Genomic DNA, 57,671 nt, shown 5'->3' with positions numbered 1-57,671 from the left:
AATTATTTGCTGCACTAGTTACTGCTATTCTACAATCTTCAAAACTGGAAGTAGAATTCATAATATATAAAGAGTTATAAAATAATTTTGCTAACTTATCTTTGTCTTTTATACCATTTTCCCACATTAAATATGCAGCATGATTTAAAATACCACTATTTGTATGTACCCCACCGTAATCATTATTAATATCACTTGGATTTACATAATATCTTCCACCAACTTTACTTGGTTGTCCTAATGCTTCTGGATTAGACATATTTCTTAATGCTGGTAACCCATTTTTCATAATGTCTTCTCCTAATAGCCATTGTAAATCACTTTTTCCTTCAATTATATTACCTAATATATCAGCATAAGCTTCATTTAATGCTCCAGATTGACCTTGATATTGTAAATTAGCAGTTCTTTCTATCACAGCATGTGTGAATTCATGAGCTATAACATCCAATGCTCCTGTTAAAGGTGTAAATACTTTATCACCATCACCAAAAACAAATTGTTCGTATTGAGGTGTCCAGAATGCATTATCATATCCATTGCTCCAATAACTTTCCTTATAGTGAATACTTGCTACGATTTGTGCACCATTTCCATCGTAAGATTTTCTTTTTAATTTATTATTATAATAATCATATACATGACCTAAATTACAAATTGCTGATACAGCCGCAGGATCATTCCATGTCTTACTATTACTTGTCATCATATTGCCTGGTATTCTTCCATAATTTGCATTGTATATTTTTATATTTCTTGTAGTATCAAACAATTGATAATATGTATTGTACCAATAACTTTTCCTATTAATATTAAATGTTCTATTTTGTCCTTTTAAATCTTTGCCACTTCCTTGCTCAGCTTTAGTCAATAATGATACTTCATTGATTACTTCTCCAGTAGTTGCATCAATAAATGAATTTAAAGCGTAAGGTGAGCCGTCCTTTGTACCTTCAACCATAACCTTCCAACATAATATTGGTTCTGAATCATTTAATGAATATATAGTTAACTCTCCATCATTTACTTTTGCATCATCTCCATATACCCCAGCAGCATAATTTTTAACTTCTTCTTTACCTATCTTAGCATTAGTATCTACATTTACATCTTCTAAGTAATTTCCACCCACAGAAGTTGTATTTCCTTCTTTATCTGTAACTACTATAATCTCTCTACCATACAAAGGAATATCATTATATACTTGTTGCAATTTGTATGATACTAAGTCTTCTGTACTATTTACTTTTAACACCTTAAATTCATTTTCTGGGTAATCTATTTTCATCAACTTTTTTACACTATTTATAGATTCAATAGCATCATTTTCATTTTCAACTTTTATATTAGTATAATTTCCATCAATGAATTTGCAACTGTCTTCTTCGTCTAAATAGACCTCTGGAATTTCTCCATCATTGATATTATCTAGATCTTTAACATCTGAATATTCCTTAGCACTATTATAAAAAATTGATTTGCTACTATCTTTCGCTGCATAAGTTACATTACCTTGAAATGTCACCATCACAGATAAACATACAGTAATAAGTGATAATAATCTTTTTGTTCTTTTTCCCATATAATCCCCTCCAATTTAATTATTACAAATTTATTATACCACTTCTTTACTATTTATTCCATTTATTGATATTTATTCTATATATCTTTGCAAAAAGTTTTCTTTTGATCTTATCAGTATTTGATATTGTATTAGACAATAATTGAATATATTCGCCTAATAATAAACATAATAAATATGACAAACTATATGAACTAGGAGATTCTAATGAAAAAGACATTGTATGATTATAAAAATGCAATAATGAAATTACCAATTAAAGATAAGTATACAAAGGAAGAGCTTATCACAAAAGATTTTTTAATTGAAAAGAGTAATAAAATAGAAATTTACTATGCATCACATAATGAATATATAAACTCCAATGCAAAAATATTTATAATAGGCATAACTCCAGGTTTTCAACAAATGAGTACATCAATAGCTACTGCAAGAAAAGAATTATCATTAGGCACTGATATAAAAGATATTCAATATAAATGTAAATACTCTGGCAGATTCAGTGGTATTATTAGAAAAAATATTATATCTATGTTAGATGAAATTAAGTTAAATAAAGCTTTGAATATAGTAAGTTGTAATGAACTATTTTCTTCCAAAGATTATTTACTTCATACTGTATCATTAATACCTTATTCAGTATTTATTAATAAACAAAATTATTCAGGTCATAGCCCAAAACTTATAAAAAATAATTTCTTAATGAAATATGTTTATGAAAACTTCATTGATGAGTTAGAAAGCCTACATAACCACGAGAATGTCTTATTGATTCCACTAGGAAGAGCTGTTGAAGAGGTTCTAATTAAACTAAAAGCTGAAAAAATAATATCTTCAAATCAATTGTTACAAGGATTTCCCCATCCTTCTGGGGCAAATGTAAATAGACTTACTCAATTTAGAGAAAACAAAGCCACAATGACGGATTTTATTTTAAATAAAATAAATCTCACTGTATCACAAAGGAGTTAACTTTCTCTATCCATTAACTTTATACATACAAAGTATCCTATAAATAATACAGCAACTGCAACTAATACCGCACTTATTAAAATACTATTACTTTTATTAATTAAACTTTCAATTTTAATATCATATTTTTTCAACAACGAATCGATTACAAATATCAAAGCAAAAAATATCACAAAACTATTTTGCGCTAAAAAATATCCTTTAAAATAATAGATAGTTAAATATAATATTCCATATATAAGTATCCCTATAAATATAATTAAATTTGCTTTAAGTATAATGCTAATATCTACTGATTTATATACAATAATATTAATTACTACACAATATATTTGACATACTAAAAGTATTAAAATTGTTTCTATGTACTTGGCTATTACTAGTAAGTTAGATTTAATCGGTAATGTTTTTATAAATTTTTTTACCTCTAAACTATCTTCTATATAACACATCTTGCCTATAATAAATGCTTGACTAAAAAAAGGGACAAATAAATTAATTAAATAATATTTATTATCTCCATCAAAATATATAAATATCGGAAAAGCAATTAAATATAAAATAGTAAATAATAAATACTTTTTAATCAACATGAAATCCTTACTAATTAGTGATATCATAATCAAACTCCTCATTTTTTATTATTTTAAAGAAATCCGTTATCGAAATACTCTCATATCTTTTATTCTTAAAATTCTTTATATAATTAGACTTTATTACATAGTATTTATTAAATCTAATTCCATTCTCTCTTACTAATTCATCATCTTCGCTATCTATATCTTTTATACTAATCTTTACATAGTCATTCATTAATGAATTTTTCTTTTCTTTTATAATAATTTTTCCTTTATCTATAAAGATTACATCATCTGCAATAGACTCAATATCCTCTATTATATGTGATGATATAATTATAGTTGTATTATATTTTTTATTAATATCTTTCAATATATCTAAAAGCTCAATACGTGCACTTGGATCTAACCCAGTTGTTGGCTCGTCCAAAATTAATAATTTAGGATTATGCGCCAATGTTAAAGATATAAAATACTTAATTCTCATCCCAGTAGATAATTCTTTAATCTTTCTATTTTCATCAAGTTTAAAAATTTTATTTATAAATAAATCATATCTTTCATTATTCCAATTATCTTTATATGTTCTTTTTACAAATTTACTTAATTCTTTTAATTTTAATTCTGGATATATACCTTGTGTCTCTCCAATATATCCAATGTCAATTTTATCATTATCATTAATAAGTTGATCATAATAATATATTTCACCACTAGTTGGTTTTATTAGATTCATTATAATGTTTAATGTTGTAGATTTTCCTGCTCCATTACAACCTATAAAACCTGTTATACTACCCTCCCTTAGTTCAAAATCTACATTATCAAGAACAAAATTTGCATATTCTTTTCTAATATTTTTTAATTTAAGTATGTACTTCGAAGATGTCTCTCTCATTAACTTAACCACCTTTCTTCATACCTTTACTGTATAACTACTTTATCTTTTAAACCCTTTGGTAACTTTTCATATATCTTAATAGAAACAATATCTAATTCATACTTAGTAATACCGCCAATAAAAAGTAATGCTACAAAATATATTATTCCACCAATGATTATAAGTAAAAACAGAATTATTCCTACATTAACTCTTGTATAGTTATTCACAATAAAATTATTTAAAAATACATATCTTATCAAAATTAATGATATACTCATAATTATTGAGGCTAGTAATGCTTTTCTACCTTGCCTAACAAGTGGAATTTTAACTTCAAAGGCTTTCTCTAGTTTAATATGATTTAAATTAGAAACTACCGCTAAAGCCACTATTGTACTAATAACAGAACCGATAACATTTATATTATCAATTCTAATAAGCATTAAATTTAATGCTGTCTTTATTAAAATTGATAATATACCTACTGATATAATATACTTAAGTTCATTTATCCCTTGAATAATTATATTTTGAATTGTAGAAAGTGACATAAATATTAATGCAATGGCGCCTATCATTAATATTTCACTTCCAAAGTTCCTTCCATATAGAAATTTAAATATATCTTTTGCAAAAATCATAATTCCACATATTGATGGTATAGTAATTGTATAAATTAACTTATAACAATATGATGTTTGCACTGTTAATTCATCTTTATCCTTTTTTACATACCCTTCAATTATTTTGGGATAAATTCCAACACCTAAAGAAGTTATTATTACTAATGGTATATTTACTATCGATAAGTAATATCCCAATGTTGCAATTTTAATATCGCTATCAATACCAACTAAATTTTTTACCGCCACTGTATCTACTATATTTGATAGATTCTGTATCGCTGCTATTAATACAAACGGTATTGAAGTTATAAGTAGTCTCTTCAAAATCCTATTATCATATGATTTTTTATACTCTGGGTATCTTCTGTTTAATGAATATCTAAGAAACATTATCGCTCCAATAGCCCCGATTGTTGTACCGATTGTACCCCCGGCGCTTCCGAAGGAAATAGAAACTTTTATTAATAATGATGCAAAAATCAAACTTATTGCTACATTAAATACTTGTTCAATAATATTAGATATAACAAGATCATCTATATTATTATCTCCTTGAAAAAAACCTCTATAGGAAGTTAATACTGCAGCAAAGAAAATTGCTGGCGCTAAAAAAATAATAACATTTATAACATCTTTGCTATTAGCAATCACAGAAAGTGACTTTGATAATATGATAAATAATATACTTACTATAGCTCCTAAGATCATCAAAAATCTCTTTGACTCATTGAGTACTTCAAAAACTCTACCAGACTTCTTTGTTTTTTCTTCTACAACAAGCTTTGTAATTACAGGTTGAAATCCTAAACTTGTTATTGCAAATAGAAAAACAAAATAGTTGTACCCAATATTATATATTGCCATACCCTCATCTTTTAATATTAATGATAATATCGGCATATATATTGATGATAACAATTTTAATATAATACTTGATATAGAAAGAATTACTATACCTCTTCCCAGAGACTTTTGCTTCATAATATCCTCCACTATTCCTATGATTTTTACAAAATCTCAAATTATTTCCCACGGAATAATTTTATCTAGAAATCGTATATACTTTTGTATATATATTAACATTTTTGTTATATAATCACAACGCAGAGGTATAATTGATTCATATATCAAACTTTAACTGTACATTCGTTTTATCTTCTTCCAAAGTTCTCATATATTTAAAAACCTCATTTATATCACAGATTATATTATTCTTATAGCAAGTTTCTCTTAGAATCTTCATCAAGTGATTATTTTTTTTACTTACTATTTCATATCTATTTCCATATTCTCTTATGTATCTTTCTTTCAAACCTTTAAAATATAAATCTAACATCTTATAAAAATATTGACGATTACCATCCCTTAAAGTAAGCCCCATATTAAAAATAACTATCCCTTTTACTTTAGCTTCTATACAATAATCTAATATTCCCCTTATATTTTCTTCTGTATCATTTATATATGGCAAAATAGGTGTTAGCCAAACCACTGTTGGTATGCCATTATCTCTCATTATTTTTAATACCTCAACTCTCTCCTTTGTAGTTGAAACATTAGGCTCAATAACTTTGCATAATCCTTCATCGTAGGTGGTTAATGTCATTTGTACAACACATTTACTTTTTTTATTAATTTTTTTTAGTAAATCTAAATCCCTTAGTATTCTATTAGACTTAGTATGAATTGCTACTCCAAAACCATACTTCTCAATAACCTCTAAACATTTTCGTGTATTTTTAATTTTTTCCTCTAAATGAATATAAGGATCAGTCATTGCTCCAGTACCAATAATGCATTTATTTCTCTTTCTTTTTAAACTTTCTTCTAATAACTCTGGTGCATTTACCTTAACTTCAATATCTTCAAACTTATGATCCATTCCATAACAATGACTTCTTGAATCACAGTAAATACATCCATGACTACAACCCCTATATACATTCATTCCATTTTTACTCGAAAGAATTCCCTTTGCCATAATCTCATGCATACAATATAATTCCTTTCTAACTTGTTATTTATAAGTAAATTGTAGTAAAGTAAATTTGACATTAGTATGTCATATTAATTTTAATATTCTTTTCAGTATTACCTCCATATATATAAATTCTAATTATTTACAAAATTTTCTATAGTTCATATTATAACATAATTTATTGAAGCTATTAGAACATAAAAATAAGAGGTAATAACCCATAATCCTGGTTTACTACCTCTCACTTTTGTAAAACCTCTAATTCATTTTCCAACTATTAGATTCTAATTGCAAATTAACCATATTCTTATATATCCCTTCTTCATTTATCAACTTATCTGGTGAACCTTGTTGTGCTACAACCCCATCTTTAAGTACCACTATTTTATCTGCAGAGGCCACTGTACGCATACGATGGGCAATAATCATTACCGTCTTATTTCTTATAAGTTTTGAAATGGAGTTTTGAATCAATGTTTCATTATCCACATCAAGAGATGCCGTTGCTTCATCTAGGAGAATAATAGGTGCATCTTTAAGGAATGCTCTTGCTATAGATATTCTTTGACGCTCACCACCTGAAAGCTCTGAACCATTTTCACCTATCATCGTATTATATCCCTTAGGCAATTTATCTACAAATTCATCACAATGTGCGTATCTTGCAGCTTGCAATACTTCTTTATCTGTAGCATCTTTACGACCAATACGAATATTTTCCATAATGGTATTATTAAAAAGTGTAACATCCTGAAAAACAATTGAATAAAGAGACAATAATGTTTCTGGATCAATTTTAGAGATGTCCATACCACCAACAGTAATTTTTCCTTTAGTAATATCCCAAAATCTTGTTGCAAGTCTAGACACTGTAGTTTTTCCACCTCCAGATGGTCCAATTAAAGCAGTTACTTCACCTTGCTTTGCTGTAAATGAAACATTAGAAAGTACTGTTTCCCTATCATCATAAGAAAAGCCAACATTTTTAAATGTAATATCATATCCATTATTACAAAGTTCCATAACTCCTGATTGAAGTGGATGTTCTAAAATCTCATTCATACGATCAACCTGTACCTTTGTTGATGTAATAGCTGCTAAATTTTGAAGTGACATTTGCATTGGGTCATAAATTCTTGACACTACTAATAAATACATAAAAAAAGTCAATATATCAATGCTTCCATCTTGTAGCAAAACTCCACCAATAAGAGCAGTAGTAACAATACCTAATTTTAAAATCATTTGTGCAGATGATACAAAAACAGCATTACCAAGTTCATTTACTAATGCATGTTTTTCCACATCCTTAATCTTCTTATCTAATCCATTAAGATACTCTTTTTCTGCATTATTAGCTTTTAAATCCCTTATTGTCTCAAGGCATTCTTGAATACCATCAGCACAATCCATTTTTAATAACATATGTTTTTTGCCAAGCTTATATTGCACCTTTGCTGACAATAAAACAATGGCAAAAGAAATTGGAAGTACCCAAAGGGTAGCAAGTGCCATTCTCCAATCGAAAAAGAATAATGCTATTGCTACAATCAACGTTGAGATTAATGATCCTACAAGTTCTGGAATCCAATGAGACGATGCAGTTTCCATAGTTGAACAATCAGCCATAATAGTACTAGTTAAATCAGAAAGATCCTTTTTTCCAAAGAAAGCTAAAGGAAGTTTACGTAATTTTTCTGCAAGACTAATTCTCCTTACTCCACTCTCTATATACGTAGCAAAAAACGTAGCCTTATATTGAACTGAAGTTGTAATTGCTATCAAAAGTAAACAAAGAATAGATCCAATAATATAAAAAGTTAATCGCTTTGATAAATCATTTTTATTTATTATGTCTGAAACCAACTCATAAAGTAATCCTACTGGCATCATTAATACAAGGTTTGATGCAATGCAAGAAATAAAAGCTTTCATCATATCCTTTGCACCTTTTGCTGAAAGTGCATATCTATGTTGTAATAATTTAAGCATTTTTTTCACCTACTTTCCACTTTGCAGTGTGGTTATATTCATTCCACATATGAGCATATAAACCTTTGTGTGATACTAACTTATTATGAGTACCGCTTTCAAATACACATCCATCTTTTAATACATAAATACAATCTGCTGATGTAACTGTAGACAATCTATGTGCAATCATAATAACAGTCTTTCCTTTAGAAAGTTCCTCAAATGCAGCTTGTACTTTTACCTCATTATCTGGATCTGCAAAAGCTGTAGCTTCATCAAGAATTAAAATCGGTGCATCTTTTAGTATAGCTCTAGCAATAGAAATTCTTTGACATTCACCACCAGAAAGATATGTTCCATTTGTACCAATTATTGTATCGACGCCATTAGGTAGCTTACTTATAATATCATCACATTGTGCCTTATGAAGTGCTTCCATTACTTCTTCTCGTGAAGCATTCTTTTTTGCCATTCTAACATTTTCTAAAATAGATGCTTTAATTAGCTTACTATCTTGAAAAACAAAAGATACTGTGTTCATAAGGTCATCCTTTTTAATATCTCTTATATCAACACCACCAATAAGAATCTTTCCACTTGTAACATCAAAAAAACGTGCAACAACAGCAGCCAAAGTAGATTTTCCACTTCCTGATGGTCCTACTAATGCAATATGTTCACCGGGGTTAATTTTAAGTGAAATATGACTTAATGCATTTTCCTCTGAATTTGGATAACGGAATATTACATCATCCAAAATTACAGAATTATCAACTGGATACTTATTATTATTAGATTGCGGTAATGGTTTAATTTCCATAACGCTATCAATACGCTTTAAAGCATCAGATACAATCATTGAATTTTCGCTTGAATACATAATTTTATTCAATGTTATAGTAATTATAGGCGTAATAATAATATAGAAAAGTAAATTTAAAAGAAAGTCGGCTGTGATATTTCCTTTTTCTGAAATAATAAGTGTTACAGCAATTAATATTGTAAATACAGCATTTATTATTGTGGTATAAAGCACCATTGGCATCATAAGCTGCTTAGTATAGGCTATTGTCCACTTTTGATACTTATCAATACTATTTTTTAATCTTTTAAATGAGAATACAGATTGTCCAAAAGTTTTTACAACAGGGATACCACGAACATATTCAACAGCTTCACTAGACATTTCAGCTAATGCATTTTGATATTCTGTCATCTTCTGTTGCATCTCTTTGCCTGTCATCATAGACATAATTATAAACGCGATAACTACTGGTAATAAAGATAATAATCCCAAACGCCAATCAAATATTAACAGTAATATAAGTAGCCCTATTGGCGTTGCAATTGCCCCTGCCTTATCTGGTAATTGATGCGCAAGATAGGTTTCTGTATCTGCACTACATTCATTAATAATTTTTCTTAGCTTTCCACTTCCTATATCGTCCATAAATTCCAGTGGCAATGTAACAATATGGTGCATTGCACGTGAACGAATTTGTGCTTGCACATGAAATGCTGCAATATGCGAACACATTAGGGCACCTATATAAATTAACATAGATATAACTGCAAATAATACCGCCATCCAACCATTATAAGATAAGGTTTCGGCTTTACTAAAATCTGGTGCAACTTTTAATACTTCCTTAATAATTTTCCAGATATATATAAATGGAACAAGTGCAAAAAAAGCACTAACTCCAGATAAAATCCAGGAAGCAATAGATAAGTACTTATATTTACCTGCATACTGGAATAGCTTTGACATATCTGATTTCTTTTTCAAGATTAATTCCTCCTCTTTAAAACATTTATAATGAAGTTAGGAATCTCTAACCAGTCTGTAAAAAAATAATACAATTTTGTAGATTCATTGCACTTCATCTATTAATATTATATGAAAAGGAATATTACTGCCTCTACTCCATATAGAATATTACCTGCTCCAAAAAGACATTTTTATCCCTCTTTACGATATTGATTAGGCAATATTCCCATGACATCTTTAAATGCTTTAGCAAATTTGCTGGCATTATTATAACCATATTGTGATGCAATATCTAAAATTGTTCTTTCTGTATTTTTAATCAATAGAGCTGCTGTCTGCATTTTTTGTACCCGTATATATGCATATATAGATACTCCATAAACTCCCTTAAAACAATTTTTGAGCTGTGTAGTAGAAACATGAAACTTTTCAGATAAATATTCAATTGTGATACGCTTTTCCATATTGTCAGACAAAAATTCACATACCTTCTTTGCTAACAATACTTGAGATTTAGTATATCTTTCTCCCTTTGAATATAGTTGATCTACTGAAATCCCTCCAAGAAATAAAAGAATCTCTAATACCTTTACTTTAAAATATCCCTTTCTAATTGTATGTGGGATACAATATAACTCATGAAAAATATGATCTAAATGTGAATTATTTCTTATGATAAAAGTATCTGATTCCTCACAAAACTTTCTCATAATTGATGTTGGCTCTACATTTACATCATCAAGAATACAGGAAAGACAACGTGGTGCTAAATTAGCATCTACAACTATTGATACTCCATAATAATGACTAGTAGGAAAATAAGTCTCATTATTAACATTTTTCTTTACGTTAATAGACATATCCCCTGGTGTAAGATAAAAAAATTCTCCACCAACCTCACATTCAATTCTTCCTTCAAGACAATGATTTATTTCAAATACATTTCCTTCCAAATTGTTCTTATCTAAAATAACAGAACACTTTCTCATATCAACATTATTATATACAATCTCAATTCCTGGAAACACCTTATAACTTGTCATCAACGTTTCTCCTGTTTTATTTAAAATCTTATATATAATACAATCATCATCCTGTGGTAAAACTTCGATAATATCCTTATTTTGAGATTCTTCTAACTTTTCTATATCCATCTTATATCACCATCCTTAAGCCTAAAAATAATGCTACTATATTAGTTAGTATAAACTAACTAATATAGTAGCATATTTCTTCATTTTTTCAAATATGTGTTCCAAATTCCTTACTATAACTTCTACCACCACTTAACTATAACAGCTATTAATATGTTCAAAAATATAAAAAAAGAGACTGTGAAAACAAATTCTCATTTGTTTAATACACAGTCTCTTTGTATGTTTAAAAAGGAAAATGATTTAAAAAAACTAACTATTTCATTAACTACAATTATAATATATCAATTAATTGTGTCAGTATTATGGCAAAATTAGAAAATATTTATGAATAGCTGCAAAACAACTTGTAAATACTTATTCTGTAACAGCTTATTTTACATACTAATTATTTTAATTTTGCTAAAAGTTCATTTACATCTAGTCCATGAACCATACAAGCTTCTTCTAATGTTTCAGCTTGTGAAGATGGACATCCAAGGCAGTGCATTCCTGCAGCCATTAATATATCAGCATTTTCAGGATTCTTCTTTACGATATCACCAATTATCATATCTTTAGATATTTCTCCATCTTGTGCCTTTACTTCTTCTCCAAAGAACATTTCCATATCTTCTTCAACAGTAGTGATTCCACCGATACCAAAGTTTTCTACTAATACATTAGCTACATTTGGAGAAAGGAATGCTGGAAGTGTTGGTCCTAAGTGAATTTCTTTTACTCCAAGGTATAATAAGCTTAATAATACGATAACAGCTTTTTGTTCATACCAAGCAATGTTATAAATGATTGGTAATTCGTTGATTTCTTCAAGACCGAATATTTCTTTTAACTTAAGAGCTATTAAAGCTAATGAGTAAGAATCATTACATTGTCCTGCATCTAATACTCTTGGAATACCACCGATATCTCCTAGATCTAATTTGTTATATTTATATTTTGCACATCCTGCAGTTAAAATTACTGTATCTTTTGGAAGAGCTTTTGCAAATTCAGTATAGTAATTACGTTTTGTTGCTCTACCATCGCAACCAGCCATAACTACGAATTTTTTAATTGCACCAGATTTTACAGCTTCAACAACTGTATCTGCTAAAGCAAATACTTGCTCATGAGCAAATCCACCAACGATTTCTCCACTTTCGATTTCTGTTGGAGCTTCACATCTTTTAGCTAATGCGATGATTTCAGAGAAATCTTTTTTGCTTCCTGCTTCACCTTCAATGTGTTTGCATCCAGCATAACCTGCTGCCCCTGTAGTAAACATTCTATTTTTGTAAGAATCTTTTGGTGGAACGATACAGTTTGTAGTCATTAAGATTGGTCCATTGAAACTTTCAAACTCTTCTTTTTGCTTCCACCAAGCATTACCGTAGTTACCTACTAAGTGCTTGTATTTCTTTAATTTTGGATAGTAGTGAGCTGGTAACATTTCAGAATGAGTATACACATCTACACCAGTTCCTTCTGTTTGAATTAATAATTGTTCAATATCTGCAAGGTCATGACCAGATACTAAGATACCAGGGTTTTTACCTACACCGATATTAACTTTAGTGATTTCTGGGTTACCGTATGTTGTAGTGTTTGCAGTATCTAAAAGTGCCATACCGTCAACACCAACTTTACCAGTTTCTAAAGTTAATGCTACTAATTGATCTACAGTCATTGAATCATCCATTAATTTCATTAATGTTTCTTGCATGAATGCATCGATTTCTTCATTATCATATCCTAATGCATTAGCATGTTTAGAATATGCAGATAAACCTTTTAATCCATAAGTGATTAATTCTCTTAATGAACGTACATCTTCATCTTCAGTAGCTAATACACCAACTTCATTTGATTCTGCTTTTTCTTTTAACATAGCATTTATTTCAGATCCTGAGTTATTTCCTGATACAATATTTTTAAGTGTTGCTAAGAACCCAGACTTCTTATCTTCTTCTACATCCCATGTTGCAGCTGCTGATAAACCTTCTTTATCAGATAATTGCTTCATTAAGTCATTCTTTATTGATAATGTTTCTTTTACTCTAGCATAAAATACATCATCATCAAAGTTTGCATTTGTGATTGTTGTAAATAAGTTTAATGTTATATAGTGGTTAACATCTTTAGAAATTTCTTTTCCTTCTTTACGTAATCTTGTAGTTACTTCTGATAAACCTTTAGTTACATAAATTAATAAATCTTGCATGTTTGCAAGGTCTGCGCTTTTACCACAAACACCAACTTTAGTACAACCTTTGTTGCCAGCAGTTTCTTGGCATTGCATACAAAACATCATGTTGCTCATAGTTATTATCTCCTTTATTTCAATGGTATATTACCATATAAATGTTTATTTATATTTCGTCATAGCAAATCATAAATAATTCTTTAAATTGCTTTATGTCTTCGCCACAACTTACGTGTTTATCTTACATCATTAGTGCATTTCATTCTGTAACATACGTTACTTTAATTAAAATTTATATATTTCTCTAATATATTCTTATTCATTAAAATTTAATACTATGATAAACTATAACAAAACCATCAATTAATAATTAAAAGGAGCACTGTAACAATGATTGATTCAAATAACTTTTTTATACTAAGTCTTCCACTATTTATCTTTATATTCCTACTTAATCTAGTTATACATAAAAAGAAAGGTAAGCAATATACTTTTATTACCATTAGGTTTACTTTTACCTATATTGTGGACAAACTTAAGAAATTTGAAGAAAATTTTTCTCATTGGATTAATTACTTCTTTATCAATAGAGATATTGCAACTTATAGAAAATATCTTATATTTAGGATTTCGATCAGTAGATATAGACGATGTGATTTTCAATGTTATAGGAATTATATTAGGATATTCTTTGTTTAAAGTACTATCTACTTCTAAAAATAAATTCCAATTTTGTAAATAAAAAAATAGACTCTTGTCCACATATTTCAACTTTTGAACAAGAGTCTATTTTAACCCTAGTTATAATCTTATATTAAGTTTTTCTTTTACTCTTTTAATACCCCTTTCCTATATACGTCACGTATATTTCAAAATATCAATTGCACTTTCTAACACTATAACTTTCTTTTTATATGGCTCCAAAAAATCAATTATCTTAGGTATTGTTTCCTTATTATAATTATCCGTCCATTTTATTAATTTAATTAAGGATTCTATTGTTTCCTTTTTCCCTTTAGTAATACCTACTTTCCTTTTTAGAAAACGTAAAATAATTCTATACTTATATACCCATGTCGAAACATTTAAAATAAATATATAATCGGCTTTCTTAAAGCTATCTTCTAACCACTTGTAATATACGCCTTCAATAATCCAATTTTCCTCCTGAAGGATTTTTTCAAGTGATTTTGTCCTTCTGTTAATAGGCATCTTAATACCATAATACTGCGAATTATTATCCCAAAAGATATCATCTAAATCAAAATGCGGTACTTTAAACTGCTTTGATAATATGTCAGCAATATATGATTTTCCTGTACCACTTCCTCCGATAATATGTATCTTCATATATCCGTTCCTCCAGCTGATATAACTTATTTTATAACGCTAAAAATTAATTTTTTTTCGTCTCATACCAACATTTAATACAATAGCCAAACTCATAAAATATACAACCATAGAACTTCCACCATAACTCATAAAAGGCAATGTTATCCCTGTTATTGGCATAAGTCCAATAGTCATGCCTATATTTTGTAAAATTGAAAATAGCATTGATGCTGTAACACCAGCAACAAGAATTGAACCAAAAATGTCCTTTGAATCCCTAGCTATATTAATCATTCTTGAAATCATGATACCGTATAACGCCAGAAGACCAAATGCCCCGATAAATCCCCATTCTTCTCCTACTACTGAATATATAAAATCAGTCCATGCTTCTGGTATAAAGCCACCTTTTGTTTGACTTCCATTCTTATATCCACTTCCAGTAAGTCCACCTGCTCCAATTGCAATTTTTGATTGTGTCACATGATATCCCTTTCCAAGGGGATCTCTTGAAGGATCTATAAAAATCATAATACGTTCTTTTTGGTATGGTTGAATAAAACCGCTATTCCATACTGCAGCAATAACTATAAACAAAGCTAAAAATCCGCCAACAATAACTTTCCAATCAAGTTTACCTACTACTACCATGCCTAGTACTGTAAAGAAAATTACCATACTCATACCCATATCCGGTTGTATTAAAACTAAAGCTGTAGGAATAATGGCATAAATGAAAATAGTAACTAATTTTCTAAATGAATCTATCTTTCCATCCATATCTTCTATCTTTTTTGCTACAATAATTATTATTGCCAATTTTGCAAACTCAGAAGGCTGTATTGTCAGTTTACCTATTGTAAGCCAGGATTGTGCACCTTTACTTTCTGTCCCAATAAACTTATTTATAAGCAACAATATAATAGCTGCTCCATAAATTACATATGCATAGTTTTTAAAAAACGCATAATCTATGGTTAAAATGAAATACACTGCTAGAAGCCCAATAATAAACCACATAAGTTGCAATTTTGCGTATCTAAAGCCAATAGCAACACCATCTAAAGTTTTATTGTATGTAGCTGAATAAATATTTAATACTCCAAAAATAACAATTACTATTACAATCATGATGGTAGTAAAATCTAGTTCCCCTAGAAGCTTCTTATCTAATTTTAAGCTTTTTAACATCCTTTCAACTTTAAAGTTACTTTTCATTCTTTCACCTCATATTATTCCAATAACTTATTTATATATTTTATCTTTGGTGAAATGTATATTTTGTGCTAATAAACGTAAAGGTATATTCCAAACCAATGCAAAATAGCTCCTGCCAAAACGAAAAAGTGCCATATAAAGTGACAATACTTTTTATCCTTTACAAATGGAATCATTCCAATGGTATATAGAATTCCCCCTATTAATATCATAAAAAGTAATGGTCTATTATTTTTTATCCAATCTGGAAAAAATATTATACCGCTCCACCCAATGGTGAAATATAACGTAAAATGTATCCAACTAAATCTACCAGGGCCAAATACAGCAATTATAGTAATACCGAGAACTATTAACGCCCATTGAATACAGAAAAGTACAATTCCTAAAGTGTTTCCCCAATACACTAGATATAGTGGTGCAAAAGTTCCTCCAATTAAGAGATAAATAGAAGAATAATCAAACCTTCTCCATAATCGTTTTACCGTAGAACCACTTTTAAATGAATGATATAAAGAACTCATAATCATTAAGAAAAATAGACTTATACCATAAAAACAAGATGCCATAATTTTCAGTCCCGTATCTGATTTAATTAGAAGTAATACCATTCCAGCTATAGCTAGCATTGCACCTATTCCATGAGTAACAGCATTTCCCACCTCTTCAAGAACCGTTAACTTCGGTGGCTCATTTAATTGTCTAATTTGATTTTTTCTCTTCTCTTTTTCCTCTGTTTTATCTAACTTTCTTGTCATATTCTCATTCCCCTTTACTCTTTCCCCTCATGAAATTCATTACTTTAATTCAATAATTTTCTATATATTTAAAAATTATATCACAAATAATATATATGATGAATATGGATATCCCATTAGCAAATAAAAGTTTGTTAGGGCAATACATTGTTTTATTGGCGATTAAAAACTAACATTTACATACTTACAAAGTCTCCATAACATAATAAAAAGAACTGCTACACTTTTGTGCATCAGTTCTTTTTAATTTAAAATACTATTCTTCCTTATGAAAATAATTCTATTAGTTGTTCCTTTGTAAGTTCTCCAAGGAATGAACCATTGGATAAATTACCATCTATAACATCATTGATAAGCTTCTTTTTCTCATCTTGCATCTTTATTATTTTTTCTTCTACAGTTCCTTTTGCAATAAGTTTTATAACTTCCACTACATTTTTTTGTCCCATTCTATGAGCTCTATCAGTAGCTTGTTCTTCCGCTGCTGGATTCCACCAAGGATCAAAATGAATAACTACATCTGCACTAGTAAGATTTAATCCTGTTCCACCAGCTTTTAATGATATCAAAAATACCTTAATCTTTTCACTACTATTAAATTTCTCTACCAAATCTATTCTATCTTTTGCCTTTGTAGATCCATCAAGATATGAGTACTCTATATTGTTGTTTTCTAACTCTTTACTTAAAATATTAAGTACTGATGTAAATTGAGAAAATAATAAAATTTTATGGTCGTTTTCAATATTATCTTTAATCATTTCTAATGCAACATTAATTTTTCCACTACCACCATCATAATTTTCCACTACCAAAGTAGGATCTAAACAAAGTTGTCTAAGTGTTGTCAGATAAGAAAATATAGTTATCTTATCTCTTGTAAAATCTTTATCATCTAATTTCTCCGTAATATCTTTAACATAAGTGCTATAGATTTTCTTTTGGCTATTGGTCATTTCAATAAAATGCTTCTTCTCTATTTTATCTGGCAACTCCATCATTACATCTCTTTTTAGCCTTCTTAAAATAAATGGTCTTATAAGATGTTTTAATTCCACATTGCCTTCAACATCATTAACAAATTTACTTTTGAAACTCTTTTGTGAGAAAAGATATCCTGGCATAACAAAATCAAAAATAGACCATAACTCCATTAAATTATTTTCTATCGGTGTTCCCGTTAATGCTACTCTCATATTAGCATTAATTTCTTTTACACTTTTTGTTGTTTGTGCTAGGGGATTTTTTATGTTTTGTGCTTCATCAATTATACAATAATCAAACTTTATTTTTGAAAACTCTTCTATTTCATTTCTTAGTATTCCATATGTAGTTAATATAACATCATAATCTTCACAATTTTTAATTAACTCTTCTCTAGCATCCTTTTCTCCATGAACTACTGCTATTTTTAACGTTGGTGCAAAATTAATAATTTCACTTTCCCAATTATAAATAAGTGATGTAGGAGTTACAATTATAGATCTTTTTCCTTTCTCACTTAATAAAAATGCTATAGTTTGAATAGTTTTTCCAAGTCCCATTTCATCAGCCAATATACCACCAAACTTATATTTTTTTAAACTTTGAAGCCACTTAAATCCTTGTATTTGATATTCTCTTAAAGTAGCATTTAAGTCTTTTGGAATTTCATACTGTACATTAATTTCATTATTAAAACCATTAGAAATATCTTTTATTATTTCTTTACCCTGAATTTTAGGCATATTTTCATTTTGTAAAATACTATCCAAGTATATGGACTTACTATTATGTATTTTTATAGATCCATTGCTAACTTTATCACTAGCCTTATCTATAAATTTAAAAAACTCATTAATTTCCTTGTCATACAAATCAATAAAACTATTATCTTTTAATTTATAAAACTTTCTTTTCTCTTTAAATGCTTTTAATATATTATTGTATTCCTTTGGTGAAATATCTCCTACTGAAAAGTCAAATTTTAAAAAGCTTCCCTTTTCTTCTTTTATAGAAGCTACTATTGATGATGATCTATAAATCTTAGGCTCCTTAAATTTATTGGAATAAAATACTTCTCCTAAAGCCTTAAGATTTTCTATTTTACTATCTATAAATTGAAATAATTCTTCGTCACTACCACTAAAGATATACTTATCATTATCCTTATAAAATTTTAAGCTATTAAGAACTTCATTAACTTCTTTTTCCTTTTTAACATCCCTAACAACTAATAAGTCACTTTCACTATTTTTGTTATATAACTTTCCGTCATAATAATACTTTGTCTCACAAAATATATCATCGCCTTTTTTATCTAAATAAAATTCTACAGTACAAGTTCTCTTTATCCTTTTAGATATTTCTTCATCTAATTTAGTGTTTTTTGATACTCTCTCAACTACAGGTAAAACAATATTTATAACATCATTTAATTTATTTTTATCAAAATTTATAACAGTATCTTCTTTTAGTATTCTTTGAAAATACTTTAAAGCTTCATATTGTTTTCTTGAAGGCAAATATATATTTCCTTCATAAAGCATAACATCTCCCTTTGATGTTAATAATTGTGGCAATTCATTATTAGCAAATAATTTAATAAAATCATCCTCTTCTTTTATTTCAAAATTTAGCGGCACATCACAGTTATATATCTTTGGAGTAAATGTTTCATTTTCTAAAGTTAAAGTAACTTCTTTATTTCCCAAAGTTAATAGAAATCTCTTTAATGCATTATTTACAAAAACTATACTTTTTGCATTTAATATTCTATACATATCTGAATATTTTTCCATATCAACATATTCTTCAAAGTAATCTAAAATTTTATTATCTTTCTCTGTAAAATAATGAATACTACCATCAAAAGTAAACTTTCTTCCATATGTAATTATCTCTTCTTTTTCAATAGCTTCTATCAGCTTTTTTATGCTTTTAACAACGTACATTTGTGATGTACCTATTTTTAATTCTCCTTCAAGTCTATTATTTCTTTCGAAAATATTAACTTCAAGATTAACTAACTGTTTTGCGTCTTCTTGTAACTTTAACGTTTTTATAATGTCATTACTATATCTTACTTTCCTTTCATAATCTAGTTTATTTATTTCTTTTCCTTTATAACATTCTTCAAAATAGAGTCCTAGCGCTACTATATGCTTACATATTCTATGCCTATTACTAAATCTACTATTAAAAAAATCAATACAATTACAAGCCATAGTAGTTATTCTTCTGCTTCTAACATTAAATCCAAGCTTTACTTCATAAGAATCATATCTATTTTTACTAACAACAGTTCCATTAATATTAACAATTTCATTATTTACATCAAAATTTAAGTCTTTTACTTTATTTTGTCTTACTAATTCTTTTCCCCGTCTATATCTATTATCATCCGTTTCACTTTTTATTATTTTGTCTAAATTCTCTATTTTCATTCATTACCAACCTTTGTTTTAAAATATATTTTCATTCTACCATATTTGAATTTTTTTAGACAATATCACTTATCATTTTTTAATCAAATTGCAATTATATGATTTTCTTTTATTTATAGCTTAATAAAAATACAACTTTACCAAAATACAGCATATACTAAAATTAAAGATTTTTTAGCGGAGGACATATCTTGTATGATACTAGCGATTATATAGATGATTTTATAAAAAATATAGGGCTAAATTTAGCGGATTTAGAAAAGCTAGGTGCTGCACTATTATCTTTAGGATATCTTTTTTATGTTAACTCTTCCCAAATCGACAGATTAGGAATTTTAAATCTTTATAACGGAAATGAAACACCTGAACAAATTATAGTTAATGGTCAGACACTAGTATTATCTGGCTATATAGTGCTTTATATCGTTTCATTAAAAAGACTTGATGAAAAAGATTTCTTAAATTCAGTAAGAGACTCTAATATTAATATATCGCCTTATGAAGCTATCTCCATTTCATATTTAATAAGTGTTTTCGCAAATCTTCTTCGTTTTGAAGCTTTTATTCAAATTCTCAATACTGAAGACACTAATGATACTGATGAACAATAGCAATTAGGTGCTGTCATATAAGAAATGAAGGTTACTTAGAGCAATCTATAATATACTTTTATTCTTTATAGCACCTTTTTTTCGTTATAAAGAAATCACTCTTTCTTATTATCTTTTCCAAAATAAAATTTCCATCTTAATAATACCTATGTAACCTTAGTGTGTATGTAATATAATGGTAATATCCAAAACTACTTTCATACCTTATACAATTAATTTTTTTATATAAAATCCACTAATATAATAAATTTCTTGTAACATTTTTTCTATTTACAAGGTCTAATAATCGAAAATAAAATTCAGTAAGGAGGTTAACGATGGAATTAACAGATGTACATGCTATTTCTAATAACTTTTCACTTATTACTTCTGCTAAAAAAGGAGATAAAGAAGCTTTCATTTCATTGATGGAAGACAATAAAATTGATATGTATCGCATATCCAAAGGTATACTTAACAATGAAAGTGATATTGAAGATGCAATGCAGAATACCATTATGATTGTCTATGAAAAGCTTCATACACTTAAGAATAATGATTTTTTTTAACCTGGCTCATAAGAATTCTTTATGCATAATTTAGATACTGAAATTAAATATGATGATGCCATTGAATTAAATTTAAATTCTAAATAGATATAAAAACAAAAAGTATCCCCTGGGGACACATTGATAAAAAAAAGATAGCAAATATGGGGTTTTGCTATCCTTTATACTATTTTAAAAAGGGTTTATGAAAAAAACATTGAAAGTATTAACTACTTTGTACTTATAATATAACTTCTTACCGTGACATAATTGTGACATCTATAAGAACTTTATGTGAATAGATATTTTTTGTTACTATTCCATTTTAACTCCTAAATACTGTTGAACTTCAAAAGCTAAATCCCATATATCACAAGCATCTGTATTAGATAATATTATAAAGGTTGTATCAATTTCCGGATAATATTTAACAATATCTGCCACCCCTGCATTACATCCATCTTTTTGTATACAAAATAATTCCTTAATCTTATCAATTAAAGATTCTCTTCAACATCATAGTAAAACAATATAATATCTTCATATTTATTATCTTTATTTAAGAAACCTTTCTTTACAACTCCAACTTTTTCAAATCCTATTTTTTCGTACAAATGTATTGCACCTTTATTTGAACTTACTACAGCATTAAATTGCATTATACGGAATCCTAGCTCCTTTGCTTTTTCTAAAGAATGTCTGACAAGTTTCTCTCCAATGTTATTACCTCTTTTAGATGATTTTACTGCATAACTAGAATTAGCTATATGTCCACATCTTCCTATATTATTAGGATGAAGAATATATAACACTACCACTTCACTATCGATTTCAGCTACTGCACAAAAGCTTTGATCAGCAAAAAACTTATTAGCTTCTTCTACCGATAATTCTTCTACTTGAGGAAAGGCTTTTCCATCATTAACCACTTCATTCCATATCTTTATCATTTCAAAAATATCTTCTTTTTTATAAGATTATATTACTTAAACCTTATTTCTAAAAATACATTTATCTACAACTCCTTGAAAACTATTCAAAAAGAAAAAGCACCTATATACCTAAGATTAGTGTGCTTTCCCTTTAACTATATAATAATTTTTTACCATTATTCTAAAACTTCTACAGTTTCTTTTATTATCTCAAATGCCTTATCACATTCTTCCTTTGAAACAATAAGTGGTGGTATCATACGAATAATATGGTCACCAATTGCTGTAATTAAAAGCTTTCTATCAAAACATCCATGTTTTACGTCGATACCACTAATGCTATCATCAAATTCAACACCAACTAAAAGCCCTTGATGTCTTACTTCTTTTACATGAGGAAGTGCCTCCAGTTTAGATGCAAAGTAATCTCCTACTTTTTTTGCATTTCCTGCAAGATCTCTATCAATAAGCTCTGTTACTTCTGCAAGCGCTGCAGCACAACTTACGGGATGTCCTCCAAATGTTGTTCCATGAGAACCCATTGTAAAAGCCTTTGAAACTTCTTCTGTTGCGCATATAGCACCAATTGGCATTCCTCCTCCAAGCCCTTTCGCCATGGATACAATATCTGGTTTGATTCCATAATTCATATAAGACATAATAGCACCAGTTCTACACCATCCTGTTTGTACCTCATCTATTAAAAGTAGCAATCCCTTTTCATCACATAGCTTTCTAAGTCCCAACATAAATTCTTTAGTTGCCGGATTTACCCCACCTTCACCTTGCACTGGCTCTATCATAACAGCAATTGTATTATCATTTACAGCTGCCTTAAAATCATCTAAATCATTATATTTAGCATATGAAAATCCTGGTGTCATATCACCAAATCCAACTTGACAAGCATTATCAGGTTGTCCAGTTGCACTCATAGCACCAAAGGTTCTTCCATGGAACGACATCTTTGCTGTTACAATATTATATTTATCAGGACCATATTTTTCAACGCCATACTTTCTTGCCATTTTAATCATTGCTTCATTTGCTTCTGTTCCGGAATTTTGATAGAAAATTTTATCCATTCCGATTGTTTCACAAACCTTCTTTGCAAGGAGTGCTTGTGGAATTGTGTATGGATAATTAAAAGTATGGATAATATCTTGAACTTGATCTATTACTGCTGAAACTACCTTCTCATTACAATTTCCTGCATTATTAACAGCAATACCTGCATAAAAATCAAGATATGGTGTTCCATTTTCATCATATATATACATATCCTTTGCTTTTTCAGCCACCATGTCAAATCTTTCATAAGTTTCAATCATATATTTATTTACAAGACCTTTCAACTCTTCCTTAGTAAGTCCTGTTTCTTTCAACTTCATAGCTTTTTACCTCCAAATGAATAATTTTAATAAGGGAATCTATACAAAAAGGGCAAGTGTATCTTATTTTATTAAGCACCGTTGCCCATATATTTTTTAATGAATTCATATAAGTATTCCCTTATTATTTAAAAGTCTATTTCTTAATATATTTTTCTTTTTCAATACAATAGTTATTAAACTTGGTAATCTCTGCACGATAGCCAGGAAGAATAACAACAGTAGTAGTTGGTTCTTCAATAATAGCAGGTCCATGAACTATATCTCCATATACTAAGCTATCACCTTTAAATACAGGAGTTGCTTTTATATCATTGTATTCCTTAAAGTATACTTTCCTTGTGTCATAATTTTTTACCTTTTCATAAGCAAGATCACCTTTATTTAGCTTTTGCTCTGGAATTACAGCTTCACGCTCATGCTTACCAATTGCTTTTACTCTCCAATAAACACATTCTATGTAAGTATCATCTTTAACAGAGAAAGTTCTCTCATGCTCTGCATGGAATGCATCTTCCATCTTCTTTATGCTTTCTTCAGTAACATTATAATTTTCATCAAGGAAATCAGTTATATCAACTGACAATTCGTATACTTGGAAAGGATAATGTGCTTCCATGTAAACTTCAATTTTTTGATATTCCTCTGTTATATTATTTCTTTCAAAGAACTCTTTAGCTTTATGAACTAAATCATGTATAAGTTTATTAGTTCCTTCAAAATTGAAGTTATTTGTTAATGTATAAAGACTTCCATTATACTCTGAAATAATATCAGAAAATATTCCTCCTACTGCACTTAAACCTCCTGCTGTTCTTGGAATAAGAAGTCTATCCATTTCAAGTCCTTCTGCAAGTGCAATAGCATGAAGTCCACAAGCACCGCCACCTGAAATCATAGCATAACTTCTTGGGTCAATTCCTTGCCAAATAGTTATATCTTTAATTGCAGCAATCATATTTACATTTACTGTTGCCCATATAGAGTATGCTGCTTCCATTACAGTAATTCCAAGTGGATCAGCTACATGCTCTTTTATAGCAGCCTTAGCAAGCTCTGGATACAACTTCATACGACCATCATTAAAGAATTCTGGATTAAGATATCCTAAAACACAATTGGCATCTGTTACAGTTGGCAATGTACCTCCACGATTATAGCAAGCAGGTCCCGGAACAGATCCAGCACTTCTAGGTCCAACACGAATCATACCTCCATTATCTACCCATGCAATACTTCCACCACCAGCACCAATGCTATGTACATTTACTCTAGAAATACCAGGAATTTCTTCACCAATAATAGCTTCTTTTGATACAGAAATATTACCATTAATTACACAACTAACATCAAAAGTTGTTCCTCCCATATCTAAAACTACTGCATTTTTTTCATTCAAATCACTTATTGCATATTTTCTACCGGAAACTGGAGCCATAGACGGACCTGAATCCACTGAATATAATGGTCTTTCCACAATTTCCGCTGTACTCATAACACCACCAGCAGAATTAAGCATTCCAACTTTTCCAATAAAACCTTCCTCATTTAATCTTTTATTAAGGTTATTTGCATAAGTAGAAATAAGTTTTCTTAATGAAGCATCCATTGCTGCTGATACCCATCTTCTATACTCACGGCTACTTGGATTAACTTCACAACTAGTTACAACAGTAACTTCTGGCCATATTTCTTTTACAATCTCTGCAGCACGCTTTTCATGAGCCGCATTAGCAGTAGACCATAAGAAACAAATACAAATTGCTTCAACTCCATATTCTTTTAGTTTCAAAGTTTGTTTTACAACATCTTCTTCAACCAACGGAGTATCTATTCCCCCTTCAGAATTTATACGTTCCTTTACAGGAAGGGTTAAATAACGAGGTACAAATGGTTCTGGATAGTCTAGAAACATATTAAATGGATTTTTATTTGGTCCTTCTCTAAATAGAAATACATCTCTAAATCCTTCTGTACAAAGAACTCCAATTTTACCACATCTTTTTTCAACAATTGCATTAGTTGAAATAGTTGAACCATGAGTGAACAATCCACCATTTTCAACACTAATATCCTTCAAGAAGTCTTCAAAATCTTGATTATAGTGCTCGGATGCTACTTTTAAAGCACCAAGAATTCCTTCTGTCCAATCATGTGGTGTAGTTGGTGATTTAAATACATTAACTTCTCCATTTTCATCTAATACTGCAGCATCTGTAAAAGTGCCGCCAACATCTACGCAAACATACTTTGACATATTCTTTACCTCCTTATTTTTAAGTTTATATTGCTTCCTTCATCTTTTCTCTCAAAGCCTTAGTAGCTTCTACATCAGAACAATATTTTTCCTTAGAATCATCAACTATAACTCCATAAACTTCTTTTGCAAACTCCTTACTAATCCATCCTTCACGTACCCTATGACATACTAACTCTGGATCTCTCTCTAAAGGATTTCCGTAGCCACCACCACTGGAGCTTTCTGATACTATTGCTTCTCCTACTGAAATTGCTGGTTCTGCAAAAGCTGGTAACTCTACTCTTGACTCTTCTCCCTTATCGATATCATACTTCCATGCAGCTGCTTTATGACCGTCTAAACCACCTTCTGCTCCTCTTGGTGGATTATCAATACCATCGCAAGAATATGCACATACAATGGGATCTTTTCTTGCTGTCATAACAAATTTACAAGATGGAGCTGAATCATATTTTCCTGCCCCTACAGAATCCTCTAAAATTTCTTCTGATATAACTTTAAATGGATATTGTTGTTCTAAAACTTCTGTTGAATTCCAGTTCATAGCACCTCCTGTAACAGGATATTGATAAGTAACCCATCCATCATATCCGTTAACTGCAGGTCCTCCAGTCATTCCACAGAATATTTGATTAACATAAGTTTCATTATTTTTTCTCCAATCTATACCAGATACTACTGCAACAGCTGGACATTGTGTAGCACCACCTTCTGCCATACCCTTATCACTAGTAATTTGATTCATAAGTGCTTGTACCCCTGAAATTACTCTATCAGCTAGATTAGTTGTAGCCATAGATGATGAATATGGTCTTTTGGCTTTTCCAACTATACAACCTTCTCTCATCTTAACTTTAATACGGCTCATTGCACCATCATTGCAAGGTATATCACAAGGCATTCTATTTAATACACCTGTTACCACACTAGCAAGAGTTGTAGCTTCACACATATTTAATCCACAAGGAAGTGAATCAACATTCTTAGTTAAATCAAACTCTATAATCCCTTCTAGAGGTTTTGTATCACATATAATGTGAATATTAACCTCTGGAATAACACCTTCAATAGCATCAGCTTTAATATCATATTCATAGTGTCCCTTTGGCAAAGTTTTCAATTCTTCTTTCATTCTTTTTGCACCATACTCTTGATATGCTTCACAAAAATCTTTAATAATATCATTACCATATTCATTACATAACTCTTCTAAACGCTTCTCACCTACTCTAGAGGACCCAACACATGCTAGATAATCACCATACCACATATCTGGAACACGATTTCTCATCATCGCTATCTTTATAATATCTGCAACATCTTTATAATCCTTTTGAATCTTAATACATGGCCAATCAATTGCACCTTCATCAAACATATCTTTTGCCGCTGGCACATAAGTACTTGGAATTGTATTACCAATATCAGCTTGATGCCCTTTAGTTACCGCAAAGAACATTAACTCTCCATCATGAAATACTGGAGCAATATATGTGTAATCTGCATGATGGGTATTTCCATTGTATGGAGAATTATTTAAAAATAAATCTCCTTTATTAATTCCTTCTGGATGATCAAAACATGGACTAACAGTCAGTCCCATATTGGCACAATGTACAGGAATGCTTTCAGCTAATGCAATTACTTTACCATTCCTATCACATATCGCAGTTGATAAATCGTGACATACGCTCATCAATTGTGATCTTGCTGTTCTCATCAAAGTATTAGTCATTTCAAGTCCTATACTATAAAGACGACTTGAAAGAACTGACATTAAATAAGGTTCAACTTTTTTACTCATATTATTATCTCCTTTCATCTTCCTAGTTTTCTTTTTTGCAAAACGTCCAACTTTTTTAACATGTTACATAGAATAGATTTCAAAAGAATTTCTTAATTTCTCTTTAAATAACAAAAGGGCAAAGGTACCTTTTCAGTAGCACCTTTGCCCTTCTGTTCATCTATGTTGAATATATAATAGCACTATAAATTGTAAAAATCAATAGTTTTTGCAAAAATAAAAGATTATTGTTCAATAAAAATGAACAATAATCTTTTACTGTAATTTCATATGTTATAATATTATCCTACTAAAATGCCAGCTATCTTCTTTCCTACATCTCTCAAAGATCTAAGATACTCTTTTAACATATAGTCTGATATTGGTTCTAAACATGACATTCCAATAGAATACCTAACAACATCTTCCCCTGTAACAATAGGAATAGCAACACAAAATCTTCCATTCCGATATTCCTCAAATCCAGTTGCATATCCTCTGTAGATAATATATTCCATTTCCTTCTTTAATTCCTCTACATCTGTAATTGTATTCTCTGTATAACGTATTATGTCTTTTTTATAAAATTCCTCTTTTTCCTTAACAGTTGAATATCCTAATAATACCTTACCAACGCTAGTACAATGCAAAGGTACACGTGCTCCCGCCTTTGACAAATAATCCTTTTGAAAATAAAAGGCCTGCTCAGAACAAATATATACAGCCTCATCCCCTTCTTTTTCTGCAAGATATACATTATTTTTATAAATATCTCTTAACTGTTGAAGATATTCTGTAATTCTATAATCAAAATTCCTAGATTCCTTGTATCTAGAAAAAAGAGAAACAGCAGCTCCTCCCAACATATACTTCTGAGTCTCACAATTTTGTGTAACATACCCACATTGCTCAAAAGTCTGCAAAATATTATGTACAGAACTTTTTAACATGCCACTATACTCAGCCAGTTCTGTGACTCCTACCTCTTTATGTTCTGAATCAAAATATTCCAAAAGCTTTAAGGCTTTATATAATGACTTTACTTTTGGTTTAATAGTATTACTTATTTCATTGTCCCCTTGCAACAAAATTTTTCAACCCTCTCTGCTATTTTTTTCATGAAGATAGAATATCATAATACTTTCTTTCATTCAATTTAATTCATCTATTTTCCTGTAAATAATGAGATGTAAGTATTTTATTTCTTAAAGATCCAAGTAATTTTGTAATACACTTCAATTCTGTTCCTACTAACACAGCTGCAATAATTGTTCCTATTCCAACACTTCCAAAACTATGTATTATAAATAGGCATGTAAGTAATGAAATTACAACCATTGAAACATCAAATATAAGCTTAATATTTGCAAATGGTTTCTTAGTAACTTCTGCAATTGCAAGCATAGCTCCTTCACCTGCTAAGGGCATAATATCAGCTGGCACATACATAAAAATTCCAAATGCAATAAAAAATGTACTAATAAGCATCATTAAAATTCTTATAACTATACTTTCAGGAGTTGCTATAAAATTCATTAAATAATTGCAGAAAGTTGTGAAGTATCCAAAAACAACGCCAACTGGTATCTGTAATAAATTTTTTATTTTAAAATTCTTTCTCAAAAGCAAAATCTGCATAACTACCAATGCTGTATGAAATATAATTGTAGCCTTTCCCATCTCAACTCCCCAAACACAAGTCATAGTATATGGAATAGAACTAACTGGTGAGACCCCAAGATTTGATTTAACAGAGATTGCAATCCCTAAAGTCATAATTAAAAAACCGCCAAAATAACTAATAAGCCTCACCACTAACTTATTATCTTTTCTCATTATTAACATCCCCCGTCAACAAAATTTCATTTTAATCTGTTAATTAACCTAAAAATTCACGTCCAATTAATTAGAACTAATATAAAGTAACTTTGTCATGATTTGCAGTTTTATATTTTCCAAAAATTAAAGAATGCGTATACTTAAAAGTTCACGCATTTATAAAAAACATTTTTTCTTATATTATTATATCGCTAGTAGCAAATATTGTAAAACACATTGTGGATATTTGTCATTATAATGTATTCTTTATAACTTTAAAGCTATACTATTTTAGTAAATACTCTACATCATTTAACATGTATAAAAGCTGATATTAAAAATTTCATACTAAAAAACAAATAGCACAAGATTTATTATCAAATAATTCTTGTACTATTTTTGTATTTATATTAGTTTTTCTGTATAACTTTTAATGCCCTCTTTCAAACCTTTAGGAAGCATAAATATACCTTTTTCCCAAATAAGGATTCATATCAAATATTCTTACTTCACCATTTTCAAAGGTTACGTCACGTACATTTCAAAAATAATTTTAATTATTTATTAAGATTATTTTTATAATTCACTTTATACCGTTAAAAAGTTTATCTCAACTTTTTTATTACATCTATACTTAATCCTGTTTTTCTTGCAATAGTTTCATCGTCTAGTATATCTAAAAGATTCTTTGCTATTTCTATGCTTTTTTGTTCAATTCCTTGCTGAATTCCTTTTTCTATCCCTTTTCTTTCAGCTTCATTTAGTGCGCTTACCTTATCTTTTAGTATCTTAGCTCTCATTTCATATATTTCTCGCTGTTTTTCATCATTGCTCATGCGAATAAGCTCATCCTTTGCTTCTCTTATTTCTTCTATACTCATCTCAAGACTTCTAACTTTTTTACTTTCAGGATTTCTTAAGAATTCTGTCCATGCCATAAGCATATCTTTTTCATCAGATTCATTTGAAAGTTTTGGAATCTCAATAAAGTGCATTTCTATTATATCGGTAAGTTCTTCATTAGTTTCTATTTCTTTAAGTCTATATCCTGTATGAAATTTTTCAGTCTTTAAATATTTTTTCTATAATAAAAAGCTAGTACAAGTGTACTAACTTCATTATTATAGAAATTTAATCATCTAAATTAATTTTTGGAATTCTATCTCATGCATTATAGGTATACCATAATTATCAATCAATGGAATTGTAGGCTTCAACTTTCGTGATTCTCCAATAGCATTATGGTATATTTTAATCATATCAAAACCACGTTTTTGATAAAATTTTATTGCATCTATGTTGTCATTTGTAGTAATTACTTTTATCTTATTAATATTATTAATATTTTCATAGTAATACATACTTTATAAATACTCCCATATTTCATATGCATTATAAGTATGACTGTAATGATATCCTAGTTTTTCTGCTAACGCTAATGACCATTTATTTTGAGCATCCCAACTAGGGTATAAATTTCTCTTTAAACATTCCAATATCAATTTTGCTCCACAAATATAAGCAAGTCCTTTTCTTCTATATTTCTCATTTGTATCAATTTCTATTTCAATTCCACCTTCATATCTTGAGTATGACGATGCTCCTGAAACTAATTCTCCATCCTTTAGTATAGCAACACCTAATCCATAATTATAATAAGAATTATAATCTTCATATTGAGATACTAAATCTTTGCACCAGTTTTGCTCTCTACATTTATAATAGATATCTTCATCTATTAATTTCATTTCATAATCCTGCGGTAATGTATCTACTATTTGCTCTAACTTCTTTTTATCAAATATATTGGGTTCTTTTTTAGTAGCATAGCGACATACTTTTTTAGCTTTATCTTTATAACATTGCTCAATGCATTCTCCCCAACTATCATTTGTAGGAACCATGATTATAAAATCCTGTTTACAGCTCTCAGGTTTATATAAAACTATTTCTTCTTTTGGTTCTCCAGCAAAGAAAATAAAATCTCCAAGTATAGCCATTGATGAAGTTGGATTTTTCTCATTGTCCACATAGACTTCTCCCATAACTCCCTGTAAGCATGACCAAACAATAGTATCTTCACAATCATCAAAAATATGTTCAACCTGCTTTGTATTCTCAACTTTTTTTACCACTACTTATCACCCCTTTATATCTCATGTACTTACATTCTCATTTCAACCTAACATAATACTTAACATTTCAATACTATAATGATAGTTACGTCTAAATTTTAAATCATTTTACTATTACATAAAATATAATAACAAATTTTGTTTATTAATTCATCTGATGTTTGTAAGTAAACTTTATCTATAAAATTTAATAAAAATAAAAAGCTAGTAAAAGTGTACTAACTTTCTCATTATGTAAGCAATTTACCTTCAAGATAACTATATTTTAAATACTCAGGACTACTATAATATACAGATGAATTAAAATCTGAAATTTCATCACTTATAAATGATGTAAACACATTATAAAGTACATCAACAATATCCTCTTTTTCTTTTCTTACATCTATAATAAGCCTTTGATACTCTTTACCAATACTCAAAAAACTTGGAACTGTATATTTACATAATTTAACTGAATCAAAATCCCCATCTTTTATATTAAAATACTCTATTAATTCATCTGATACCTGGTCAAATGAAAGACAATGATTAACTTCTGCTAAAGACATTTGCCTGTTAAGTTCTTTAATGCCTAATATCTTAACAATATCACTTCTATGATTTTTTGTCTTTCTCCCTAAAAATTCTATTAATGAACATACATAAAACAAATCATTTTTCTCCTCTTCATTCATCTAATACTTCACTCCTTTCAAACTTTAAGCAATCTAACGCTTTTAATGTATGAAAACTGATTTGATGTGTTGGATGCTTAAATTTTGCGAGTTCCCAAAATACATTTCTTGATATATCACCTGCTAGAAAATCATTAACATAATTCCAAACAGTATCATCAGCCATAGGGCCTTCTACAATATCATAATCATGCACTAATCCATTACGACATTCTGCTATGAAATCAAGCCATTCATCTGTCATTTCATTAAATTTTAATATTTTTAAATTTTCTTTTTCTTCAAACTTATAATAATTAATTGTTGGAAAATCTCTATTTCTTTTAGCCCATTTTTTTGCTTGTTCGGAATTATTAGTACAATAAAATCCCCATGAAAAATCTTTTGTATATCTACATTTCCTTATTTCAGGAAATTCAACAACTTCTCCACTCGCATGATATAATATCATATATAGTCTCCTTAATTGAAATCCATCTCTGTTTTAATAATTTTTATTACTATACTAAAATTATATCCTATTACGCAATTTCTATAAATACTTAGTTACAGGAAAGTAACTAGCTATTTTTACTGTAGCTACCCTTTTTCTACATAACAAAAAAGAATGATCCTCAAAGACCATTCTTTTTATAAAAAGGAAAATGATTTGAAAAAAATTAACTATTATCATTAACTACAATTATAATATAACAATATATTGTGACAGTTACATGTCCAATATAAGAATTTAATATGAATTTCAAAAGTTACGTCACGTATATTTTAAAACTTACCTTTTAAGTACCTTACAAATTAGATTTTATTTGTATACAGAATAAAGATAATGTAACATATCTCCATTATAAAATTGAGTAATAAACTCATCTTCTTTTTTCATACCGATACTCTCAGCAACTTTCATAGAAGCCTTTAATAATAGAATGGACCTTTTCTTTATTGAGCTGTTCAAAAGCATATTTTTTACAACCTCTTGCGTATACACAATGCCAATAGTCTTGTTTTAGCAAATAACCTATCTCAAGCACTTCGCTACCTCTATATTTTTGAATTGTCAAGCCTGCTTGTCCTATCATACACCCTGTTGATTTTAATATCATAGCCCACAGTCCAAATCCATATTTTTTATATCGATTTCTTTGACGGTCAAGCCATACCTGTACATCTTCATCTGAAAAATCATGCTCATAAGCATACATAATTTTTGGATTTTGCAACATTTCTTCTAAATACTTAAAATCAGTTTATTCCATTTCTCTTAAAAATAAACGTTCTGTTTCTAAAATCAATTATATCTCCTCACTTTTAAATTTCTACTTATAAAATAAATGTTTTCATAAGATAATCCGCTATTCCGTCATTATCATTAGTTCCAATTACTATGTCTGCAATCTGTTTTACATCTTGTATAGAATTTCCCATAGCAATTCCAATACCACATAATTTCAGCATCCCTATATCAACAAAGTCATCACCAAATGCAATGATGTTATCCGGTGTGAATTTACATACATGACATATTTCTGTGATTGCCTTTTCCTTTGTGACCCCTTTTTTAGTGAATTTATACCAATAGCCATCAGAAAATCTGACACAATCACAATCTGTTAAAATATTTTTCAATTTTTCAGCTTTGTCATAATCAAATATTTCTACACAGATTTTTAATGATTCTTGATTAAAATCCTTAAAATCAGTATAAATACTATCCCCCCAGCTCTGGTCTTGCTTTTTAGGGTCAATCTTATAATTCCAATAATGACTTTCCATTGTATCCACTGTTATTTCACAATCTGCTCCACATATTTCTCTAACTGTCCTAATCATATTATTTGTTTCTTCTATTGAAAATTCTGCTTTATAGATGTAGTTACCATTCTGTTGTACTAACGCACCTCCACTAGAAATAAGTATATCTGGGAGAAGTTCTGAAAGAAATGTCATAGAATTTTGTTCACTTCTAGAAGTTGAAACACCTATCATCAATCCTTTACTTCTACAAGCATTCAAAGCAGAAAGTGTATGTTCTGATATGGTCTTATCACTTTTTAGTAATGTCCCATCTAAATCAAACAGTAACAATTTACATTCCATAGCTATCATCCTCTCAAATTTCTATTTATCTATTTACTCTTGTTTAGCACATACTATTACTGTACCATCACCTACACCTGATGTATAATCAACAAATACTCATTCCTAACTTATAAGCTTCCTCTAAAGCTTTATTTCTCTTTATATCTCCTTTATCCTTTACCCCTCGTACAAGAACCCTACCAGCATCTTCTAGCTTAAAAAAATCTAACACTAACTTATACTGTATTTCAATAGCATCAAAAACAGTAGGTAAAGTTGCTGCTGCCACTAATAGTAAGCCTAGCTTTTTTACCCTAAAGTTATTTCTAAGTGGAGTATGTAATCTGTCAACAATTGCCTTCAATTTTGAACTTATCCCATAAAAATATACCGGTGATGCTATGACAATCATATCAGCCTTAGCTAACTTTCTGTAGATAATCTCCATATCATCCTTTTGAAAACATGAATTATCCTTTCTTTCAAAACAAGAATTACACCCTATGCATGGATTCACCTTATACTCTGCAACTGATATAATTTCTACATCATTCTTCTTAGATGCTCCATCTACAAAGGCTTTTGCCAATAAATCTGTATTTCCTTCCTTTCTCATACTTCCCACTAAAACCACTATCTTCCCCATATTACACCCCTTATAATTATTTCTGTAACTCAAGTCGTTTACTTTAATATTAATAGATTATACCACATATTTTCTATGATTATGCATAATTTTCCACCCATATACCGAACTGATAAAACCAATCATATCTGTATCTAATGCTAGTACTTCATAAGGATTACATCACACTGAAATAATTTCTGCTTCTCCAATATTCTCTAGTATTTTAGCTGCTGCTCTCATAACTAGATATCCCTAAAATGTATTTATGTTTATTCAAAAATATTTTTATAAAAAAGCTAGCATTGATAATACTAACTTTTCTTTATTTCTATATTACTTTTAATATCCAATCCTCACAGTTCCAAATCTTCGTTACAACATTTATATAAAACTATGGTTTATAAGTTCATCTAAGACTACTACTTTTCTCTTCCTTTAGACGTTTTCACCATATATCTACTCTTACCTTTTTCTACATAACAAAAAAGAATGATCATTAAAGACCATTCTTTGAATAAAAAGGAAAATGATTTAAAAAAATTAACTATTATCATTAACTACAATTATAATATAACAATATATTGTGACAGTTATATGTCCACTATAAGAATTTAATATGAATTTCAAAAGTTACGTCACGTATATTTCAAACCATATCTAAAATGACTTTATAAAATGGTAATTTATATACTTTGCCTGTAAATACAGACTTCACTTCCGGTATACTCATATCCTTTGTCAAATGGTATCCAACCACTTTTTTCATAATATCCATTTAACTCTGTATATAAAAATATTTCTTTATATCCACTCATCTTACAATATTCCAACACATGCTTTTGCAAACTTTGTCCAATACCTTTATTTCGATAATTTGGATTGACAACCAACGCAGAAAGCCATGGATATAATTCCTGACGTGAAAGTAAATCTCCTCGCCAAATTCCAACAGTTCCCAATAATATACCATTCTCTACTGCTATAAATGTAATTGGTAATTGATTTTCTACCAAACTATGCTCGATAATTCCCTGGTAAAATTTAAAACTATTTCCATTTCCGAATTCATTATTCAGCCACTCTATTACTTCTTCAACAAACTCTGGATAATCTTTTAACATTTCTATCTTCATATTAGCACCTTTAAATTCCTATTTATCACTATTTCTTAAATTCTAACTTGTAATAATATACCTTTATTATACCATACTTAACATAATAACTCCTATATACCTTTCTTTACCTCCACAACACCATTCTCTACTTTAATGTTACGTCACGTACATTTCAAAAATAAAAAAGAATGATCATTAAAGACCATTCTTTAAATAAAAAGGAAAATGATTTTAAAAAAACAACTATTATCATTAACTACAATTATAATATAACAATATATTGTGACAGTTGTATGTCCACTATAAGAATTTAATATGAATTTCAATTCATGATACTATTCATGAAATTTGTAAAGATAAAGCTAGACATAGTAAGATATTTGAGGGACTTCTCAAAAGATATTTCGGATAATCAGACCAACAAACTGAGATTTATAAAATTTCAAATTTTATAACACAAGGATTTTTTCCATTACTATCTAAAGGAGAAGATACTATTTCAAGAGTCTTCAATTTTACTCCTAACATTATTTCATAATGATGTTTAAAATGTCCTGCACAACAAAAACAGTAATTTTTTGATACACTATAATCATATTTAAGCCCATTAAAATTTGAGCATGCACATAAATACTTTTTTCCATTTGAATAACTTACAGCTTTTACCGTTATGGTTCCGTCTTCATTCCTTAAAGGTTGTCCCATATTGGAAATAACCTTTATTTTCTCAAGTTTTTCATCAATGGAAAGCTGAAAATTTTCCTTTGCAAAAGCTTTTGATGTCTTTTCTCTTTTTCCACCCTTACAACAAGCATTCCATTCAAAAACATCTTGGAGTTTATGTGCCTCCACTTGCTCAGTCATAATATCTACTGCTCGTTTAAAGTAGTCCGCCTTTGTTTTCTTAGGTGTTTTATCAACAATATCTTCATATCCTTCATTGATTTGTAAAATGACATCCCCACCTATATCAAACTTTTCTAAAGAAATCTTAAACTTTTCTGGACTTGGCATATCATTTACCTCCATAAATTCTAATTTGCATCATATTGATGTCTCTATTTCAAATCCAAATTCATGCAATACAAAGTCATCGTCAATTATTTCATCATAAATTCCATCAACCTTCTTAAACCCATTTTTTATATAAAGATTTATCGCAGGTTTATTTATATCAACAACAAAAAGTCTTAAATATTTAGCACCTTTATCTCTTGCAAGATCAATTGCCTTATTAAGCATTACACTGCCAATACCTTTTCTTGAATAATTTACATTAACTCCAAGTCTATCAATATATAATGCTTTATCATGTTTGTTTGCCCATTTCACATACTTAGCTCCTGCATTTGAATCGCATAAAGCAAAAGCAGAAACTATCTCATTGTTTTCCTCTAAAACATAAAGACGCTTATTTTCAATATCATCATAAAAAAACTCACATGGATAAATTTCATCCCAAATCTGAATATTGTCTTTATTCATATTATCGATTATTTTTTCATATACCGCTTTAAGCTGTGGCAAGTCATCAATATTAGCCATTCTTAAATTCATATTACCACCTCTACAAGTTCTAATTTTTCTATCACATACCATTATATAACAACTCTATTAACAACACACTTATTTCCATATAAAAAAAAGAATGATCATTAAAGACCATTCTTTAAATAAAAAGGGAAATTACTTGAAAAAAATTAACTATTATCATTAACTACAATTATAATATAACAATATATTGTGACAGTTGTATGTCCAATATAAGAATTTAATATGAATTTCAAAAGTTACGTCACGTATATATCAAAACATACTTTATAAATTGGAAGTTACCACTCACAATAGTTCACTAATTGTGAAATCTTTTATTATTCATAGCACATATCTCCTTAAACTATCTCTCTATTGAGACACTGTATCATTATACATCGGAAACTCATCTGCCACATAATTTTTAAACATACGCTCCCTATCTGATAATGTATATGAAAAATCCATAACATCAGCTCCTAAACTATCCATGGAATGAATTTAATTATGAGATGTTACTCTAAACTTAGATTAAAAATAAGCTTTATACACAAAAAGTGTCCCCTGAGGACACTTTTTGTAGTTATTATAATTAAAAATATAAAAGCACAATTATTATATCTGTATCATCATCTATACCTGATGTATGAGTCAATAAATGCTCATTCCTAACTTATAAGCTTCCTCTAAAGCTTTATTTCCCTTTATATCTCCTTTATCCTTTACCCCTCGTACAAGAACCCTACCAGCATCTTCTAGTTTAAAAAAATCTAACACTAACTTATACTGTATTTCAATAGCATCAAAAACAGCAGATAAACCTTGTTTTTTATTATAATACTTATAAAAATAATAATATCTCATATAAGAAAAGAGTTAGCTATTTAAACTAACTCCACCACATATTAAACAGATTTTTATTTAGCACCATTAATATTTTCCCATTTTAATATTATTCTTTTCTATAAATATTTTCTATAAAAAAAGCTAGTACTGATAATACTAACTTTTCTCATATATAACTTTTAATGTTCATTTAACTTATCTTTATCTTTTGATACTGTGAACAAACTCACATGGGTATCCTTTTTCTTTTTTTAATCCATATTCAAGCATTAATTCATCTGTCAGATACACTTCTCCTTTACAATGCATATCTCCAATTCCATGGCTTATAAGTTCATAAGTTTCTGATTTATAAAAGTAATCCATACTTTCCTCTAAATCTTTCCCTGTAATCTTTGAAAATCTTAAAATTATCTTTTTATATAAAGATTGTAATAGTACTCTATGCGCTTCCATATTACACCTCTTCCGCTTTTATAAACTTTAAATGTAAATCTATAACCTCTTGATTTACAATACAAATCTGATTATTAGGTTTATAATACTTTAACCTTTTTAATGTTTCTTCTTTAGAAATTAAATTATCAATATATAATTCCATAGTATTATATACCCTATCATCTGCTATACCACCAATCAAAATATCATGATCCTTATAAATAAAACTTCCATTTCTACATTCAAGTATAAAATCTAACCATTCTTCATCATAATTACTAAATATTTTAATCTTATAAGCTTTTTTTATTTTTTCTAATTCTAATTCATAAATATTTAGATAAGCTTTCTTCCCTCTTATCTTAAACTTTTTTGACCAATTTATAGCTTGTTCTTTGATATTAGTTAAATAAAATCCTTTTCCAAAATCTAAAGCCTCTCTTGAATATCTTATATCTGGCTTATTTACAATACAATATGACCCATGATAAACTATCATTATAAAACACCTTTCATTTTCATAACCTCGATTAAATCATTCACAATATAATCCTTACTTTGAGAATGTAATGCTTCATAACAACCTATTATATAATTATCCAATATATCACTATCAAATCTTAAGCTATTATATATTTTTTCTGCATCTATATTCAATTTTTCTGATAAACTCTCTACACAAAATATAGCAAACTCTAAAGTTTTTTCATTCATTCATTTCACCTGCTATTTATCTTTTTTATAATTATATCCTATTATTTTGTTTATATAAATATTTTTTATAATAAAAAGCCAGCATCTAAGTACTAACTTTCCATAATTCCTATATAACTTTTAATGTCCAATTCTCACAACTCCAAATTAAAATTATTCATATTGCTCCTACCCCTTATGTTCAATTCATAACATAGCTGAAATTGCATAAATATCCATACAATTATTAATCATCTAATAGATAGTCTTTACAAAAATAAATAGGAATTTCCTATTTACTCTTCAACTTCTCAATCCTATATCCTATTTCTTTATTTGCAAGTTTATACCCTTCTTCTATCATTTCTCTCTCATCAATACCATTTCCTATTAGTGAATCCATAGTTATTTGTGCCCTATCACTAAAATATTTATCTAGTAGCTCTGACTCTAGATTTTCCTGGGATGCAATAGAATAGTCATCTAAAATATGCCTAACATTAAATCCACTTTTTATTAAATAACGTCCTAATAAAATTCCTCTCTGACAACGAATTGGATCTTGAACTGCTCCTAATAATACTATTCTATAACCCTTATTACATCCTATCTTCAATCTCTCAACACCTTTTATAAAAGATTCTTCATGAACTGCTTTTTCAAAATCGCAATATCCCTCATTATTATAAGAAACTCTACTTTCTCTTTTTGCTGCTAACTCTCTTCCCATATAAATATATACATAGCCTTTTTTATTTAATGTTTCCTTTAAAGATTCCTTATCATATTGAACATTATATTTTGAATAAGGTATAGCTCTAGTATCAACAACGCAATTTATATTATATTTTTCTAGCATACTTAAAAATCGATCCATAGAATAATTTGAATGTCCTATTGTGTAAATATCCATAGTTTCACCTTTACCTTTATATTAATATTAGTATCTTATCAATTTAAATATTTATTCAATGCTGATGCCTTATTAGGAAATAATTTTTTACATATCAACACGATTATTTTTTAGCAAAGATTTAATGTCTAAACTTGAATGTTTGATGTTAAGTATTCGAAGAGATTCTTCATTTGATGAATTTGTTATATTGAAAAGATTATCTAATGAATTAAAATCAAAACTGGCTTCAGCTAATTTGAATTTAAATCTTTCTGATGATTTTGAAGTTTTAGAACCAGAATTATATGATTAATTTATTACAAAGTGTCCCCGGCGGACACTTTTTGTAGTCATCAAATTAAAAAATATAATAAAAAGGATAGCAAATATTGTTCTGCCATCCTCAATATTAACTTTAAAAATATTTATGAAAATAAATCCATTAATTGCTCTTTTGTAAGATCTCCAAGTAATGAACCATTTGATAAATTACCGTCAATTACATCATTTATCAATTTCTTTTTCTCATCTTGCATTGTTATAATTTTTTCTTCAACAGTTCCTTTTGCAATTAATTTTATTACTTCAACTACATTTTTTTGTCCCATTCTATGAGCTCTATCTGTAGCCTGTTCCTCTGCTGCTGGATTCCACCAAGGGTCAAAATGAATAACAACATCAGCACTAGTTAAATTTAAACCAGTTCCTCCTGCTTTTAATGAAATTAAAAACACCTTACTTTTTTCACTATTATTAAATTCTTCTACTAATGCTAATCTATCCTTTGCTTTTGTAGAACCATCTAAATATAAATATTCTATCTTATTCTTTTGTAGTTCCTTACCTAGTATATCTAATACTGATGTAAATTGAGAAAATAATAAAATCTTATGATTATTTTCAATATCATCTTTTATAATTTCCAACGCTACATCAATCTTTCCACTGCCACCACTATAATTTTCTACTACCAAACTTGGATCTAAACAAAGTTGTCTAAGGGTAGTTAAATAAGAAAAAATAGTTATTTTATCCTTTGTAACATCTTTATCTTCTAATTTTTCTGATATATCTTTAACATAAGTGCTATAAATCTTCTTTTGAGTATCTGTCATCTCAACAAAATGTTTTTTCTCTATCTTTTCAGGAAGTTCTATCATAACATCCTTTTTTAATCTTCTTAAAACAAACGGTCTTATAAGATGTTTTAGCTCTTCATTTCCATCATTATCATTTATAAATTTATTCCTAAAACTACTTTCTGTAAAAAGATATCCTGGCATTATAAAATCAAAAATTGACCATAATTCAATTAAATTATTTTCAATAGGTGTTCCTGTTAATGCTACTCTCATAGTAGAGTTAATCTCCTTAACTGCTTTTGATGTTTGTGCTAATGGATTTTTTATATTTTGTGCTTCGTCAATTATACAATAGTGGAATTTTATTTTTTTAAATTCATCTATTTCATTTCTAAGAACTCCATATGTAGTTAATATAACATCAAAATCCTTATAATTTTCTATAACTTTTTCTCTACTTTCTTTATCACCGTGAACTATTCCTATTTTAAGATTTGGTGCAAAATTATTAAACTCATTTTCCCAATTGTAAATCAGTGACGTTGGAGTTACGATTATTGCCTTTTTACCTTTTTCACTTAATAAAAATGCTATAGTTTGTATAGTCTTACCAAGTCCCATTTCATCAGCTAATATACCACCAAAGTTATACCTATTTAAACTTTTTAGCCACTTAAAACCTTCAACTTGATATTCTCTTAATGTAGCATTTAACTCCTCTGGAACCTTATAATCAATATTTTTCTTATTATTAAATCCATCTGAAATATCTTCTACCAATTCTTTTCCTTCAACTTTAGGCATCTTTTTGTCTTCTAAAATATTATTAAGATATAATGCCTTACTATTATGAATTTTTATAGATCCATTATTTGATTTATCTGCAACCTTATCTATAAAATTTAAAAATTCATTTGTCTCATCATCACGTAAATCAATAAAGCTATTATCTTTTAACTTATAATACTTTCTTTTTGATTTAAAAGCTTTCAATATATTGTTATATTCTTTTGGTGAAATATATCCTATAGCAAAATCAAACTTTAAAAAGCTACCTTTATCCTCTTTAATTGATGCCGATATAGATGGTGATCTGTATATTTTAGGCTCCTTAAATTTGTTAGAGTAAAATACCTCTCCAATTTCTTTTAATTTATTTATCTTTTTATCTATAAACTCAAATAAATCTTCCTCTGTACCCTGAAAAATAAATTTATTTCTATTTTCATAGAATTTCGCATCAGCAAGTGCTCTTTTAACTTTTGTTTCTGTCTTAATATCTCTAATAATTAATTCATCACTTTTATTATCCTTTTTATATAATTTCCCATCATAAAAATATCTTACATCACAAGATATCTCATCACCTTTTCTATCTAAATAAAATTCTACAGTACAATTACGCCTAATATTTTTACTAATTTTATCATCTAGATTTACATTCTCCGATATTTCCTCAACTATAGGTAAAACAGTTTCTATAATGTTACTAAGGTTTTTCTTATCAAATTTTATACAATTGTCCTTTACTAATTTACCATGAAAATACTTAAGATTTTCATATTGATTTCTAGAAGGTAAATATACATTCCCTTTACAAAACATAACATCTCCCTTTGATGTTAATGGTATTGGTAACTCTTTATTACTTAATAATTGAATACAATCATCATCTTCTTTTATTTCAAAATCTAGTGGAACATCACACTTATATACCTTAGGCTTATATGAGTTATTATTAATATTTAAAGTAAATGATTTGTCTCCTAAAGTTAAAATAAGTCTCTTTAATGCATTATTCACAAAAACTATACTTTTTCCACTTAAAGTATCAAACATATCTGATCGCTTTTGTAATTCTACATACTCTTCAAAATAATCTAAAATTTCATTATCTCTTTCAGAAAAATAATGCCTGCTACCGTCAAAGGTGAAATTTTTTCCATACTCAATTATATCCTCTTCTTCAATAGCCTCAATGAGCTTTTTTATACTCTTTACTACATACATTTGTGATGTACCTATTTTCATTTCTCCTTCAAATCTACCATTTCTCTCACAAATATAAACTTCTAAATCCACAAGTTCTTCTCTCGTTTTATGTAATTCCAGCACATCTATAAGATTATTTCCATACTCTTTTTCTCTTTCATCCTGAATATTCTCTGTATCTTTCCCTTTGTTACACGCTTCAAAAAAAAGACCTAACGCCACTATATGTTTACATATTAAATATTCACTACTAAATCTGCTATTATAAAAATCCATACAATCACAAGACATAGTAGTCAATCTTTCGCTTCTACTATTAAACCCAAGTTTTGCATTATATTTGTAATACTCATCTTTTGAACTTACTGTACCATGAATATCGATTATTCCATCCTCCATAGTAAAATATGCATCAGATATTTTATTTTTTATTAATAACTCCTCACCTCTTCTATACCTATTATTATCAGTTGCCTCTCTAATAAGTTCATGTAAATTATCAACCTTCATTTTTTTCTCCGCTCTTTAACTATATATTTTTTGATACACACATTTTATCATAAATAATTTTCAGACTACAATTTTTATTTAAAATAATACTATTGAAATTTTTTCTATATAAAAAAATTTTTGTAACATTTTAATTGATTGAAATATCTAATTAGTGTAAATTTAATCTAGTAAAGGAGGTTAATTATGGAAGCTACTACTATACCTACTACATCTTCTAATTTAGATACTGTTACTCTTGCCAAAAAAGGTGATAGACAAGCCTTTATATCATTAATGGAAAGTAACAAGATTTCTATGTATCGCGTAGCTAAAAGTATATTACATAATGAATGTGATATAGAAGATGCAATGCAAAATACTATAATACTGGCATATGAAAAAATTTATAAACTCAAGAAAAATGATTATTTTAAAACATGGCTTATACGTATTCTCATTAATGAATGTAATAAGGTGCATAAAAAGAATAAAAAGACTATATCCCTTGAAAAAGTTAAAGAGGAAAGTACTCCCTCGCCACAATGTATAAATATCGATTTGTATAACGCATTAAATAGCTTAGATGAAAAGTTACGATTAGTAATAACATTATTTTATTTCGAAGATATGACTACAAAAGAAATATCAAAAGCAATAGGTATTTCTGATAACGCTGTGAGAACTAGACTTTTTAGAGGACGTGAAAAATTATATAAATTATTAGGAGGTAATAGTTAACATGGATAATAAATTAAAAAATGAACTTTCTAAAATAAAAGATAATATTGAACTACCAGATAGCTATAAATTTAAATTTAAGAAGACTTTGGATACTTTGCCTAGTAACGTAAAAAGGAATAGCTTTAAATTTTGCTCATTAAAAGTTTCAGTAGCAGTTGCACTTATATCAACTCTTACTATTGGATCTGTAGTATTTGGTGAAGATGTAAAGGTTATTAAAGATAATGTTATATCTTTTTTTAATGGAAAACCAACTACTACTGTAGGATTAAAAGATAAAATTGAATCAATTAGCACACCTGTAAATATCAGTGATGAGCATGATGGAGTAAAATTTACTTTAGAAAATATGTCAATAGATGATAACTTCTTAATTTGTTCTTTTACTATTGATTTAGCCTCAAAAGATTTACTATTCGATCCAACATCTGGATACCTTAACTATATGCCCGATATCTCATATATCATCAACGGTAAGAGGAGTTATTCTACCCCTAATACTGGTGCTGAAACAGATTCATATAAAGAATCCGAAACAAAAATTAAACTTATTCAAAGGGTCAGCCTTGCAAATTACTCTATAGAAGATAAAGGGGATATAGAAATAAACTTTTATAACAATTGTTATAAAAATGATGAAGAAATATACTGGTCTATAAAAACTTCTTACGATAAAACAAAATCAAAAGCATATACAAGAAATGTCCCTATAGATAAAGATATACGATTTAACACTTCTTACTCTGATGAAGTACCACCTACTAATATGAAAATTAAAAATGTTTGTTTTTCACCTCTAGGAAATCAAATTGTTATCGAAAGTTGTAATAGTAATTTTATCTTAATGGATGATAAAAATAATTATCTAGAGACAATAGCACAATATCACGATTATGATGGTGACAAATCAATTATGTCTATAGAATTTTTAACACCTAGTACTGACATTTCATCATTAAAACTTATTCCTGTATGCCAAACTGATACAGATGTTCCTCATATAACACCTTTATATGACTTAGATAACATGCCTTCTTCCATAGATCTAGGTGATAAAAAAATAATAATTGAAGATGTTTCCACTAAAGATGGTAAGATTAATTTAAAATATCATTATGATGGATACCATGTTTTTGATTACGTAGAAACTAGTATATATGATGAAAATGGTACCCAATTAGGTGATAGAAACGACCATGGTTATGGATATAGAATTTTTGATAGAAATTCAAACTCCTATATTACAACTCATGGATTTTACACAGATGCTAATTTCCAAAAAGCTAAAAAAATTAGTTTTTATATGGATTCTCCTATAGAAATTAAATATGATGAAGCTTACACAATAGACTTAAATAAATAAGACTTATAATATAAAAAGGATAGCAAATAAACTACTTTGCTATCCTTAATACTGATTTTAAAAAAGGGTTTATGAAAAAAATAAAAATGTACGTCACGTACATTTTTATTTTTTAACTAAGAATAATTTCCTTATTGCATATCGTTTCAATTTCATTATTATGAGAAACCGCAATTAAAGTAATACCATTTTCTTTTAAATATCTATCAAGATTTCTTATCAAACTTTTCTCTGTTGTCTTATCTAGTGCACTTGTCGCTTCATCTAACACTAATACACTTGGTTTTCTAATTAAAATTCTCGCTAGGGCGATTCTTTGCTTTTGTCCACCAGACAAATTAGAGCCTCCTTCTAATATTTCATAATCTATACCTTTTTCCTCAATAAGATTATCAATACAAGCTACCTTTGCAATTTTTGCAATTTCATCATCAGTAAAATTATCTCCTAAAAGCAAATTTTCTTTTAATGTTCCCTCAAAAATAAATGGCTCTTGAGTCATCATTAACATATTATCATATAAACTACTTTCCTTCACCTTCGATATATCCTTATCATTAATAGTAATTTTTCCATTATTAACATCATAAAAATTCATAATCAATTTTAATAATGTACTTTTACCTTTTCCACTCTCACCTTTAATAAAGATTCTATCTTCCTTTTCTATTTTATACTTAAAATTCTCTAAAATAGTTTTATCACTCCAAGAAAACTTCTCAATATTAATATCAATTTTTTCTACATCGCAATTAAATTCTTCTTTTTTATCATTATCTTCAACATCAAATATAAAGTCATAAACTCTATCTGCTGCACCAAGAGCTTGCTTAGATCCTTGATAATAATCAGTAAGATTTGCTATAGGTTCTACTAAACTTGCTAAATAGGTGTAAAAAGCTATTAATGTTCCTATTGTAATTTCCTTATTGTAAGCAAAATATGCTCCTAAAATTAAAATCATTACTGGCAAAAAAATAGTCATAATTTCATTTATCGCTGCTACAGTTACTTGAAGATTTATTACTGTTTTTATCTTAGAATAATATTTTTTATTCACAGCATCATCAAATTTTTTAGAAAAATACTCTTCTTTTTGTAAAGTTTTTATATTCACGATACCATTGACATTTTCTATCAATAATTGTTGCATATCTGCAAATGCTTTTCTTTCATCTCTATATGCATCTCTCATATTCTTATTTACTTTAACAAGTAATAAATAATATATTGGCAATATAATAAGAACTATCAATGCTAATTTAATATTAAATGAAAATAATACAATCATAACAATAGCAATTTTAAATAAGTTAAGTATAAACATTAGTACCTCAATCCCTGCACTTTCTGCTATAGAACTTCCATCATTTAATACTCTTGATGCAATGTCCCCTGTTGTATTACTATCAAAAAACTTTATCGGTTTTCTTATCATACTTTTATACATCTTATATCTCATATTATTAATTAATTTACTACCAAAATAATGCCATCTTTTTACTTGATATAATTCAGATATAAAGGTGAAAATACCCCAAAATAGTATCTTATAAAATACTTTAACTAAATCTTTAAAAGGGATACTATTATTAATTCCATCTACTAATCCTTGCACTTAATAAACTAGAAATGTATTTGCTATTACTGATATTGAGCATATAAAAAATAAAAATATCTGCTCTTTTCTAAGATCTTTAAATATCTTTAGAAGCTCACTATATTTTACATTATTTTTCTTCATTAAATCTTTTCCTCCAAATAACTAATCTATTCTATAAATTATACTATTTTTAATATTATTTTACAAAATATTTATATGTGTATTTTTATTGCAAAACTTCATATATGCCTCACTTTTACTATATTTCATATCCTTATCAACTTAATCGATTATAAAGATATTAATGTGAATATTATTAACATTTTAAAATTGTTAGCACTCTCATCAAGTGAGTGCTAAAAAACGAAGATATTCAAAGTATTTTTAAGATTTATTGCATTATTTTTTTAACCCATTCTCTCATGAATCAATTTTATTTTTAATAAATCATAATGGATTTTGATTATATTTTCCCATAATTCTATAATATAGACATAAAGAAAAAAGAAAACAATAAATAATAAAACAAATAAAATCCAACAAAGATTTTAAAGGAGGTCTTTTATATGTTCGGATTAATACCTTTTAATACTAATTCAATTGATAACAAAGGAGATGGATTCGGAAACTTATTATCAGACTTCTTTAATGACGACTTCTTTACACCATTTTATAAAGAAGCTAATGCTTTTAAAGCTGATATTAAAGAAACCGAAAATGAATATTTAGTAGAAGCTGAATTACCTGGTGTCAAGAAAGAAGATATCTCTCTTGAATATAAGGATAACAACTTAACTATCTCTGCTAAAAGAGATGAAACTATCGATGAAGAAAAAGATAACTACGTAAGAAAGGAACGTCATCATGGTACCTTCTCAAGAACTTTCTACGTAGAAGACATAAAAGAAGATTCTATTTCAGCCAAGTTTGATAATGGTGAGCTTATCGTAACCTTACCAAAACTTCCAAAGACTGAAGAAAAAGTTAATAAGATTGATATTCAATAATCAACTTATTAAAAACAACAAAAGTGTCCCCTGAGGACACTTTTTGTTGTTTTCATGATATTTATGACAAGTTTACTCCTTTGAAGATACATTCCTCAAAACACTTAATTGTAAATCAGATATTTTTTTTGATATGTAGGCATCTTAAGATTAATCCCATACTTTACACAATTATCCCTCAATATATAGTCTAAACTATTTATATTTTTAACAAAACATTTATATCTACTTCCATATATCTTTTCGTATCTTTCTCTAATTCCCGGAAACTTATCATCAAGATTTTTATAATAATAATCTTTCTGCCTATCTCTTAAGTCATACCGAACCAAAGAACAATTTATTTTACACCATAATAATCTGCCTTTTTCACGATATCTACTATATTTTCCTCAGTATCTTCAATAAATGGCAATATCGGCATCATTGTAATACTCGTGCATATTACTATAGTAGACAGAATACCTAAAGCTTTAAACCGATCTGTAGAAGAAGGTGCAAAAGTTTCCACTTTTCTAGCAATAATATCGTCTGTTGTAGTAACTGTCATAGCTACAAAAGTTTTCTATCTTATAACATAAACTTCTCGAATCACAATATATACAACGATGTTCACATCCCCTATAAATATTAAAAAGATAACTTGTTCCAAACCATTTTGTCTATATTATATAGTAACAATGCTTTAGTATTCTATAAAAAGTACATCCAAAGATATTTTGTTAGCACTCTCATCAAGTGAGTGCTAAAACGCAAGATTTTTAAAGATATTTTAAGATTCATCATAATATTTTCAAACTGCACTATGCTATAATCCATTTTAATTTTTAACTAAACTAAACGGATTTTGCTTATATATGCTGTAAATTCTATAATATAGGCATAAAGAAAAAAGAAAACAATAAATCAATAAAACAAATTAAATCCAACAAAGATTTTAAAGGAGGTCTTTTATATGTTCGGATTAATACCTTTTAATACTAATTCAATTGATAACAAAAGAGATGGATTCGGAAACTTATTATCAGACTTCTTTAATGACGACTTCTTTACACCATTTTATAAAGAAGCTAATGCTTTTAAAGCTGATATTAAAGAAACCGAAAATGAATATTTAGTAGAAGCTGAATTACCTGGCGTCAAGAAAGAAGATATCTCTCTTGAATATAAGGATAACAACTTAACTATCTCTGCTAAAAGAGATGAATTTATAAATGAAGAGAAAGATAATTATATAAGAAGAGAACGTCATTACGGCAACTTCTCAAGATCTTTCTATGTAGATAATATAAATAAAGACGATATCCTAGCTAAATTTGAAAATGGAGAATTAAAAATTGTATTACCTAAAATAGAAAAAACTTCTCCATCTTCAAATAGGATAGAAATACAATAATCACTATGAATATATATAACTCATTTTATTTCCCAAATCTATTATAAACAACAAAAAAGTGTCCCCAGGGAACACTTTTTGTTGTTTTAATAATCTTTATATATTTATAATTTACAGCCACATCTTTCTTTTTATTAAAATTATGCACTAATCTTCTTCTTCTCTACTTTCAGAATGATGCGTAATTATAATTTTGTTTAATAATTCTTTTTAAGTTTTTTATACTTTCTGCCTCTAATAACCTATAATTTATATTATATATTTCCTTTATTAACGAATCACTTGCTCTTATAATACTATTAATAAATTCATCTTTACTTATTTTTATATTATCCCACTCACATTGCTCAACGTCATCAATTTCATCATTTGAGAAATTCGATCTTCCCTTTACTTTTCTCACATTAATTAAATCTTCTTCAACTTCTAACCATATATAGATTCCATCAGTTTCAGGTATATCCATTTTAGAACTATTCAATTTATTCAATTCATATATCATCTCATTTAATAATGTAAACCACCAAATTAGCCACTCTACTGCAACATTAACTTCTTTATTTACAAAGCCTATAATTTTCCCATTAAAATTAAGTTCTATTTGCCCCTCTATATCTCCATCAAAAATTCGTATGAACTCATCTAAACTTATATATTTTAATTCCTGTACTGTACCATCTATAATTCTATATTTTATAGTAAACATTTTACCCTCCTATAATCCAAAACCTGATAATGCTGCTCCAAACGTCATACCTATAGATAAAAATCAGCATTATGCATGTATACACATAATACTGATTTTATAGTTTCTATCTAACTATATTAATTCTGAAAATAATATAATAAATATGTAAATATTATTTACTCTTTTCAGAATCCCAAAGTTCAATAAAATCAAAACCTTCTAACTCAGAATTAAGTACCTTATTTCTAAATTCATCAGATACAAGTACTATGCTTCTAGGATATTGTTTAATTTTAAAAATATGCTGATTTTTTACCACATCTTCCTTAAATGAATATTTTACAAATCTCATAATCCTACCAGAATGCGGAAACCTCTTAATCTCAGAATTTTCAAAATCAATACAATCTTGAACATTAGTCACATTTATTAAAAAATATTTTTCTCCATCATGTTGAAGAGGCAAAATTTCAGCATTGTCCTCTAAATACTCCCTTAATACTTTAACAGCCCTTTCACTAAATACAGGAATTGAACCAAATAAACTTGGAATATCTCCTTTTTTTACGTTATCCATATTTTCAATACGAAAAGGTCTCCATCTATCTTTTATACTTTTCCCATCAAATCCATACTCCATAAATTCCTCAAATTCGTCGTCAGCTATATCAAAGTTATCATAATTATTAGCATCTGCATCTAGCTCCCATATTTTCATATTTTTATCCTCCTTATATCAAAATGGAAATGTACCATTAAGTAATTGTTCTCTAATTTCATGTAAAATATATATAATAATTCCACACCTGCATATACTACTAGTGAAATTGATATAACTACATCAATTGCATCTTTCATAGTAGCTGCCCCCACAACAGGTATTGAAAAGAAACCTGTACCTGTAACTACTGCTACTTTAGTTGATGCTTTTTTTCAATTTAACTATTACTTATTCTATACTTACTTTTAAATTATTTCAAAAAAGAAACTTTAACTATAAATAAAATTTATAATTAAAGTTTCTTTAGGATAGAGATTAAACTACAAGAAATAATTTATGGTTTCCCTTTGAATATAGTAATATATTCAATAGGAAGTAATTTTTCAATAGAATCATAATCATACTCAATGTAGTCATCTGTTAAAGCATCTATATCTAATAATTCAAAACATATTCCATCACAATCTTTAATAGCATATGTAGGGCATATTTCATATGCTTCATAATAATCTCCTATATATTTTTCAACATCTGATAATGTAGATCCAATTCCTATAATGTTTCTAAATTTCCCTTTGAAATCTCCAAAAACCGTAATTTCATCTAACTTTTTTTCATCATTTGAAAACAGTACCATAAAATTTTCAAATAAAATTCTAAAACTACAACTATATCTAACTTCTTCTGATTTATCATCATCTCCATAGAGAGTGCTAAATTCTTCATATGTCATTCCTAAATAAATATTCCCAATTCTATCTCCTGCAATAATTTCTGAATCTGCTAATTTCATTATTTCACCTTCTTTATATACTTAATAAAATTCTTTTATATTCTCATCAAACTTAATATTATACATCTTTTCACTATCTATAATTACAAATTCAACTTTAATCAACTATAAGTTGTGCAATTGAAACATATCAATTTTAGAATAATTCACATCTGATTGACTACTACTCAATGTAACAAGAAAAATATTATTGGCTTTTTTTAAGAATCTCGCTTTTAAAAATATAAATTCCTTATTTCTATCTATTATTTCTTTATAATATCTTTTAAGTATCTCTATTGTATTTTCATTTACTATAGCAAATGTTTCATCTATAAATTCTATATCGAGAAAATCGTCTGAAACATTATTAAGAACTTGTTTAGTTTTGTACCTAAAGTTAATCATATTAATATTACAATTCTCATCATATATAATTGCTATGTATTCATCAGAAAACACTTTAATAACCTTATACTTCATTAACTCTTGATAAAAGTTATATAAATTAGGATATAATCTTTCGATTTCTTTATAATCAATTTTTTGTATTGTTTTTTCATGTACACAAATGTTATAAAACTCATCCTTATATGTTGTTAAAATTAAACTATTCTCATTCCATTCATATAAAGTTGAAAAAATTAAATCCTCTAATCCATTTTTAAGACTAATCACCTTGTACTGATAGTCTTCAATATTAATATATACCATACACTCATTATCTGGACAAAATAATAAAATCTCTCCATTTTTATTTACGAAAGATGAATATATTGCTATACCTTTAAAAATCTTCAGTCTTTTTATTACATTAAGATTGCTATCAAGTATTAATATACCTTCATAATTATCATTGATGATTATTTTATCTGATAAAACTTCCATAAAATATATATCATTATCAGTTTGCTTAAGTTCTCTTATTTTTTTTAACATCTAAATCCTCTTCCTAAAATAAATATTTACCATAAAGAAACTCTATAGCTTTATGTTAAATATCTTATTTTATGTTAATTTTTTTGGTTGCATCTGCAGTTCCTGGTATTAATTCTCCAGTTTGCGGATTAGCTTCACCAATATGATTTCCCTTCTTATCAAATACCTCTAAATGTGCCGCCTCACCTGTATGAAAAGTATCGCGATAATAATACTTATCTCCATTTTTATAAACTTGAGCACCTTTAACTTTAATATTAGTCTTCTGATATTCTTTTTTTCTTAATATAGTTTCCTTATCTATTGGTACACGATTATCTTTTATATAATCAGGTACTTCAGTAGTTTTCTTACTAGCTTCCTCAAGCTTATAAAGGTCATCGTCCATCTTACTCTTTATATATTGTAATTCACATCCTGCATATGCTGCAACATATACTGATACTGCACCTTCTATAGTTGCGCCAAGTGCAACAGATTCTGATGCTGGTACAGTTATTAATCCAAAACCTGATAAAGCTGCTCCAAACGTCATACCAATAGATAAAAATCAGCATTATGCATGTATACACATAATACTGATTTTATAGTTTCTATCTAACTACATTAATTCTGAAAATAACATAATAAATATGTAAATATTATTTACTCTTTTCAGGATCCCAAAGTTCAATAAAATCAAAACCTTCTAACTCAGAATTAAGTACCTTATTTCTAAATTCATCAGATACAAGTACTATCCCTTTAGTCTTTTGTTTAATTTTAAAAATATGCTGATTTTTTACCACATCTTCCTTAAATGAATATTTTACAAATCTCATAATCCTACCAGAATGCGGAAACCTCTTAATCTCAGAATTTTCAAAGTCAATACAATCTTGAACATTAGTCACATTTATTAAAAAATATTTTTCTCCATCATGTTGAAGAGGCAAAATTTCAGCATTGTCCTCTAAATACTCCCTTAATACTTTAACAGCCCTTTCACTAAATACAGGAATTGAACCAAATAAACTTGGAATATCTCCTTTTTTTACGTTATCCATATTTTCAATACGAAAATGTCTCCATCTATCTTTTATACTTTTCCCATCAAATCTATACTCCATAAATTCCTTAAATTTGTCATCAGCTATACAAAAGTTATCATAATTATTAGCATCTGCATCTAACTCCCATATTTTCATATTTTTATCCTCCTTATATCAAAATAGAAATAAAACCCACGTAATTTTTTTAAATCTTCTACAGAAATTAATAAGGATATGGATTAAACAATTTAGATATTATGATATACTAAATAATAATCTAATTAGTCGTGTAACATTTGTATAAATTCTGCAAAATTATTACATACAAATTTTTTATCATTAATCTTCTCATGATTCCAAAATACAATTTTACTTCTTCCATCATTAAAATCATAACAAAATAAATTACCGAACGGGTCTTCTGCTATTGGTATTAGTTTTGTGTTTTTTAGATATTCAGTTTCCTCAAAAATATCAAGTATAAAACTTACATCATATTCCAAAAAGCTAACCAAATTATTTACAATTTCATCATTTTCATTAATAGTAATTTTATTTGGACTAGGATAACCTCCATCATATTTTTTTATGATAGATAGAAAATCTTCAGGGAAATTCACTTTTAAAACATCCTTTACATTTTTTATCATCTCATCTGTTATTATATGATTCTCATAATTCCAATTCATCTAAAATCTCCTTTCTAATTTCCAGGTCCCCAGATACTGAATCCACCCGTATGACCTGTTTGTCTATGTATCTTTCTATTAACAAGTTGCATCTTTCCTGCATCTTGATGATGATGCCATGTGTATGCCTTTGGCACCCCTCCTTCTTTGAATATTGCAATTTCAGCATCTGTAAATTGACTTCTTAAATTACTGTCTTTCATAATGTCATTGTAAAGTGCTTTACTTGCTCTATCAAAATGTGTACCTCTTGACTTTAGATAATCTTCTGGGTTAAGTTGCATACTATATTTTGATTCAAATATTGGAAAACCATTTGAATCAAATTCCACTCCAGAAACGGGATGCTTTTTACCTGCTAAATCCATTCTTCCTACTGATGTACTACCACCATTACTAGCTTCATCAAGCTTATGTAAATCATCATTTGTTTTATAAGCTATATATATTACTTCCGCACCTGCATATACTACTAGTGAAATTGATATAACTACAGCAATTGCATCTTTTATAGTAGCTGCCCTCACAACAGGTATTGAAAAGAAACCTGTAGCTAATGCTACTCTAGTTGATGCTTTTTCTAATTTAACTATTACTTATTCTATACTTAATTTTAAACTATTTTAAAAGGAACTTTAACTATAAATAAAATTTATAATTAAAGTTCCTTTAGTATAGAAATTGAACTATTCTCTTTCTAATATAGCTAGAATAGAACTTACTTAGCTTTAGACTCTATTAACTTTATACATTCATATATATATTCATTTAATAAATCTAAATCTTTACACTTTTTATGTAAAATCGGATTATCCCATCGGTTATCTTTTATAATATAAATTTCAAAATTTCCTTCCCTATCAAATTCAGGATACCATCCCATATCTATAATATAATTATTATCATAACTAACTTGTAACAAATCTTCCTTTAATAAATCAATCTGATCTTTTAATGGAATATCTTTATTTACATTAAAGTCAATATACTTTTTATTTATGCCTTTTCCAAAATTAATATTTTCAAACAAATGTACTCACTCTCCTATTTTATTAACTTCTTATATTCAGATTCTATTATTGGATGTCCATGTATTGTTCCACCACTCATTTCAACTCTCATATATTTAGTTTCAGCTCCAGCGCTAGCACCAATGATGTCACCAAACTCCATAACTCCCCATGTTTTCCCATTGGTTGCAAGGGTGCCTTTTTCCCATACCATTCTCTCTAATGCTTCAATATCTATTCCTGGTTTATATTTTGCCGGACCATTTTCAGTCGATTTAATTATATCTTTCCAACTCATATTCTTTTGAAGAAAATGTATCCATGCTTTGTCCATTTAATAGCTTCATTTGACTCCTTACTAGCTTCCTCAAGCTTATAAAGGTCATCGTCCATCTTACTCTTTATATATTGTAATTCACATCCTGCACGCACTGCAACACATACTGATGCTACACCTTCTATAGCTGCTCCAAGTGCGACAGATTCTGATGCTGGTACAGTTATTAATCCAAAACCTGATAAAGCTGCTCCAAACGTCATACCTATAGATAAAAATCAGCATTATGCATGTATACACATAATACTGATTTTATAGTTTCTATCTAATTTCAAATTTTACTTATATTAAATTTTAAAAATATATTATTGTATTCTATATATCATTAATCATCTTTACTATCCCAAACTAATCTAAATTTAAATCCAGTCAAGTTATTAAAATCTACTATATTTTTAAATTCATCAGATACAAAAGGTGCTGCTAATAATTCATCTTTAATTTTAAATATATTTTCACCAATTAATTTTTTTTCAATAAAACTATACTTTTTAAATCGTAATATTCTTTTTCCATCTGGAAACATCTTGTAAATAGATTTTCCATAGTCTACACAATCTAATACATTTGTAATATTAATTGCCCAAAAATCTCTCTCATCATTAATCAATGGTAAAATTTCTACAAAATCAGAAATATAATTTTCCAATATATCTTTGGCTCTTTTATCTATAACCGGTATATGAGAAAAAAATCCTGGGGCATTACTAAGTGGTAATTTTTTTTCTGGCTCTAATCTAACTACTTTTACTTTTTCCCAATCCTTGTCATGTTCTCTTCCATCAAACTCCCGTATCTTTTCGATGCTCCATTCCTTATCTGTTTTTAAATCATCATATTCATCTAAGCCAAATTCTAATCTCCATATCCTCATATATTAACCTCTTTCTTATTTTAGATAGTGTAAAGTTTATTTACACTTCTTTCTTTAAAAATCTTTATATATCAAGGTTTTAGAAGTTTTTTTGTATAAAAAAACAACGACCCCCTGATTTCTATGTTAAAATTGAATCT

61 protein-coding genes and 2 pseudogenes (1 of these 63 running past the window's edge) are annotated in these 57,671 nt (G+C 28.2%); 10 read left to right on the top strand and 53 right to left on the bottom strand.

The features are described from left to right. On the bottom strand, positions 1–1,582 hold the 5' portion of the coding sequence (locus KQI30_RS03970; protein WP_216461915.1) for a M4 family metallopeptidase. Its footprint begins 80 nt before the window's first position; 1,582 of the gene's 1,662 nt are visible here — the first part of the coding sequence; its start codon is at positions 1,580–1,582; its stop codon lies off the left edge, out of view. A gap of 207 nt (positions 1,583–1,789) precedes the next feature. On the opposite strand from KQI30_RS03970, the gene KQI30_RS03965 reads away from it, so the two are divergent. After that, positions 1,790–2,554, top strand: coding sequence for a hypothetical protein (locus tag KQI30_RS03965; RefSeq protein WP_216461914.1), 765 nt, complete (start codon positions 1,790–1,792; stop codon positions 2,552–2,554). On the opposite strand, the gene KQI30_RS03960 is transcribed toward KQI30_RS03965, so the two are convergent. From KQI30_RS03960 to hcp, 8 genes are all read right to left on the bottom strand, one after another. Continuing rightward, complete coding sequence (locus KQI30_RS03960) at positions 2,551–3,174, bottom strand: ABC-2 transporter permease (RefSeq protein WP_216461912.1); 624 nt, start codon at positions 3,172–3,174, stop codon at positions 2,551–2,553. The genes KQI30_RS03965 and KQI30_RS03960 overlap by 4 nt on opposite strands. After that, positions 3,158–4,030: an ATP-binding cassette domain-containing protein gene (locus KQI30_RS03955; protein ID WP_216461910.1), complete on the bottom strand. Its 873-nt coding sequence runs from the start codon at positions 4,028–4,030 to the stop codon at positions 3,158–3,160. Before KQI30_RS03955 ends, KQI30_RS03960 begins: the two co-directional genes overlap by 17 nt. Positions 4,031–4,056: 26 nt before the next feature. Continuing rightward, positions 4,057–5,622: an oligosaccharide flippase family protein gene (locus tag KQI30_RS03950; protein ID WP_216461908.1), complete on the bottom strand. Its 1,566-nt coding sequence runs from the start codon at positions 5,620–5,622 to the stop codon at positions 4,057–4,059. A gap of 139 nt (positions 5,623–5,761) precedes the next feature. Next, positions 5,762–6,634 carry an SPL family radical SAM protein gene (locus KQI30_RS03945; RefSeq protein WP_216461907.1) on the bottom strand — a complete coding sequence of 291 codons (873 nt, stop codon included), beginning with the start codon at positions 6,632–6,634 and terminating at the stop codon, positions 5,762–5,764. Positions 6,635–6,877: 243 nt separating this feature from the next. After that, on the bottom strand, positions 6,878–8,611 hold the full coding sequence (locus KQI30_RS03940) for an ABC transporter ATP-binding protein (protein ID WP_216461906.1): 1,734 nt from the start codon (positions 8,609–8,611) through the stop codon (positions 6,878–6,880). Continuing rightward, positions 8,604–10,382, bottom strand: a complete 1,779-nt coding sequence (locus KQI30_RS03935) for an ABC transporter ATP-binding protein (RefSeq protein ID WP_216461905.1) — start codon at positions 10,380–10,382, stop codon at positions 8,604–8,606. Before KQI30_RS03935 ends, KQI30_RS03940 begins: the two co-directional genes overlap by 8 nt. A gap of 173 nt (positions 10,383–10,555) precedes the next feature. Further along, on the bottom strand, positions 10,556–11,518 hold the full coding sequence (locus KQI30_RS03930) for a helix-turn-helix domain-containing protein (protein ID WP_216461904.1): 963 nt from the start codon (positions 11,516–11,518) through the stop codon (positions 10,556–10,558). Between the two features lie 388 nt (positions 11,519–11,906). Then, positions 11,907–13,820 carry a hydroxylamine reductase gene (gene hcp, locus KQI30_RS03925; RefSeq protein WP_216461903.1) on the bottom strand — a complete coding sequence of 638 codons (1,914 nt, stop codon included), beginning with the start codon at positions 13,818–13,820 and terminating at the stop codon, positions 11,907–11,909. Positions 13,821–14,169: 349 nt separating this feature from the next. On the opposite strand from hcp, the gene KQI30_RS17495 reads away from it, so the two are divergent. Next, a complete protein-coding gene (locus tag KQI30_RS17495) occupies positions 14,170–14,445 on the top strand; it encodes a VanZ family protein (protein ID WP_367397830.1) in 276 nt (91 codons plus the stop codon). 116 nt (positions 14,446–14,561) lie between these two features. Here KQI30_RS17495 and KQI30_RS03915 read toward each other — a convergent pair whose 3' ends face one another. The 4 genes from KQI30_RS03915 to KQI30_RS03900 all read right to left on the bottom strand — a co-directional run bounded on the left by KQI30_RS03915 (position 14,562) and on the right by KQI30_RS03900 (position 20,436). Next, positions 14,562–15,053, bottom strand: coding sequence for a DNA topology modulation protein FlaR (locus KQI30_RS03915; protein ID WP_216461901.1), 492 nt, complete (start codon positions 15,051–15,053; stop codon positions 14,562–14,564). Between the two features lie 39 nt (positions 15,054–15,092). Beyond that, positions 15,093–16,226 carry a rod shape-determining protein RodA gene (gene rodA / locus KQI30_RS03910; protein WP_216461961.1) on the bottom strand — a complete coding sequence of 378 codons (1,134 nt, stop codon included), beginning with the start codon at positions 16,224–16,226 and terminating at the stop codon, positions 15,093–15,095. A gap of 95 nt (positions 16,227–16,321) precedes the next feature. Further along, positions 16,322–17,011: a PAQR family membrane homeostasis protein TrhA gene (gene trhA / locus KQI30_RS03905; protein ID WP_216461900.1), complete on the bottom strand. Its 690-nt coding sequence runs from the start codon at positions 17,009–17,011 to the stop codon at positions 16,322–16,324. A gap of 266 nt (positions 17,012–17,277) precedes the next feature. Beyond that, positions 17,278–20,436 carry a DEAD/DEAH box helicase gene (locus KQI30_RS03900; RefSeq protein WP_216461899.1) on the bottom strand — a complete coding sequence of 1,053 codons (3,159 nt, stop codon included), beginning with the start codon at positions 20,434–20,436 and terminating at the stop codon, positions 17,278–17,280. 191 nt (positions 20,437–20,627) lie between these two features. Between KQI30_RS03900 and KQI30_RS03895 the strand changes: the two genes are divergently transcribed. Then, complete coding sequence (locus tag KQI30_RS03895; RefSeq protein WP_216461898.1) at positions 20,628–21,047, top strand: hypothetical protein; 420 nt, start codon at positions 20,628–20,630, stop codon at positions 21,045–21,047. 317 nt (positions 21,048–21,364) lie between these two features. Continuing rightward, entirely contained in the window at positions 21,365–21,595 is a 231-nt protein-coding gene (locus tag KQI30_RS03890; RefSeq protein WP_216461897.1) for an RNA polymerase sigma factor, read from the top strand. A 294-nt stretch (positions 21,596–21,889) separates the two neighbouring features. Here KQI30_RS03890 and KQI30_RS17310 read toward each other — a convergent pair whose 3' ends face one another. From KQI30_RS17310 to KQI30_RS03815, 16 genes and pseudogenes are all read right to left on the bottom strand, one after another. Beyond that, positions 21,890–22,018 (bottom strand): hypothetical protein, encoded by a 129-nt coding sequence (locus tag KQI30_RS17310; protein ID WP_301281799.1) that lies wholly within the window; start codon positions 22,016–22,018, stop codon positions 21,890–21,892. Positions 22,019–22,071: 53 nt separating this feature from the next. Then, on the bottom strand, positions 22,072–22,533 hold the full coding sequence (locus tag KQI30_RS03885) for a GNAT family N-acetyltransferase (RefSeq protein WP_367397829.1): 462 nt from the start codon (positions 22,531–22,533) through the stop codon (positions 22,072–22,074). Between the two features lie 149 nt (positions 22,534–22,682). Further along, positions 22,683–23,897: an aspartate aminotransferase family protein gene (locus KQI30_RS03880; protein WP_216461895.1), complete on the bottom strand. Its 1,215-nt coding sequence runs from the start codon at positions 23,895–23,897 to the stop codon at positions 22,683–22,685. Positions 23,898–24,033: 136 nt separating this feature from the next. Continuing rightward, positions 24,034–26,154: a hydantoinase/oxoprolinase family protein gene (locus tag KQI30_RS03875; protein WP_216461894.1), complete on the bottom strand. Its 2,121-nt coding sequence runs from the start codon at positions 26,152–26,154 to the stop codon at positions 24,034–24,036. Between the two features lie 25 nt (positions 26,155–26,179). After that, positions 26,180–27,961: a hydantoinase B/oxoprolinase family protein gene (locus tag KQI30_RS03870; protein WP_216461892.1), complete on the bottom strand. Its 1,782-nt coding sequence runs from the start codon at positions 27,959–27,961 to the stop codon at positions 26,180–26,182. Between the two features lie 281 nt (positions 27,962–28,242). Further along, on the bottom strand, positions 28,243–29,028 hold the full coding sequence (locus tag KQI30_RS03865; protein ID WP_216461891.1) for an IclR family transcriptional regulator: 786 nt from the start codon (positions 29,026–29,028) through the stop codon (positions 28,243–28,245). A 73-nt stretch (positions 29,029–29,101) separates the two neighbouring features. Beyond that, complete coding sequence (locus KQI30_RS03860) at positions 29,102–29,776, bottom strand: YczE/YyaS/YitT family protein (RefSeq protein ID WP_216461890.1); 675 nt, start codon at positions 29,774–29,776, stop codon at positions 29,102–29,104. 587 nt (positions 29,777–30,363) lie between these two features. Continuing rightward, positions 30,364–30,819, bottom strand: a pseudogene (locus tag KQI30_RS03855) (Rpn family recombination-promoting nuclease/putative transposase); the annotation flags it as partial. Positions 30,820–30,897: 78 nt separating this feature from the next. Next, complete coding sequence (locus tag KQI30_RS03850) at positions 30,898–31,119, bottom strand: GNAT family N-acetyltransferase (protein ID WP_216461889.1); 222 nt, start codon at positions 31,117–31,119, stop codon at positions 30,898–30,900. Positions 31,120–31,122: 3 nt separating this feature from the next. Then, positions 31,123–31,893: a GNAT family N-acetyltransferase gene (locus KQI30_RS03845; protein ID WP_216461888.1), complete on the bottom strand. Its 771-nt coding sequence runs from the start codon at positions 31,891–31,893 to the stop codon at positions 31,123–31,125. A 230-nt stretch (positions 31,894–32,123) separates the two neighbouring features. Next, positions 32,124–32,570 (bottom strand): hypothetical protein, encoded by a 447-nt coding sequence (locus KQI30_RS03840; RefSeq protein ID WP_216461887.1) that lies wholly within the window; start codon positions 32,568–32,570, stop codon positions 32,124–32,126. Continuing rightward, positions 32,563–33,018, bottom strand: coding sequence for a DUF3990 domain-containing protein (locus KQI30_RS03835; protein WP_437177719.1), 456 nt, complete (start codon positions 33,016–33,018; stop codon positions 32,563–32,565). The genes KQI30_RS03840 and KQI30_RS03835 overlap by 8 nt, the downstream gene beginning before the upstream one ends. Positions 33,019–33,460: 442 nt before the next feature. Further along, positions 33,461–33,790, bottom strand: a complete 330-nt coding sequence (locus KQI30_RS03830; RefSeq protein ID WP_253287374.1) for a GNAT family N-acetyltransferase — start codon at positions 33,788–33,790, stop codon at positions 33,461–33,463. Positions 33,791–33,887: 97 nt separating this feature from the next. Further along, complete coding sequence (locus KQI30_RS03825) at positions 33,888–34,664, bottom strand: Cof-type HAD-IIB family hydrolase (RefSeq protein WP_216461885.1); 777 nt, start codon at positions 34,662–34,664, stop codon at positions 33,888–33,890. A gap of 88 nt (positions 34,665–34,752) precedes the next feature. Continuing rightward, positions 34,753–35,292 (bottom strand): flavodoxin family protein, encoded by a 540-nt coding sequence (locus tag KQI30_RS03820; protein WP_216461884.1) that lies wholly within the window; start codon positions 35,290–35,292, stop codon positions 34,753–34,755. Positions 35,293–35,957: 665 nt separating this feature from the next. Next, positions 35,958–36,407, bottom strand: a complete 450-nt coding sequence (locus KQI30_RS03815) for a GNAT family N-acetyltransferase (protein ID WP_216461883.1) — start codon at positions 36,405–36,407, stop codon at positions 35,958–35,960. Positions 36,408–36,711: 304 nt separating this feature from the next. On the opposite strand from KQI30_RS03815, the pseudogene KQI30_RS03810 reads away from it, so the two are divergent. Then, positions 36,712–36,801: pseudogene (locus KQI30_RS03810) on the top strand (NADH peroxidase); the annotation flags it as partial. 20 nt (positions 36,802–36,821) lie between these two features. Here KQI30_RS03810 and KQI30_RS03805 read toward each other — a convergent pair. The 7 genes from KQI30_RS03805 to KQI30_RS03775 form a co-directional block, all read right to left on the bottom strand. Beyond that, positions 36,822–37,403, bottom strand: a complete 582-nt coding sequence (locus KQI30_RS03805) for a hypothetical protein (protein ID WP_216461882.1) — start codon at positions 37,401–37,403, stop codon at positions 36,822–36,824. Positions 37,404–37,433: 30 nt separating this feature from the next. Next, complete coding sequence (locus KQI30_RS03800; RefSeq protein WP_216461881.1) at positions 37,434–37,946, bottom strand: GNAT family N-acetyltransferase; 513 nt, start codon at positions 37,944–37,946, stop codon at positions 37,434–37,436. Between the two features lie 627 nt (positions 37,947–38,573). Continuing rightward, a complete protein-coding gene (locus tag KQI30_RS03795; RefSeq protein ID WP_216461880.1) occupies positions 38,574–38,786 on the bottom strand; it encodes a hypothetical protein in 213 nt (70 codons plus the stop codon). Between the two features lie 183 nt (positions 38,787–38,969). Further along, on the bottom strand, positions 38,970–39,224 hold the full coding sequence (locus tag KQI30_RS03790; RefSeq protein ID WP_216461879.1) for a hypothetical protein: 255 nt from the start codon (positions 39,222–39,224) through the stop codon (positions 38,970–38,972). A 1-nt stretch (position 39,225) separates the two neighbouring features. Beyond that, entirely contained in the window at positions 39,226–39,705 is a 480-nt protein-coding gene (locus KQI30_RS03785) for a DUF3990 domain-containing protein (RefSeq protein ID WP_216461878.1), read from the bottom strand. Beyond that, positions 39,705–39,920 carry a DUF3791 domain-containing protein gene (locus KQI30_RS03780; protein WP_216461877.1) on the bottom strand — a complete coding sequence of 72 codons (216 nt, stop codon included), beginning with the start codon at positions 39,918–39,920 and terminating at the stop codon, positions 39,705–39,707. Before KQI30_RS03780 ends, KQI30_RS03785 begins: the two co-directional genes overlap by 1 nt. Positions 39,921–40,191: 271 nt before the next feature. Beyond that, positions 40,192–40,812, bottom strand: a complete 621-nt coding sequence (locus KQI30_RS03775; RefSeq protein WP_216461876.1) for a DUF488 domain-containing protein — start codon at positions 40,810–40,812, stop codon at positions 40,192–40,194. A gap of 124 nt (positions 40,813–40,936) precedes the next feature. On the opposite strand from KQI30_RS03775, the gene KQI30_RS03770 reads away from it, so the two are divergent. Beyond that, positions 40,937–41,107: a hypothetical protein gene (locus KQI30_RS03770; protein ID WP_216461875.1), complete on the top strand. Its 171-nt coding sequence runs from the start codon at positions 40,937–40,939 to the stop codon at positions 41,105–41,107. Positions 41,108–41,219: 112 nt separating this feature from the next. On the opposite strand, the gene KQI30_RS03765 is transcribed toward KQI30_RS03770, so the two are convergent. Continuing rightward, positions 41,220–44,378 (bottom strand): DEAD/DEAH box helicase, encoded by a 3,159-nt coding sequence (locus tag KQI30_RS03765; protein ID WP_216461874.1) that lies wholly within the window; start codon positions 44,376–44,378, stop codon positions 41,220–41,222. Positions 44,379–44,564: 186 nt separating this feature from the next. On the opposite strand from KQI30_RS03765, the gene KQI30_RS03760 reads away from it, so the two are divergent. Then, positions 44,565–45,098, top strand: coding sequence for an RNA polymerase sigma factor (locus KQI30_RS03760; protein ID WP_216461873.1), 534 nt, complete (start codon positions 44,565–44,567; stop codon positions 45,096–45,098). Between the two features lies 1 nt (position 45,099). Then, positions 45,100–46,464, top strand: a complete 1,365-nt coding sequence (locus tag KQI30_RS03755; RefSeq protein WP_216461872.1) for a DUF4179 domain-containing protein — start codon at positions 45,100–45,102, stop codon at positions 46,462–46,464. Between the two features lie 112 nt (positions 46,465–46,576). On the opposite strand, the gene KQI30_RS03750 is transcribed toward KQI30_RS03755, so the two are convergent. Then, positions 46,577–48,082: an ABC transporter ATP-binding protein gene (locus tag KQI30_RS03750; RefSeq protein WP_216461871.1), complete on the bottom strand. Its 1,506-nt coding sequence runs from the start codon at positions 48,080–48,082 to the stop codon at positions 46,577–46,579. Beyond that, the gene (locus tag KQI30_RS17305; RefSeq protein ID WP_301281798.1) at positions 48,083–48,208 is read right to left on the bottom strand and encodes a hypothetical protein; all 126 of its coding nucleotides are present in this window, start codon (positions 48,206–48,208) and stop codon (positions 48,083–48,085) included. 425 nt (positions 48,209–48,633) lie between these two features. Here KQI30_RS17305 and KQI30_RS03745 point away from each other — a divergent pair, with 425 nt between their 5' ends. Further along, a complete protein-coding gene (locus KQI30_RS03745; protein WP_216461870.1) occupies positions 48,634–49,074 on the top strand; it encodes an Hsp20/alpha crystallin family protein in 441 nt (146 codons plus the stop codon). 340 nt (positions 49,075–49,414) lie between these two features. On the opposite strand, the gene KQI30_RS17015 is transcribed toward KQI30_RS03745, so the two are convergent. Then, a complete protein-coding gene (locus KQI30_RS17015) occupies positions 49,415–49,624 on the bottom strand; it encodes a hypothetical protein (RefSeq protein WP_253287373.1) in 210 nt (69 codons plus the stop codon). A 405-nt stretch (positions 49,625–50,029) separates the two neighbouring features. On the opposite strand from KQI30_RS17015, the gene KQI30_RS03735 reads away from it, so the two are divergent. Further along, a complete protein-coding gene (locus tag KQI30_RS03735; RefSeq protein WP_216461869.1) occupies positions 50,030–50,470 on the top strand; it encodes an Hsp20/alpha crystallin family protein in 441 nt (146 codons plus the stop codon). Positions 50,471–50,639: 169 nt separating this feature from the next. Here KQI30_RS03735 and KQI30_RS03730 read toward each other — a convergent pair whose 3' ends face one another. The 13 genes from KQI30_RS03730 to KQI30_RS03670 all read right to left on the bottom strand — a co-directional run bounded on the left by KQI30_RS03730 (position 50,640) and on the right by KQI30_RS03670 (position 57,531). Then, positions 50,640–51,176, bottom strand: coding sequence for a hypothetical protein (locus tag KQI30_RS03730; RefSeq protein WP_216461868.1), 537 nt, complete (start codon positions 51,174–51,176; stop codon positions 50,640–50,642). 154 nt (positions 51,177–51,330) lie between these two features. Then, a complete protein-coding gene (locus KQI30_RS03725) occupies positions 51,331–51,876 on the bottom strand; it encodes an imm11 family protein (protein ID WP_216461867.1) in 546 nt (181 codons plus the stop codon). Continuing rightward, complete coding sequence (locus KQI30_RS03720) at positions 51,873–52,016, bottom strand: hypothetical protein (protein WP_216461866.1); 144 nt, start codon at positions 52,014–52,016, stop codon at positions 51,873–51,875. Before KQI30_RS03720 ends, KQI30_RS03725 begins: the two co-directional genes overlap by 4 nt. A gap of 197 nt (positions 52,017–52,213) precedes the next feature. Next, a complete protein-coding gene (locus KQI30_RS03715; RefSeq protein ID WP_216461864.1) occupies positions 52,214–52,672 on the bottom strand; it encodes a hypothetical protein in 459 nt (152 codons plus the stop codon). A 105-nt stretch (positions 52,673–52,777) separates the two neighbouring features. Next, positions 52,778–53,590 (bottom strand): hypothetical protein, encoded by an 813-nt coding sequence (locus tag KQI30_RS03710; protein WP_216461862.1) that lies wholly within the window; start codon positions 53,588–53,590, stop codon positions 52,778–52,780. A gap of 64 nt (positions 53,591–53,654) precedes the next feature. Continuing rightward, positions 53,655–54,125: a hypothetical protein gene (locus tag KQI30_RS17010; RefSeq protein WP_253287372.1), complete on the bottom strand. Its 471-nt coding sequence runs from the start codon at positions 54,123–54,125 to the stop codon at positions 53,655–53,657. 106 nt (positions 54,126–54,231) lie between these two features. Continuing rightward, positions 54,232–54,777: an imm11 family protein gene (locus tag KQI30_RS03700; RefSeq protein ID WP_216461861.1), complete on the bottom strand. Its 546-nt coding sequence runs from the start codon at positions 54,775–54,777 to the stop codon at positions 54,232–54,234. A 125-nt stretch (positions 54,778–54,902) separates the two neighbouring features. Next, positions 54,903–55,310 (bottom strand): SMI1/KNR4 family protein, encoded by a 408-nt coding sequence (locus KQI30_RS03695; RefSeq protein ID WP_216461859.1) that lies wholly within the window; start codon positions 55,308–55,310, stop codon positions 54,903–54,905. Between the two features lie 14 nt (positions 55,311–55,324). Beyond that, positions 55,325–55,837 (bottom strand): HNH endonuclease, encoded by a 513-nt coding sequence (locus tag KQI30_RS17005; protein WP_216461858.1) that lies wholly within the window; start codon positions 55,835–55,837, stop codon positions 55,325–55,327. 191 nt (positions 55,838–56,028) lie between these two features. Further along, positions 56,029–56,340: a hypothetical protein gene (locus KQI30_RS03685; RefSeq protein WP_216461856.1), complete on the bottom strand. Its 312-nt coding sequence runs from the start codon at positions 56,338–56,340 to the stop codon at positions 56,029–56,031. A gap of 14 nt (positions 56,341–56,354) precedes the next feature. After that, complete coding sequence (locus KQI30_RS03680) at positions 56,355–56,654, bottom strand: hypothetical protein (RefSeq protein WP_216461855.1); 300 nt, start codon at positions 56,652–56,654, stop codon at positions 56,355–56,357. Continuing rightward, entirely contained in the window at positions 56,615–56,860 is a 246-nt protein-coding gene (locus KQI30_RS03675; protein ID WP_216461854.1) for a hypothetical protein, read from the bottom strand. Before KQI30_RS03675 ends, KQI30_RS03680 begins: the two co-directional genes overlap by 40 nt. 122 nt (positions 56,861–56,982) lie before the next feature. Further along, positions 56,983–57,531 carry an imm11 family protein gene (locus KQI30_RS03670; protein ID WP_216461853.1) on the bottom strand — a complete coding sequence of 183 codons (549 nt, stop codon included), beginning with the start codon at positions 57,529–57,531 and terminating at the stop codon, positions 56,983–56,985. Positions 57,532–57,671: the final 140 nt, after the last annotated feature.

It is taken from the genome of Clostridium bornimense (genome assembly GCF_018917145.1).
GTDB classification, from domain to species: Bacteria; Bacillota; Clostridia; order Clostridiales; family Clostridiaceae; genus Clostridium_AN; species Clostridium_AN bornimense_A.
This window is presented reverse-complemented; position numbering and strand designations above follow the sequence as displayed.

What these genes read in the sequence shown, in the direction of transcription:
- KQI30_RS03965 (WP_216461914.1), top strand. Translation starts at nt 1,790, where the DNA reads ATGAAAAAGACATTGTATGATTATAAAAATGCAATAATGAAATTACCA.
- KQI30_RS03960 (WP_216461912.1), bottom strand. Translation starts at nt 3,174, where the DNA reads ATGATATCACTAATTAGTAAGGATTTCATGTTGATTAAAAAGTATTTA.
- KQI30_RS03955 (WP_216461910.1), bottom strand. Translation starts at nt 4,030, where the DNA reads ATGAGAGAGACATCTTCGAAGTACATACTTAAATTAAAAAATATTAGA.
- KQI30_RS03950 (WP_216461908.1), bottom strand. Translation starts at nt 5,622, where the DNA reads ATGAAGCAAAAGTCTCTGGGAAGAGGTATAGTAATTCTTTCTATATCA.
- KQI30_RS03945 (WP_216461907.1), bottom strand. Translation starts at nt 6,634, where the DNA reads ATGCATGAGATTATGGCAAAGGGAATTCTTTCGAGTAAAAATGGAATG.
- KQI30_RS03940 (WP_216461906.1), bottom strand. Translation starts at nt 8,611, where the DNA reads ATGCTTAAATTATTACAACATAGATATGCACTTTCAGCAAAAGGTGCA.
- KQI30_RS03930 (WP_216461904.1), bottom strand. Translation starts at nt 11,518, where the DNA reads ATGGATATAGAAAAGTTAGAAGAATCTCAAAATAAGGATATTATCGAA.
- hcp (WP_216461903.1), bottom strand. Translation starts at nt 13,820, where the DNA reads ATGAGCAACATGATGTTTTGTATGCAATGCCAAGAAACTGCTGGCAAC.
- KQI30_RS03915 (WP_216461901.1), bottom strand. Translation starts at nt 15,053, where the DNA reads ATGAAGATACATATTATCGGAGGAAGTGGTACAGGAAAATCATATATT.
- rodA (WP_216461961.1), bottom strand. Translation starts at nt 16,226, where the DNA reads ATGTTAAAAAGCTTAAAATTAGATAAGAAGCTTCTAGGGGAACTAGAT.
- trhA (WP_216461900.1), bottom strand. Translation starts at nt 17,011, where the DNA reads ATGACAAGAAAGTTAGATAAAACAGAGGAAAAAGAGAAGAGAAAAAAT.
- KQI30_RS03900 (WP_216461899.1), bottom strand. Translation starts at nt 20,436, where the DNA reads ATGAAAATAGAGAATTTAGACAAAATAATAAAAAGTGAAACGGATGAT.
- KQI30_RS03890 (WP_216461897.1), top strand. Translation starts at nt 21,365, where the DNA reads ATGGAATTAACAGATGTACATGCTATTTCTAATAACTTTTCACTTATT.
- KQI30_RS03880 (WP_216461895.1), bottom strand. Translation starts at nt 23,897, where the DNA reads ATGAAGTTGAAAGAAACAGGACTTACTAAGGAAGAGTTGAAAGGTCTT.
- KQI30_RS03875 (WP_216461894.1), bottom strand. Translation starts at nt 26,154, where the DNA reads ATGTCAAAGTATGTTTGCGTAGATGTTGGCGGCACTTTTACAGATGCT.
- KQI30_RS03870 (WP_216461892.1), bottom strand. Translation starts at nt 27,961, where the DNA reads ATGAGTAAAAAAGTTGAACCTTATTTAATGTCAGTTCTTTCAAGTCGT.
- KQI30_RS03860 (WP_216461890.1), bottom strand. Translation starts at nt 29,776, where the DNA reads ATGAGAAAAGATAATAAGTTAGTGGTGAGGCTTATTAGTTATTTTGGC.
- KQI30_RS03850 (WP_216461889.1), bottom strand. Translation starts at nt 31,119, where the DNA reads ATGTATTACTATGAAAATATTAATAATATTAATAAGATAAAAGTAATT.
- KQI30_RS03840 (WP_216461887.1), bottom strand. Translation starts at nt 32,570, where the DNA reads ATGAATGAAGAGGAGAAAAATGATTTGTTTTATGTATGTTCATTAATA.
- KQI30_RS03830 (WP_253287374.1), bottom strand. Translation starts at nt 33,790, where the DNA reads ATGTTGCAAAATCCAAAAATTATGTATGCTTATGAGCATGATTTTTCA.
- KQI30_RS03825 (WP_216461885.1), bottom strand. Translation starts at nt 34,664, where the DNA reads ATGGAATGTAAATTGTTACTGTTTGATTTAGATGGGACATTACTAAAA.
- KQI30_RS03820 (WP_216461884.1), bottom strand. Translation starts at nt 35,292, where the DNA reads ATGGGGAAGATAGTGGTTTTAGTGGGAAGTATGAGAAAGGAAGGAAAT.
- KQI30_RS03815 (WP_216461883.1), bottom strand. Translation starts at nt 36,407, where the DNA reads ATGAAGATAGAAATGTTAAAAGATTATCCAGAGTTTGTTGAAGAAGTA.
- KQI30_RS03805 (WP_216461882.1), bottom strand. Translation starts at nt 37,403, where the DNA reads ATGCCAAGTCCAGAAAAGTTTAAGATTTCTTTAGAAAAGTTTGATATA.
- KQI30_RS03800 (WP_216461881.1), bottom strand. Translation starts at nt 37,946, where the DNA reads ATGAATTTAAGAATGGCTAATATTGATGACTTGCCACAGCTTAAAGCG.
- KQI30_RS03795 (WP_216461880.1), bottom strand. Translation starts at nt 38,786, where the DNA reads ATGAGATATTATTATTTTTATAAGTATTATAATAAAAAACAAGGTTTA.
- KQI30_RS03790 (WP_216461879.1), bottom strand. Translation starts at nt 39,224, where the DNA reads ATGGAAGCGCATAGAGTACTATTACAATCTTTATATAAAAAGATAATT.
- KQI30_RS03785 (WP_216461878.1), bottom strand. Translation starts at nt 39,705, where the DNA reads ATGATAGTTTATCATGGGTCATATTGTATTGTAAATAAGCCAGATATA.
- KQI30_RS03780 (WP_216461877.1), bottom strand. Translation starts at nt 39,920, where the DNA reads ATGAATGAAAAAACTTTAGAGTTTGCTATATTTTGTGTAGAGAGTTTA.
- KQI30_RS03775 (WP_216461876.1), bottom strand. Translation starts at nt 40,812, where the DNA reads ATGGATATTTACACAATAGGACATTCAAATTATTCTATGGATCGATTT.
- KQI30_RS03770 (WP_216461875.1), top strand. Translation starts at nt 40,937, where the DNA reads ATGTCTAAACTTGAATGTTTGATGTTAAGTATTCGAAGAGATTCTTCA.
- KQI30_RS03765 (WP_216461874.1), bottom strand. Translation starts at nt 44,378, where the DNA reads ATGAAGGTTGATAATTTACATGAACTTATTAGAGAGGCAACTGATAAT.
- KQI30_RS03760 (WP_216461873.1), top strand. Translation starts at nt 44,565, where the DNA reads ATGGAAGCTACTACTATACCTACTACATCTTCTAATTTAGATACTGTT.
- KQI30_RS03755 (WP_216461872.1), top strand. Translation starts at nt 45,100, where the DNA reads ATGGATAATAAATTAAAAAATGAACTTTCTAAAATAAAAGATAATATT.
- KQI30_RS17305 (WP_301281798.1), bottom strand. Translation starts at nt 48,208, where the DNA reads ATGAAGAAAAATAATGTAAAATATAGTGAGCTTCTAAAGATATTTAAA.
- KQI30_RS03745 (WP_216461870.1), top strand. Translation starts at nt 48,634, where the DNA reads ATGTTCGGATTAATACCTTTTAATACTAATTCAATTGATAACAAAGGA.
- KQI30_RS17015 (WP_253287373.1), bottom strand. Translation starts at nt 49,624, where the DNA reads ATGACAGTTACTACAACAGACGATATTATTGCTAGAAAAGTGGAAACT.
- KQI30_RS03735 (WP_216461869.1), top strand. Translation starts at nt 50,030, where the DNA reads ATGTTCGGATTAATACCTTTTAATACTAATTCAATTGATAACAAAAGA.
- KQI30_RS03730 (WP_216461868.1), bottom strand. Translation starts at nt 51,176, where the DNA reads ATGTTTACTATAAAATATAGAATTATAGATGGTACAGTACAGGAATTA.
- KQI30_RS03725 (WP_216461867.1), bottom strand. Translation starts at nt 51,876, where the DNA reads ATGAAAATATGGGAGCTAGATGCAGATGCTAATAATTATGATAACTTT.
- KQI30_RS03720 (WP_216461866.1), bottom strand. Translation starts at nt 52,016, where the DNA reads ATGAAAGATGCAATTGATGTAGTTATATCAATTTCACTAGTAGTATAT.
- KQI30_RS03715 (WP_216461864.1), bottom strand. Translation starts at nt 52,672, where the DNA reads ATGAAATTAGCAGATTCAGAAATTATTGCAGGAGATAGAATTGGGAAT.
- KQI30_RS03710 (WP_216461862.1), bottom strand. Translation starts at nt 53,590, where the DNA reads ATGTTAAAAAAAATAAGAGAACTTAAGCAAACTGATAATGATATATAT.
- KQI30_RS17010 (WP_253287372.1), bottom strand. Translation starts at nt 54,125, where the DNA reads ATGACGTTTGGAGCAGCTTTATCAGGTTTTGGATTAATAACTGTACCA.
- KQI30_RS03700 (WP_216461861.1), bottom strand. Translation starts at nt 54,777, where the DNA reads ATGAAAATATGGGAGTTAGATGCAGATGCTAATAATTATGATAACTTT.
- KQI30_RS03695 (WP_216461859.1), bottom strand. Translation starts at nt 55,310, where the DNA reads ATGAATTGGAATTATGAGAATCATATAATAACAGATGAGATGATAAAA.
- KQI30_RS03680 (WP_216461855.1), bottom strand. Translation starts at nt 56,654, where the DNA reads ATGGACAAAGCATGGATACATTTTCTTCAAAAGAATATGAGTTGGAAA.
- KQI30_RS03675 (WP_216461854.1), bottom strand. Translation starts at nt 56,860, where the DNA reads ATGACGTTTGGAGCAGCTTTATCAGGTTTTGGATTAATAACTGTACCA.
- KQI30_RS03670 (WP_216461853.1), bottom strand. Translation starts at nt 57,531, where the DNA reads ATGAGGATATGGAGATTAGAATTTGGCTTAGATGAATATGATGATTTA.